The sequence below is a fragment of the Bhargavaea ullalensis genome (genome assembly GCF_042432615.1).
Classification (GTDB): domain Bacteria; phylum Bacillota; class Bacilli; order Bacillales_A; family Planococcaceae; genus Bhargavaea; species Bhargavaea ullalensis.
In genome coordinates, this window is record NZ_JBHLWY010000004.1 from 1 (window position 1) to 41,352 (window position 41,352).

Genomic DNA, 41,352 nt, shown 5'->3' on the forward strand with positions numbered 1-41,352 from the left:
GGAATAAAGATCTTCCACGAGCTCGTAAATGAAGGAGAAATCGATCGCCCTCTCCAGTTTTCTCACCAGATGGTCCTCCGGGACCATTTCATCCAGCGAGATCATCTCCAATTGATCACGATTGGTTCCATTCGATTTTGACAGCATGTTCATCACCCGTTTATTAGTCTGTTATTTTGATTATATATACAGAAACCGCTTGTCTCAACACGCTTAAGGTGGATTGAAGCGGAGGGCCAGAGACACCTGCGGGAAAAGCGTTAGCCGAAGACCCCGCAGAGCGCAGCTCGAGGAGGCTAAGGCAACGCCCGCGGTAAGCGAGGGCCCGCAGCGGAAATCCGAAGGAAATTCAGGAAAAAGAAAAACTGCAGCCAAAGGAGCACCAGGCTCACTTTGGCTACAGTCTGGGACCGGCAATAAATGCCGGTCCCTTTTTCTTTCATTGTACCGAGATGCTGTCGAGGAACGATTCAATCTGTTTTTTTGTTTTGCGGTCCTTGCTGACGAAACGGCCTGCCTCTTCACCTTCGTGGAAGACGACAAAGCTTGGAATGCCGTATACCTCCAGGTCGCCGCAGAGGTCGATGAATTCATCGCGGTCTACGGAAATGAAAGTGAACTCGGGATAGTCCGCCTCGATTGACGGCAGGGACGGTTCGATCACCCGGCAATCCGGGCACCATCCCGCCGTAAACATGAAGACAACCCGTTCGTCTTGCTTGAGTTCGGTGAATTGATCCATCGATTTCAATTGTTCCATTATGCATCCCCCTGACTTCCTTATCGTTCGGTCACGGTCCTGTCAGACACCTGGAAGAAGCCGTTTTCGTCGATGACCACCGTATAATCCACGGCCAGCGACTTTTCCGTAACCGTTCCGTCATCGGCGGTGATCCGGGTCGATTCAAGTGCATGGACGACGGCATGGTCATCCAGGATGTCGACGGAAGACACCTCCTGATCGGTCAATTCGTACTTGACCCCTTTTCCGCCAAGGCCCGCGACTTCCTCTTCCAGTTTACCATAGGCCGGACTGCCGGGCTGCACAAGGTCGGCGACAAAGAAGAAGTCGGCGTCCGTCATCATAAGCACATGGAAGTGGCCAAACGAAAGAATAAAGTTTTCGAGCGCGATTTCGTTGAACGAATCGCCTTCCCAGCCACCTTCAAAGTGGTCGTCTTCCGGCGTGGCCGAACCACCTTCGTAATTGTCATAGGAACCGAAGAGCGCAGCCACCTGGTCCGCCGACATCGGGCTGGCCGCCCACTTGTCGAGCAGGCCGGTCATGCTGAACAGCGGAATGGCGAATCCGACGAGGTTATCATCCTGCATGACGAGTGAGTTGATGCCGACCACTTTGCCGGTTTTGGCATCGATGAGCGGTCCGCCGCTGCTTCCCCGGTCGATCCGCGCATTCATCTGGTAAATGTTTTCGTACAGGAACCCGATTTCCATGTTTTTGTTATGGCCCGTCAGCTTCCCGGTGGTGACCGTATTCGCGAGACCGTTCGGACTTCCGATGGCGATGACTTCCGTGCCGATCGGCGTCACGCCGGTTTCTGGAGAAAATGGCACCGCATTGGCGTAGTCCTCCACTTTGATGAGCGCCACATCAGAACGGTCGGAAATCCCGATCACCCTTCCTTCAGATTCTTTCCCGTCGCCGTTTCGGACGGTCACTCTCGTGAATCCTGCGACGACATGGGCATTGGTCACGACCAGACCGCCCTCTTTATAGAGGAAGCCGGATCCAATGCTTTCATCCGTGATGACGGTGAACACTTTTGGAAGGGATTCTTTGATGACCGTCTGGGCGTCTCTTTCCTGTCCTGCGATCTTCTCCGGCAGGATGATCGCTTCGGTCATCGTATCCGACGTCTCGCTGATCTCTCGCTGGACGGTCCCTTCCGCTTGTCCTTCGTCCGGTTGTTCCTCTTCCTCATCCGGAGCAACGACGACCGGCTCTTCCTCGGGCGGTTCTTCTTCCGTATTTTGGACTGCGGGTTTATCGGGCTGAACCGGCTGCTCCACAGTTTCCTCGTCGTTCAGATAAAGCGCGGTGAACGCTCCCCCAGTCAACAGGAAGATGGCGGCAACCGTTGCGGCAATCAGTTTGGACTTCTTCTTTTTCCGCTTCCCGCGAGTGAGGGGCTTTCCGCAATCCGGGCATTTCCCTTCAAACCGTTCTATCTCATGACCGCAATTTGGACATTTCATGCAGTTCACTCCGTCCATCCATATTCTATTCCCAATCTTGATGATCAGTCTTTTAAATTCATAACAAACATCCTACATCATAACACGAAAGATACCGGGTGGCACGGCGGATCAAACGCTTCCCTTCCCAAAATTCCGCAAGCCCTGCAAACTCCTGTATACTGAGAGGAAAAAGGAGGTCCGGTGATGTGTCTTGTGTTGTTCAATCATGATGAGCACCCCGTTTATCCGCTGATCGTCGCGGCAAACCGGGATGAATTTTATGGGCGTCCCGCCAAGCAGGCCGGCTGGTGGGAAGAGCCGCCGGGAATATTGGCCGGCAGGGATCTCCGGTCGGGCGGCACGTGGCTCGGCGTTTCGAGAACAGGCCGTTTTGCGGCGCTCACGAACGTCCGGGATCCAAGTACCCCACCTCCGGCGAACGCAAAAAGCCGCGGAGGACTGGTCACTTCTTTTTTGACCGGGGAACGTCCCGTCCGGCAAGTTCTGGATTCATTCAAGGATCAGGGCGGAAACTACGATATGTACAATCTCATCGCCGGAACTCCCGGCCGTCTCTTCTATGGGACGAACAGGGACAAGAAGGGTTTCACTGAAATCACATCGGGCACCCACGGTCTCAGCAATGACCGGCTGAACACGCCCTGGCCAAAAGTGGAATTCGGAAAAGAAGAGCTGACGCGCGCCGTGTCACCCGGCTGCCCCATCGATCCGGATTCACTTTTCGAGATTCTGGCGGCGGCAGAGCCGTTTCCTGATGACGCGCTTCCCGACACCGGCGTCGGGGCGGAAATGGAACGAATCCTGTCCCCGCTGTTTATCCGGACTGCCGGATACGGCACACGTTGCTCCACAGTCATCCTCGCCGACCGGGAAGGGCTCGTGACGTTTATCGAACGTTCATTCGCCGACGGGCAGTTCGCAGGAGAAGTCCGCCGGCAATTTCAAATCCATTGAAACAGGCAGCCGGGAATCACCGGCTGCCTGTCCGTCTTACATGGCCCATGATAAAATAACGGCCAGCACGATTAAGACGATCACTATCCAAAATACAGTCCACTGCGATTTATCCGTGTTATAAGGATACGGGCGGCTGTCAGGATATCTCTTTGCCATCGAATTCGCCTCCTCCGAAATCGTTCCTCATCCATTCAGTTTCCCCTGAATCCGGCTGAAGAAACGCGCACCGGGACAGATGTTTTAAAAGATTGGTCACCCATCCACAAAAACACCCGCACATGTGCGGGCGCCTTCTATTTTTATTGAGCCGTATAGCCGCCGTCCAGAATGATCGCCTGTCCGGTCATGCCTTTTGCGGCGTCGCTTGCCAGATACAGAGCCAGTGAAGCGATTTCCTCCACTTGGATGAGCCGTTTTTGCGGGATTAGCGGATAAAGGACTTCGTCCAGCACTTCTTCGACCGAGACGCCCCTCGTTTTGGCCAGGTCGCCCATCTGGTTGCGCACGAGCTCGGTGTCGGCGTAGCCGGGGCAGATGGCATTGACGGTGATGCCGTGCTCGGCTGTTTCAAGTGCCGCCACTTTCGTCAGCCCGATCACACCGTGCTTGGCCGAATTGTAGGCTGCCTTTCCGGCAAACCCGATGACTCCGTTGATGGAAGACATGTTGAGGATCCTGCCGCTCCCCTGCTTCTTCATATGGGGCAGGACGTGCTTGATCGCCATGAACGGGCCGGTGAGCATGATTTTCACGAGCAGCTCAAATTTTTCGGTCGGAAATTCCTCCAGCATGGAGACATGCTGCATGCCGGCATTGTTGATGAGAATATCAATCCTGCCGAAGCGATTCAACGTTTCGCCGACCGCCTGTTCGATATCTTCTTCTTTCGTTACATCGCAGCGAATGCCTTCCGCCTCTCCTTCAAGAGAAGCGGCCGCCTCTTTGACGGCTTCCTCATTCAGGTCGGACAGCATCACCTTCGCACCTGCCGCAGAGAATTCCTTGGCGATGTCATACCCGATCCCGCGAGCCGCCCCCGTGATCAGCAATACCTTTCCTTCCATGTCCATCCCTTCCTTTCGGGTCATTTTCCGATCGTCTCGGTGAAGCGGTCCAGCCGCTCCTGTTCATCGATCCGTCGATTGCACATTTCCGAATCCACGCAAATATAATTTCCGCGCTTCGTGTAGGTCTCGCCGCCGGAATGGCGGGTTTCCGACAAAAACAATCCGACTTCATCCAGCCCGTTGCAGATGGCGCAGACCCCTTTTTTCCCGCTCGGCCGGAACTGGCCGAGCTTCGCATGAAGCTTGCCTTCACGCTCCCAGACAAGATACTTCCTGGCCGCACCGAGATCATTCCAGCCGAAATAAGAAATGTCCCGCCACTCGACCGAAGACAGATCGGGCGGGTGGAGCTTTTTGACTTTAGGAAACAGCTTTTTCAGCCGGTGTTCCGTCAGTTCCGGAAACGCAATGACGAACGGAAGCAACTGTTCACGGAAACGATCAAAACTTTCCTCATTCCTCACTTCGGCGACCTGGCCGATCAATTCCATAAATTCCGCCGGCGTATCGGACAGTCGCGCCTCCGCCCGTTCCGCCGCCAATTCCTCCACCGCTCCAAGCACACCGGCATCATTGACCTTCAGATGGCCGTTCATGACACTGCGCGCCTGACGCAAGATAAAATGAGAATCTGCACTGCTGATGAATGGTTTCATCTAAGACGCCCCCTTTCCTTGTTTCAATGTTACGCTTTCGGGGTTCGGGTGTCACCGGTTGCCAAACAGAAAAAGTTCTCAAACTACAATACCCTTTAAAAGGGACTGCAATTCAAAAAAGCGCCCGCCGTGAACGGCGGGCGCATGCTTCAGCGCAGTGCTTCCTCATAAAATGCATCGATCAACACTTTGTTTTCCACGCGTTTTTTGTCTTTCCGGTTTTGATTGTCGAAGCGGGCACGGTCATAGACGGCGGTGGCCACGATTTTGGCGGTGTCTTCGAGCTTTTCTTTGCTGATTTTGTCCAGTGTGTCTTCAGGTGAGTGGTACCACGGCTCTGTCGGGGAATGGATGAACAGTGCCGCCGGAATGCCGGCTTCATGGAACGGGACGTGGTCGCTTCTCCCACCCGCAGCGAACGGCGTCGCTTTCCCGTTCAGGCGCTCGCTTGAGTCCTGTGACAGGTCTGTGACCAGGTTTGCCTGTCCGTCGACTGTCCACATGGTCAGATCACCGGCATCCCGGCTCCCGACCATGTCGAGGTTGAAATTGGCGATCATCCGGTCTTTTTCTTCTTCAGTCAGTTCGCTGACGTAATGCCGGGAACCGAGCAGGCCGAGCTCTTCCGCCCCGAACGACATGAATCGGATTTCGGTGTCTGACGGCAGGTTCTTCATCACACGGGCGAGTTCCAGTGTCACGGCCGTCCCGGATGCATTGTCGTTCGCCCCCGGTGCTCCGGGAACGGAGTCCATATGGGAGCTGATCGCGATGATGTCGCCGGTGTCTTTCTGTTTATTCGTCGGCTTTTTCGTCGCAATCACGTTGTGGGACGTACGCTCGCTCGTCTCGGCCCCTTCGATGAGAAGATGGGCTTTTGTTCCGGGGTCCGAAGCCAATTGTGCAAGGACGGCTTCGCCTTCCGCGAGTGTGAGCGAGACGGCCGGGATGAGTTCATCATCATGGTTCCCGAGTGTTCCGCTGAGCGGGCCGGCGGTGTTGTTGTACAGGATGACGCCGACGGCTCCCGCACGCGATGCATTGATCACTTTTTCCGCAAACGAAATGTCCCCGCGCCGGATGACGGCAATCTTGCCTGAGACATCCGCCTTTTCAAGGTCTGCCGGCGTCCCTAGACCACCGTCGGCGAGCACGGCTGTCACGTCTCCGCTGATGCCGTAAGTGAAGTTTCCGGGTGAAAATCCGCTTTTTCCGTCCACGGTGAGGCTCAGTCTGGTCGGTTCGGTGTATCCGGTGAACGTGAACGGCTGAACTTCCACCTCGTAGCCGTAGGATTTGAATTCATTCCGCAAGTAGTCCGCCGCCCGGTCTTCCACGTCCGTTCCCGCAACGCGGGGTGCCTCGCTCAGGACGGCAATGTGATTGTAGATTCTGTCCACATCGATTTTTCGTATCGCTTTCTTGTCAAACTGGTCGAGGACCTGTGTATAGCCGGTTTCAATCGGCTTTGCGATCACGGCAGTCGGAACGGCCGCCCCGGCGGCCAGCATGGCCGCGAGTGAAAAGGCTGCAAGTTTCTTCTTCATTTTCCCCCTCCTGCAAGATTGTTTTTTGACAATTCCATCATAACAGCCTGTACCGGATGTGGAATCGGAACAAAGACCCGTGGCGTTTGGCGGGGAATCCTGCCGACCTGCCGCAAACGAACAGGGCTTAGTGCATACGGGGCATCGTTCTTTGTTCCCTGCGAATAAAAAATATCATTTTGGGGTTGCGCAGCCTTTTGCGACCGTGCTATAATCTTTCTTGTCAACATGGAGATGTACCCAAGAGGCTGAAGGGGACTGACTCGAAATCAGTTAGGGCGTTCACGCGCCGCGGGGGTTCAAATCCTCTCATCTCCGCTACCGGTCACCGGCTTTCCTGAAAAGGAGGCCGGTGATTTTTTTGTTTGTATAAATCTTTCCGCTTCACCCACTCTAAGGCGAACAGATCTTGAGTGCGGGAGTTGACGTTTGTGGCTTCACATTCTTATTTTGAGACGTTTCTTATGTCGATATTCGCCTTTTTATTTTTATTGCTTTTGACGCGCGTGCTCGGCAAAAAGCAGATGAGCCAGCTCACTTATTTCAACTATATCGCCGGCATCACGATCGGTACGCTGTCGGCCAATGTGGCAGTCAGCCCGCTGAAGCAGGCCGCCCATTCGCTCATGGCGCTCGTCCTCTGGGTGGTTTTGACCATTGTTTTGGGCCTGATCGGCCTGAAGTCCAGCCGTGCCCGTGTGCTGCTTGACGGAGAACCGTCCATTCTGATCCGCAAGGGAGCCGTGCAGGAAAAGCCGCTCAGCGACCTGCGGATGAATCTGGATGTGCTGCAGATGATGCTGCGCCAGCAACAGGCTTTTTCCATCTCTGATGTCGACTATGCCATCCTGGAGCCGAACGGCCAGTTGAGCGTACTGATGAAAGAAGGCAAGCAGCCGGCGACGAAATCCGATCTTCACGTTTCCGGAAAACCCGTCCGAAACCTTCCGACACTGCTCGTTGCCGACGGCAGCATCCGGCACCACGAACTGCATGAACTTTCGCTGAGTGAAGACTGGCTGTTCGGGGAGCTGAAAAAGCACCGAATCTCCTCCGTGTCAGATGTCCTGTATGCGGAATATAGTCCGGACGGTGATCTGAGCGTGCAGAAAAAAGGGTATTCGGGTGCTGCTGAAGGCTGACGCAAAAAAGATCCGTTCCGGAAGTGGATTCCGGAACGGATCTTCTTTTATTGCCCCGTGACGGGCTGGAGGTTCTCGATTTCTTGTTGTTCTTCCTGGGTGCGTTCCCCGCCTCCGCCGCCGTCATCGTCGAGCTTCTCGATCGTGAAGCCGGTCATGGCGTAAATGATTGAGATCACCGGGCAGAGGAAGTTCAGGATGGCATACGGTGCATAACCGGCCACCCCGACACCGAGCGTCCCGAAGATGAAGACACCGCAAGTGTTCCACGGGACGAAGACAGAGGTGAGCGTGCCGCCGTCCTCAAGTGCACGGGAAAGGTTTTTGGAGGCCAGGCCCATTTTCTGATAAGTTTTCGCAAACATCCTTGACGGAACGACGATCGAGATGTATTGCTCCGAGCACGTCGCATTTGTCAGGAAAGCCGAACCGATGGTCGCCGCGATGAGCGAGGACGTGTTCTTGACGATTTTCAGGAGCTGGGACATGATCGCCTTCAGCATGCCGGAGAACTCCAGGATCCCGCCGAACGTCATGGCGACGATCGTCATGGAAACGGTGTACATCATCGAATCCAGGCCGCCTCCGTTGAAGAGTTCATCGACCAGCGGATTTCCGGTGTTGATGTGATACCCTTCCTGAAGGGCGTTCAGCGCGAGCTTGATGGAGTCTCCCTGGATCAATACCTGACTCATGAACCCGAGAAGAATTCCGACTACAAGTGCAGGAACAGCCGGTACTTTCATGACCACCATCACAATGACGAGCAGCGGCACGAGGAGCAGCCAAGGGGAAATGAGGAAGCTTTCCTTCATGACTTCGGATGTATGCGCAATCTCTGAAGCATCGACCGCCCCTCCGGCATGTCTCATGCCGAGGAACGCATAGGCACCGAGCGCAATGGCGAGTGCCGGTATCGTCGTCCAGAGCATGTGTTTGATGTGATCGATCAGTTCGGTGCCGGTCAGGCCCGCTGCCAGGTTGGTCGTGTCGGAAAGCGGCGACAGTTTATCGCCGAAGTAGGCGCCCGAAATAATGGCCCCTGCGATCATGCCGGGCGACAGGCCCATGGACAGGCCGATCCCCATCCCGGCAACGCCGATCGTTCCCATTGTGGACCAGGAGCTGCCGACCGCAAGCGAGACGATTCCGCAGATCACACAGATGGCGACGAGGAAGAAAGACGGATTCAGGATTTTCAGGCCGTAGAAAATCATCGAAGCGACGATTCCCCCACCCATCCAGGAGCCGATGACAAGGCCGACGAGCATGATGATGACAACGGCAGGCAGTGCCAGCTTGATGCCCTTGTACATCATTTCTTCGATCTCTTTAAACGAAAATCCGGATTTATAGGCAACGAGGGAAGCCAGGACAGTGCCGACAATCAGCGGAACGTGCGGTCCCTCTTCGAGTTTGACGACGGTGAACAGCATGACGACGATCATGACGAGGAGCGGCAGGATTGCCCAGAAAAAACCGATCTTGCGTTCCTGCTGCTCTCCGGCTGACGATCCAAAGTTATCCATATTTTAAGTGCACCCCTTTTTGCGAAAGCGTTGTCATTATAATAATCAAAACTTTCATTTGCGTAAACGCAAAATTCCACCTTATTAAGCAAAGAATATTTGCTTGGAATTGCACAGGAAAATATCTGTTCTTGGTCGCTTCCGCTATTTCGGGATATGTACTTTTTGTCCCTTTTGGAGAAATGAAAACGGGATAGTGAAAAAAATAGAGAACTCCTTTGGCATCCGGCTCGAAATTGTGTATAATAAAACGTGTCGTTGATGATGTCCTGGTAGCTCAGCTGGATAGAGCAACAGCCTCCTAAGCTGTAGGTCGGGCGTTCGAATCGCCCCCTGGACGCTAATTCAAACAGGCGCCCGTCCGTTATGGACAGGCGCCTGTTTTTTGTTTTCATTAAATGGAAGAGTTCCAGTGATCAGGCGATATTCTGATAGCGGTTCAGCAGACCGTCGAGTGTCTGGCTGCAGGCGACGGTTTCCGGATGGGTGAAGCCGAGAATCTTGGCCTTTCGATACATTTTTCTCCTCACGAACCGAATGCGATTCCTTAAAATCGTTTTCGACACGGCCATTGTTAATATTCTCCTATCCATGATAGATTTCTGCTGTTTACAATACAGCTTGTCTATCATACACTTCTGTTTTTGCAGCTTCTGTCGAAATGAAGCGTATAAACAATTGTTCACAAAACGTTCACAGACATTATATTACAAAAGCAAAAAGTGGAAAGGAAAATTGCTGATTTCCGTTTTGGGCCCTCGCTTGCCGCAGGCTTTGCCGCTGACTCATCGGACTTTGTCCTGAGAGATTCTCGGCTAATGCTATTCCTGCAGCTGTCTCGGGCCTTTCACTTCGATCAGCAATCTTCACGAAACTTTTCAGTGTTTATGGAGTCCCGCTTTTGGTTATTTGGAGTCCGGGAACATCCGCTTCATCGCATCGGAGAATTCTTGGAAGAAGCCTTCGACCGGCTCGCCTTCGTCAATTTTCTTGCCGTAATCGGACATTTGCTTGGAGAAGTCCGGATCGGCCGAGACGTAGACATTTGCGATTTCCGGTTTGACCTTCTTTACTTCATCGCGGATTTTGGTTTTCAGGTCTTCGGTTTCGTCCTTCCCGTTATCAAGATCCACGCCGACATATGCGTTGTTGGCGGTCATCAGGACCGTCGCTCCCTTTACTCCGTCCACTGTCTCCACCTTTGCCGCTACGTCCTTATCGCGGGACAGGTCATGGTTGTCGCCCATGGCATTGTCGTTGTTGTTTCCCATCGCATTGTCGTTGTTATCGACATTCGTGTTGTTGTCGTTCATGCCGGCATTGTTGTCAGTTGTGCCGGTGCCGTTGTCGGTATTATTTGCGTTGTTGTCCTTGTTCATGCCGCAGGCGCTGAGACCAGCCACCAAGAAAAGAGCTGCCATCGCCATCAGTATCCGTTTCATCGTTTCCCTCCTCTCCTTTACCCTTTAGACTGCCACGTCGTTGCCCCGTTTATGTACGGCAATGAAAAACGGGCAAGGGAATCCCCCGCCCGCTTTCATCATTGGTTTGAATCCGGGAACCAGTCTTTCACTTTCCCTTTGAACTCATCATAGAGGCCTTTCGCATCTTCGCCGGTGCGATCCGCGTAGCCTTTCACTTCCTCGGCAGTTTCTTTGTCGGTGGAAATGTGGACCTTCTTGTCCGGGATGACCGATTTCGCTGCATCTTCGATTTCCGACTGGAAGATCGACGTTTCTTCGGTACCGTCCGTCAACACCACTGACACGTATGCATCGTCACCCGCCGTGAGCACAGAAGCGTCCTCCACGCCCTGGACGGTCCTCACTTTGTCGGCCGCTTCCTTGTTCACTTCCAGCGTGACGCCTTCTTCGTCTTTTTCGGTCGTTCCTTCCGCGGCGTCGCTGTTTTCTTCGTGTTTGTTGTCTTCATCCGTGTCCGCAGGAACGCCCATGTCATTTTCCTCATGCCCGTTTTCTGTAAGCGACGGGTCTTCATCGGTCGTTTTTCCGCACGCAGAAAGACCGAACGCGAGCACGATTGCCGATAAGCTCACTGCATATTTCTTCATGTCTCCACTCCTTCCGCCGAACCTCTTGTCGGCCAATAAAGTCTGCTCTATTCGTAAGATACCCATTTTCCCGCGGAACACGCATCAGTCTTTCATCCAGCTTCCAAAATGGAATTGAAAAAATTATTGAAAAGCGTATACTTTCTTTATTCGGAATTTTTAACTGAGTGATTCGAAGGAGTGGACAGCATGATGACTGCAGACAGAAAAACATTGGAAGAGAAGCTGAAGGAGCTGCTCGGCGACGGACGGGTGTCGCTGAATGAAACCGTCCGGGCGCTGCACGGACGGGACGAGTCGTATCACGCAGAGCGGCTGCCGGATCTGGTCGTTTTCCCCGAAACGGCGCAGGAAGTGAGCGAAATCGTGCTCCTGGCTAAGGAGACCGGCATCCCGGTCATCCCGTTCGGGCTCGGTTCCAGTCTCGAGGGCCATGTCATTCCGTACAGCGGCGGCATCACGATCGATTTCTCTTTGATGAATCAGGTGCTGGAAGTGCGGGAAAGCGATTTTCTTGTCCGTGTCCAGCCGGGCGTCACCCGTTCGCAGCTTAATAAGGAACTGAAAAAGTACGGTCTGTTCTTCTCCGTCGATCCGGGAGCGGACGCGACGCTCGGCGGCATGGCTGCCACGAACGCCAGCGGGACGACCAGTGTGAAATATGGTGTCATGCGGGATCAGGTCCGGGATCTTGAAGTCGTTCTGGCCGACGGATCCATCATTCACACCGGCAGTCTGGCGGCAAAGTCTGCCTCCGGCCTGCATCTGAACGGCCTGTTCGTCGGTTCGGAAGGCACGCTCGGCTGTTTCACCGAACTGACATTGCGCGTGTACGGAATATCCGAGGAGACGGCTGCTGCACGTGCTTCCTTCCCGACGGTGGACGCTGCAGTCGAGGCGGTCGTGTCCATCCTGCAGGCGGGCATCCCGATTGCACGCGTGGAACTCGTCGACGAGCCGTCCATGGAACAAGTGAACCGTCACAGCGGCACCGGCTATCCGGTCCGGCCGACGCTCTTCCTCGAATTCCACGGCAATTCGGCCGGCCTCCGCCAGGACATCGGCTTTTGTGAGGAGATCGTCAAGGAACACGGATGCGAGCGAATCGACTTTGAGACCGAAACCGAGGGACGGAATGTCCTTTGGGAAGCGCGGCACAACCTGGCGTATGCATTCATTCACGGACACCCGGGCAGGAAGATGATGGTCACCGACGTATGCGTGCCGATTTCAGAACTGGCCGGCGCCGTCCACCATGCCCGCGAGGCGGTAGACCGGCTCGGCCTGATCGGCGGCATCACCGGACACGTCGGCGACGGCAACTTCCATATTATCCTCATGATTGACCTGAACAATCCCGAAGAAGTCGGGAAAGCCGACCAGCTGAACGAAGCCATCGTCTCTTATGCGCTTGATCGCAGCGGCACGTGCACCGGGGAGCACGGCGTCGGCATCGGCAAGCAGAAATACCAGGAACAGGAACACGGTCCCGCCATTCATGCCATGCGGGCGATCAAGCAGGCGCTCGATCCGGAAAACATCATGAACCCCGGAAAAGTCATTGATTTCAAACAGGAGGGATCCGAAAAATGAAACTGCTGGAAACGATCAGCTCGCTTGCCGGAAAGTATTTCGCTTTCCTCGTCATCGCCACGGCGGTCACGGCCTACTTTGTACCGGATGCATTTGTGAGGTTCGGCGCGTATATCACCATTTTGCTTGGTGTTGTCATGTTCGGCATGGGCCTCACGCTGAAAGCAGGCGATTTCAAGATTGTCTTTACACAGCCGGTCCCCGTGATCATCGGAGTGCTTGCACAGTATACCGTCATGCCGCTCGTCGCATTCCTGATTGCCTATGCGCTCCGGCTGCCGCCAGAACTTGCGGCGGGGCTCGTCCTCCTTGGCTGCGTGCCGGGCGGAACGGCGTCCAACGTCATGGTGTACCTTGCAAAGGGGAACGTTGCTCTGTCAGTCGCCATGACCTCAGTCTCGACTTTGCTGGCACCGGTCGCGACACCGGCGATCCTTTTGCTGCTCGCCGGCCAGTGGCTTCCTGTTGACGCCAAGTCGATGTTCCTGTCGATCGTCCAGGTCATCATCGTGCCGATCGCGCTCGGCCTGGTCGTCCAGCGGTTCTTCCCGAGAGCCGTTGAGAAAAGTGTCTCCGTTGTGCCGCTCATCTCGGTCATGGCCATCCTCATCATCGTCTCGGCAGTGACGGCGGCCAATGCCGGAAACGTGGCCAAGGCCGGATTCATCGTCTTTCTCGCGGTCTTCCTCCATAACGGCTTCGGACTGATGCTCGGCTACCTGGCAGCTAAAGCGATGGGGCTGAGCGAAAACGACCGTCGCGCCATCTCGATTGAAGTCGGCATGCAAAATTCCGGTCTCGGGGTTGCGCTTGCCACAGCCCACTTCAGTCCGCTCGCCGCGCTGCCGAGTGTCTGGGGCGCCATCTGGCACAACATCTCCGGACCGATCATCGCAACGATCTGGTCGAAGAAACCTGCGTCCAAGGAAGCACCGGGCCTCGGGAAAGCAACGGCCGGCGGAGCGGTTGCGGAAAAGTGACCTGGTTGGTCGAATGCAATACGGATAATTAAAAGACACGCGGATTTCCGCGTGTCTTTGTCTTTCCAGATTCAGTTCATCATGTCGGCGAGATACTCAAATGAGCGGAGCCGGTCCTTGAAGTCGAACGCGACGGTGTTGACGATGAGTTCGTCGGCCTGTGTTTCGGCAATCAGCGACCGGAGCCCTTCGCGGACCTTGTCCGGCGTGCCGATGAGCGTCGTCTTCGGATCGAGCGTCTTCATGACGTATTGCTTTTCGACCGGTGTCCAGATCTCGTCCATATTTTCAACCGGCGGCTTCACTTTTCCGCGTTCGTCCCGGATGATCGAGAGGAACTGGCGCATGTGGGTTGTTCCGAGGAAGTCGGCTTCTTCCTGGGTTTCGGCGATGAGCACATTGACGCCCGGCATGGCATGCGGCTTGTCCAGTTGTCCGGACGGCTCAAATCCGCTCCGGTACAGCTCGAGCGCCGGAATCAGGTAGCCCGGCGCGAAATGGCTGGCGAATGAAAACGGCAGTCCTTTTCTGGCGGACAATTGCGCGCTGAATCCGCTTGATCCGAGCAGCCAGATCGGAACGTCGCGGCCTTCTCCCGGGAATGCCCGGACCCGCATGTCTTCCCCGCCTTCAAAGTAGGCCTGCAGTTCGGTCACTTCCCGCGGGAAATCATCTGCGCTGCCGTGCCGGTTGCGCCGCAGCGCCCACATCGTCGGCTGGTCTGTGCCAGGCGCGCGGCCGAGGCCGAGATCAATCCGGCCCGGATACATGGCATCCAGCGTGCCAAACTGTTCTGCAACGATGAGCGGCGCGTGGTTCGGCAACATGACGCCGCCGGAGCCGACCCGGATTTCTTTTGTTGCGCCGGCCAGCTTGCCGATCAGCACGGCGGTTGCCGAACTGGCCACGCCCGGCATATTGTGGTGCTCCGCCAGCCAATACCGGTTAAATCCCCACCGCTCCGCATTTTGGATCAGTTCCACACTGTTGCCGATCGCATCCCCGGTGTCGTGGCCTTCTGAAATCTGGACCAGATCGAGGACCGACAGCGGCACTCCTTCAAATGTTCTCGCATTTTCACGTATGAGCATTCCGATCACTCCTTCTGTCGCACAACTGAATGATAACGCGGGAAGGAGCCGGACGCCACGAACTTGTCTTGGGATAAGGATAAATTGAGAAGGGTCAGTTTGGAACCATCCATCAACGTTTTCCCGGATAGGATCAACGTTTTTGCGGATACAATCAACGTTTTCGCCGATACAGTCAACGTTTTTGCGGATACAGTCAACGTTTTCTCGGATACAATCAACGTTTGTGTCGATGCCGTCAACCCTTGTCCTTCAGGCGCCTGCGGTCACATAAAAACCGCCCGGTGTGTTTCGCCGGACGGCTGCATTTCTTTTATTTCACAGCGCCCGCCGGGTCACTTTCTTTCCATCGCAGGAAAAGCAGATGTTCCGCGTCTCGACGATCGTTTCCAGGTGGACGGTGCGTCCCCAGAGCGTATGCACATGGGGCAGGACGTGCTCCAGGTACGGCAGGTCGAGTTCAACGCCTTCGAAGCGGTGAACAAGGTACAGTTCGCCGTTTCGGAGGTAGTCGCCGTTTTCGACGACGATGTACGGGAACCCGCCATTCACGCGCGAGGAGATGAGGCGGTCCCTGACGATCTGCGCATCCTTGTCGGTGATTTTGTACTCGTTTCCTTTTTTGCCGAACACGTAGAGGTCTTCATCGCGCACCAGGTCTTCGGTGAGGTAATTCCGGATGAACGATGTGTCCGATTCGATTTCCCGCACTTCAAACAGTTTTTCCCTGCCGCCGCCCGGCTTGTAGCCGCGCTCCCTGAGATTTTCATCGGGCCGGTCGAACCGGCGCTCAATGTCTTCGAAAATCTTCAGTCCGAGCAGGTACGGGTTCACCGAAGTCGGGGACGCCTGGATCACGCCTGCGTTCAGCTTAGAAAACTCAATCGTCTCGGCCGGCGTCAGGTCCAGTTCGCGCAGGATCCGCTGATGCCAGAACGTCGCCCATCCTTCGTTCATGATCTTCGTTTCAAGCTGCGGCCAGAAGTAGAGCATTTCTTCGCGCATCATCGTCAGGATGTCGCGCTGCCACTCCTCCAGTTCCCGGCTGTGCTGGAGGATGAACAGGAGCAGGTCTTTTTCCGGTGACTCCGGCAGCCGCCTGCGCTGCGGGGCAGCCGGCAGGAGATTCCGCTCGCTGCGCCCGTCGAGTTCCCACAAGTCATCATACGGAGACATCCGCCGTTCCGCCGGCTTGCCTCGGTCCGGGTCTTCCTTGGCGATGAGGATCGTCGGATCGACGTGCTCCTGGATGGCGAGCACGGCGTCTAGGAATTTCTCCACTTTGTCTTTCCCGTATTCGATCTCATAGTCCGCAATCCGCTCGGCGGTCGCCGCCATGCTTTCCACCATGTCTCGGCGCGTGTTGGAAAATCGGACGTTGTTCTTGAAAAAGTCACTGTGCGCAAGGACGTGTGCCACGATGAGCTTGTTCTGGATGAGCGTGTTCGAGTCGAGCAGGAATGCATAGCACGGGTCTGAGTTGATGACGAGTTCATAGATTTTGCTCAATCCGACATCGTACTGCAGCTTCATCCGGTGGAACTGCTTGCCGAAGCTCCAGTGGCTGAAGCGGGTCGGCATGCCGTATGCCCCGATCGTATAAATGATTTCAGCTGGACAGATCTCATAGCGCATCTGATAGAAATCCAGTCCGAATCCGTGTGCGATTTCCGTGATTTCATCGATGGCGCGGGCAAGCGCCTTCATCTCCGTCATCCGCCCACCGCCTCCCCCGCCTTGAAGAATCCTTTGAGTGCGTGGTACACATCCGATTTTTCCTTCAGCACATAGTGACGGAACTTCGGATCGTCGATCGACCGGTAAGCGCTCAGCAGCGTCGAATACCGGCTGTGTTCATTCACTTCGCCGTAGCCGAACATCCGGGACATGGCGAGCAGCTCATCGATGAGCCGCAGGCATTCCTTGTTGTCGGATGTCAGGTTCTCCCCGTCCGAGAAATGGAACGGATAAATATTAAAGCGGTTCGGACTGTACTTCTGTTCGATGAGCTCGAGCGCCAGCCGGTAGGCGGACGAACACCGCGTGCCGCCGCTCTCCGCCTTCGTGAAGAACTCTTCCTCGGTGACGACTTTCGCCTCGGTCTGGTGGGAGATGAACTCGATCTCCACCGACTGGTACTTCGTCCTCAAGAACCGCACGAGCCAGAAGAAAAAGCTCCGCGCAATGTACTTTTCGAATGTGCCCATCGAGGCGCTCGTATCCATCATCGCGATCACGACCGCCTTCGACTCCGGGCGCTTCACTTCATCCCACGTCTTGAAACGCAGATCATCATTGGAAATCGGAGCGATGGATTTCTGACCGCCGATTGAATTCCGCTTGAGCGCCGACAGGATCGTCCGCTTTTTGTCGATGTTGCCGATGAGTCCCTTTTTCCGGATGTCGTTGAACGTGATATGGTCCGTGACGATGTCTTCCTGCTCTTTCCGTTCCAGATTGGGCAGCTCCATTTCCTGGAACAGTGCCTCCTCCAGCTCCGCCACCGACACTTCGGCCTCGTAGACATCTTGTCCGGGCGCGTCCCCCGCCTGTTTGCCCCCCTGCCCCTGTCCGGAACCATCCTTGCCGAGCACATCGCCGACCTTCGAATCCCCCTTGCCCTGGCCGACATGCTGAGATTTCGAATGATTGTAGCGGATTTTATATTCATCGAGCGAGCGGATCGGAATTTTCACGACCTTGCGCCCGTCCGACATCACAATGTTCTCCTCACTGATCAGATCCGGCAGATTCTTCCGGATCGCATCCCTGACCTTGTCCAAGTGGCGCTGCTGATCCTCATGACCCTTCCGGTGGAGGCTCCAATCTTCCTCTGAGACGACTGACCGACCGAATTCTTCCCCGTTCATGCTCCACCCGCCTCCCTGCATGACAGTTTCCATTATCATATGCAACTTACGCCGGCCGCTTGACTGCTTTTCCGAAGACGGCCGTTTTCTGCAAGAAATAAAGCGGACAAGCGGTTTGGATGTTCCGGGTCTGCCTGAGATACGGAGCTGCAGGGGGGCGAGTGGAATCATTGATGCTGTGAGTGAGCGCGTTGCCGTGATGAGTGGATTCATAGGCCTGGTGAGTGAGCGCGAAGGCGGGGTGAGTGGATTCATAGATCGATCGGATCCAGTGCCATCCGGAAAAAGAAGAAATTCGCGGGAGGAGCAGGGGCCGTTTTGAAGTACGGCGGCCGCCGTTTGAAAGAAATCTTCCCCGAATCCTACAAGAGACCGATTCATCCAATTAAGAGTCCGATTCGGCAATTTAAGAGTCCGATTCTTTCATTTAAAAGTCCGATTCGGCCCGCTAAGAGTCCGATTCTCCGCCAGACAAGAAAAAAGCCCGCCCGTGTGGACAGGCGGGGGGTCAGCGGTTGAGCAGGCTGCCGACGTAACGGAGAAGGTCGTTCGCCGATACGGTGTTATAGCCGTAGTCGTCGATGAGACGGGCGACGACTTCGTTGATTTTCTTGAGCTGTGATTCGTCCGGTGTGGCGGACGTGGTGGTGATTTTCACGACGTCCTTCAGGTCGGCGAACAGCTTTTTCTGGATGGCCTCCCTCAGGCGGTCGTGTGATTTATAGTCGAATCGTTTGCCTTTTCGCGCATAGGCGGAGATCCGGATGAGGATTTCTTCTCGGAAGGCCTTCTTCGCGTTTTCCGAGATGCCGATCTGCTCCTCAATCGAGCGCATGAGCTTTTCGTCCGCCGGCAGTTCTTCTCCGGTGAGCGGATCACGGAGCTTGTTTTTGTTGCAGAACGCTTCGACATGATCAAGATAATTGTCCATGAGCGTCTTCGCCGACTCCTCGTAGGAGTAGACGAATGCCTTCTGGACTTCCTTTTTCGCGATGTCGTCATACTCGCGGCGTGCGACGCCGATATAGTCGAGATAGCGGCTGCGGTCCTCTTCGGAAATCGAAGCATGGTCCGTGAGCCCGTCCTTCAGCGAGCGAAGCACATCGAGCGCATTGATCGACGGTACGTCTTTGCGGATGATCGAAGATGAGATCCGGTTGATGACGTATCGGGGATCGATCCCGCCCATTCCTTCATCAGGGAATTCCTGTTTAAGCTCCCGGACGTCCGCGCGGTTGTAGCCTTCCACGCTTTCGCCGTCATACAGGCGCATTTTCTTCACGATGTCCGCCCCCTGCTTGCGCGACGGCTTCAGCCGGGTGAGCACAGAGAAGATGGCCGCCACCCGCAGCGCATGCGGCGCGATGTGGACATGCGACATGTCGCTTTCTGAAATCATCTTCTGGTAAATCCGTTCTTCCTCGGACACTTTCAGGTTGTACGGCACCGGCATGACGATGATCCGCGAATGGAGCGCCTCGTTCTTTTTATCCGCGATGAACGACCGGTACTCCGTTTCGTTCGTGTGGGCGACAATGAGCTCATCCGCACTGATGAGCGCGAACCGCCCGGCCTTGAAGTTGCCCTCCTGCGTGAGAGAAAGCAGGTGCCAGAGGAACTTCTCGTCCAGCTTCAGCATCTCCTGGAATTCCATCAGGCCCCGGTTCGCCTTGTTTAATTCACCGTCAAACCGGTAGGCGCGAGGGTCAGATTCAGATCCGAACTCGGCAATCGTCGAGAAGTCGATGCTGCCGGTCAGGTCGGCAATGTCCTGCGATTTCGGATCAGACGGCGTGAATGTCCCGATGCCGACCCGTTTGTCCTCGGACAGGAAAATCCGCTCGACCGGCATGTCTTCAATCCGCCCGCCGTAATCCTGTTCGAGCCGCATCGAGTTGAGCGGACTCAGGGAGCCTTCGATCCGGACGCCGAACTCGCGCTGGAAATCGTCACGCAAGTGCACCGGGATCAGATGCAGCGGGTCTTCGTGCATCGGGCAACCCTTGATCGCGTAGACCGCCCCTTCGTCGGTGTGCGAATAAGCCTCGAGCCCCCGTTTCAGCAACGTGACAATCGTCGATTTTCCTCCGCTCACCGGCCCCATGAGCAGCAAAATCCGCTTTCTGACATCCAGCCGTTTGGCCGCCGGATGGAAATATTCTTCCACAAGCCGTTCGATTGCTTCATCCAGACCGAAAATCTCTTCACCGAAAAATCCATATCGTTTGATGCCGTCCACGTCCGCCACTCCGTGGCTGCGGATCATATTAAAGACGCGCGAGTGCGCGCTCTGAGCCACTTCCGGGCGTTCCTTCAAAATTTCCAGATAATCCGCGAATGTCCCTTCCCACTTCAGACGGTCTTCTTCCTCCCGGTGGCGTCTTGCCCTCTCCAGGATGTCCATCCGATCGCCTCCCGTCAGCGCTTCGATTTCTAACAACCTATGCGAGGGACGGGCACCTCATACGGAAATGGAAAGAAGATTGAGTTGAGGAAAAGAAAATGCTTGGTTTACATAATAATAATATGAACAGAAAAAGACCGTCGAACCGGCCTCTTCCAGTGGATTTGTTTCTTTCTTGAGTCGAAAAAGGGTGAAACTCAGGCAGGCCGGTCACTCATACTCCTTTTCAATCTCCTTCGTGCTCCGCACCGTATCAATATGTCGCACATGGGCTTCGATCTGCTGGCGCTTGGACTCCAAAAACGGTGGCAATGCCAGTTTTTCGCCGAGTGTTTCATACGGCTCGTCATCCATGAAGCCGGGGCCGTCTGTTGCGAATTCAAACAAGATGCCCGGCGTCACCCGTGCGTAGAGCGACTCGAAATAAAAACGGTCTACATGTCCCGATGTACGGAACCCGAAGTTGTCCATGCGGCGGATCCAGTGGTCGAGCGCCTCCCTGTTTTCCACCCGGAATGCCGAATGGTGAATGGTGCCGTAACCTTGTCGCCCGCGCGGCAGGTCCGGCCGGTCTTCCACGATCACCCGGGCGCCGTTCCCGCCTTCGCCGACTTCGAACAGATGCGTGTCTGCGTCCGAATCGATTTCTGCAAATCCGAGCACTTCTTCAAGAAGTTTCTTCATATAAGTGATTTCCGATGTCCGTACGATGACCGGCCCGAGTCCGGTGATCGCGAACTCAAGCGGGACCGGGCCATCCTGCCAGGGAATGCCCGGAGCGACGCCGAGGTCTCCTTCATCTGAAACAAGCTGGTAGAGCTGGCCGTCGAAATCGGAAAACGGCAGCACCATCCGGTCGAACTGTTTTTGAACGCCTTCATGACCGACCCCCAGCCGGTCAAACCGCTTCACCCAATAATCAAGCGCAGCGTTCTCCGGCACCCGGAAAGATGACCGGTGGATCTCGTCTGTCCCGTGGGATCCTTTCGGAATGCCCTGGAAATCAAAAAAGGTCATGTCCGTTCCGGGATTGCCGCGGTCGTCCGCGAAAAACAGATGGTACGTGTTGATGTCATCCTGGTTGACGGTTTTTTTCACAAGCCGCATGCCGAGCACGTAAGTGAAGAACTCATAATTCTTTTCTGCAGAACTCGTGATCGCCGTGATGTGATGGATTCCCTTTAGTTCATTCATGGAGAAATCCCCTTTCATTATCTCGAATTAAAGATAATTATAAGGCCTCCGCTCCCATCTTTCAATTCATCCGTACTTAATATTGAATTTCGGACCCGGATGCTTCATCATTAAGCATATGACAACCATCGAAATGAAGGATCAAAATATGGAAGAAAACAACCATAACAACCAACCGTCAAATGAACAGCACAGTGAACCCGCAGTCCCGCAGGAACAGAACATCACCCGCATCAGGCTCGGCGACAAGGAACTGATTCTCATCGGGACGGCCCACGTGTCCCGGCTTTCCGCGCAACAGGTCAAGGAAGTGATTGACCGCGAACAGCCGGACACCGTCGCAGTCGAACTTGACGAGCAGCGGTACCAGGCCGTAATGGGCGGGAATAAATGGAAGGACACTGACATTTTCAAAGTGATCAAAGAAAAGAAGTCCACGCTCCTGCTCATGAATCTCGCCATCTCATCGTTCCAGAATCGCATGGCGAAGCAGTTCGACGTGAAGCCGGGTGCCGAAATGATCCAGGGCATCGAATCGGCCAAAGAAACAGGCGCCAAGCTGGTCTTGGCCGATCGCAACATCCAAACGACGTTTTCGCGGATCTGGGGAAATCTCGGTTTCTCCGGAAAGGCCCAGCTGCTGACATCCGTTGTCGCCAGCATCTTCTCCCGTGAAGAGATCTCTGAAGAAGAAATGGAGAAAATGAAGTCACAGGACACACTCAACGCCGTGCTGGCGGAATTCACCGAGTCGTTCCCCCGGCTGAAAGAACCGCTCATCGATGAACGTGATCAATACCTGGCCGAAAAACTCCGGACGGCACCCGGCAAGAAAATCGTCGCCGTTCTCGGCGCCGCCCACATCCCGGGCATCACGCGCGAAATTCATAAAACCCATGATCTCAAGCAGCTCACCGCCAAGCCGCCGAAGCCGGTCTGGCCGAAAATCGTCGGCTGGGGCATTCCTCTGCTTATCATCGCCATTGTCGCTTACACATTCATGCAGAACAGCGGCGTGGCGGTCAACCAGATGCTCAGCTGGCTGCTTTGGAACGGCTCGCTAGCCGCGCTCGGAACCCTCTTGGCGAAAGGCCACCCGCTCGCGGTGCTCACGGCATTCGTGGCGGCCCCGATCACTTCGCTCAACCCGTTGCTTGCGGTCGGCTGGTTCTCCGGACTCGTCCAGGCGTATTTCAGCCGCCCAAGCGTCCGTGACTTTGAAAAACTGACCGAAGACGTGCTGAGCGTGAAAGGCTTCTGGCAAAACAAGGCGACCCGGGTCCTCCTCGTCGTCGTCCTCGGCAACATCGGCAGCTCGCTCGGCACCTTCATCGGCGGCGCCGACATCATCCGATCGTTCTTCCAGCATATTTTTTGAGACAGAAAAACCGGACAGGCCATGACGGCCGTCCGGTTTTGTGTGTTTTTGTTAAAATTGGGCGGGAGTCGGCCCGGGGCAGCGGATGTCCACCGGCGGCACAAGCGGGACTGATTTTTAAGTGCCTCGGATGATTTGCGGCCGCAAGGGGACTTTCCGCGTCTGCTTTGGATCATTCCGCGGCCGCTTTTTTGGCGTTCGTAAATTTCGCGGCCGCAAAGAGGCTTTTCGCGGCCGCTTCATAACTTTACGCGGCCGAATTTTGAGTGATCGGAATTGCCGGACCCGCTATGGGCAGTTTCGGACCCGCTTGGCCTCTTTTCGGTCCAGCTTCCGGCTGCTCAGAATTCCGCAACCTCCCCCTGATTTAAAACCCACTAGACGCCTGCCTGCTTCACATACCGCGAGGTCACTCGCCGGCAACAGCAAATTCTGCAATTGCTTCGAGGAAAGGTTCGCCGTATTTGGCAAGCTTGTTTTCGCCGACTCCGTGGACATCGAGGAATTCTTCCTCGTTCCCCGGCCGCCGGGCGCACATGTCTTTGAGTGACTTGTCGGAGAAGATGACATAAGGCGGCACGCCGGCTTCATCGGCGAGCTGCTTGCGGACTTCGCGAAGCTTTTCAAACAACGGATCGGCGTCGCCGATGGCCTGGGTGACGACCGCCTGCTTGCGGGTCACCTGTTCCTTGCCGGTCAGCACGTCTTTGCCGGCAGCCGTCACGAAGATGGTCGGGAACTGGCCCTGGCTGATGCCGACAAGGTCTCGGGAGATCATGAAATCGATCAGATTGGTCGCTTCCTTTGCGCTGTAGTCCTGCTTGAGTATGCCGTATGTCGACAATTCATCAAAGCCGAGTTCCTTCACTTTTTTATTCACGGAGCCGGTGAGCACCTGGGCGGTGAGCGCCTTGCCGAAACGCTGGCCCATCCGGATGATGCAGGACAGGACTTTCTGGGCATCCTCCGTCACGTCGGTGCTTTCGCGGTCATCCGTGCAGTTGCCGCAGCGTCCGCACTTCCCTGCTTCCCCGTCGCCGAAGTGCCGGACGATGAACTGCTGGAGGCAGTCTTCTGTGTGGCAGTAATCGACCATCGACTGGAGCTTCTCAAGCTCGCGCGGGATTCCGTCCCGGTCCTCCGACTGGTCGATGAGGAAACGCTGGGTCTGGACATCCTGCGGCGAATACAGCACGATGCACTCGCCGGGAAGCCCGTCCCGCCCCGCACGGCCCGCTTCCTGATAATAGCTTTCCATGTTCTTCGGAAGCTGATAATGAATGCAGTAGCGAATGTTCGATTTGTCGATGCCCATGCCAAACGCGTTTGTCGCGACCATGATCCGTGCTTCATCGTTGAGGAAGGATTCCTGCGCAAGGCGGCGTTCTTCCTCGCTGAGGCCCGCATGATACTTCGCGACCGGCAGGCCGGATTTCCGGATGGATTCATACAGTGCATCCACCGTCTTGCGGGTCGCCGCATAAATGATGCCCGACTCATCCGCATTTTTCTTCAGGAAATCGCGCACATATTTTCCGCGGTCCTGCCCCCGGATGACGGAAAAGGCGAGATTTTCGCGTTCGAATCCCGTCAACACGGTGTTTTCTTCAGCGATGCGGAGTTGCCGCCTGATGTCGGCACGGACTTCGGGCGTCGCCGTGGCGGTCAGCGCAAGCACCACCGGCCGGTCCGGCAACACATCGACAACATGGCCGATGAGCCGATAGCTCGGACGGAAATCATGGCCCCACTGGGAAATACAATGGGCCTCATCGACTGCGACGACCGGGACATCCATCATCATCAGGTCATTTAAAAAATAATCCGAGTCCAGCCGCTCCGGTGCCACGTACAAAAGCTTGTATTCACCCGCACGCGCCCGGGCCATCGTATCGCGGAACTCATCCATCGACAAGGTGCTGTTCACATAGGCGGCCGGAATGCCGGCTTCGGTCAAGGCGTCGACCTGATCCTTCATGAGCGAGATGAGCGGCGAAATGACGAGCGTCGTTCCTTCGCGCACGAGCGCCGGCACCTGGTAGCATACCGACTTGCCGCCCCCGGTCGGCATGACGCACAGCGTGTTCTCCCCGCCGAGCACCTGCTCGATGACTTGCTCCTGACCCGGCCTGAACGTTGGATAGCCGAAATAATTATTCAGTTGTTCGAGCGCCTGCTCCAGCAGTTGCTCCGACCCTTGCTTCAGCATGGCTGACACTCCCATCAATTTGGCAGGCGGTCCAAAAACTCGCGGACCGCCCTTCTGCTGTTCAAAATGAAGACTTGCTTTTCAGGCCCGAGCTCTTCCAGCTTCGCCCGGACGCCCGGCCGCTTCATGTTCGGGTAATTCCAAACCCATTTCAAAAACGTGGGATCCAGACGCTCCGGGCAGTCTTGCTGCATGTCCGGGCGCGTCTTCCCGTGGACCGGATCCGCCTTTTCAAAATCCGGTACAGGCAAAGCCTCCGCGGCATGTCGAGAAAAATGACGGTATCGGCCGCCTGGAGCCGCTCATCCATCGTCGCACCATAGTTGCCATCGACAATCCACCGCTTCCCGTCAAACAGGCCGCTCTGGATCTTGCGCTGTTCGTCGCGCGTGGTGAGCTCCCAGCCAGGTTTCCAAAGCAGGGCGTCCAGATGGTGAACATCGATGCCGAGCCGCTCCCCGAGTTTTCTTGCGAGCGTTGACTTCCCGGCCCCGCCCGAGCCGATCAGCATGATCCGGTCCATCCGCCGCCCTCCAATCTTGCAGTCTGTCATCTATTATAACGCATCCGGCCGCCCGCTTCCCGGAACACGGACAGATTGCACGATTCATGCAAAAAGAGCCGCGCCGGACTGATCCGGCGCAGCTCTGCATCCATTCTTTGATTCACATTCAGTGCGCCACTCCGCTGCGGTCTTCCGACAGCTTGGCAATCACTTCGTCGTACTCCTTCACGAGGAGGTCGACGATTTCGGAGACGGTTTCCCGCTCCGTGACGTTCGTGACTCCCTGTCCGGCCGACCAGGCATCACGCCAAGCCTTCACTTCTTCCTCGCCCGAAAATGTCAGCTTGCCCGGCCCTTTCAGGTTGGCCGGGTCCAGCCCCTGTCGGATGAGAGAAGGTGCGAGGAAGTTTGCCGGCACGCCGCTGATCGCGTCGGTATAGACGACGTCCTCGATCGTCGAATCGATCACCATCTGCTTGTAGTCCTCGAATGCCCCGCTTTCTTCCGCGGCCAGAAACCGGGTGCCCAGATACGCGTAGTCGGCGCCCATCGCAAGGGCCGCCGCAACATCGCCTCCCGAGGATACGGCCCCTGATAAAATGATTTTCCCGCTGTAAAACTTTTTCACGGCGGAGATGAACGCGAACGGGTTCAGCTCACCGCCGTGTCCGCCTGCACCCGCACAGACAAGGATCAGACCGTCGACGCCCGTCTGTGCCGCTTTTTTCGCATGCTTGATATGCGCCACATCGGAATACACCGTACCGCCGTAGGCATGAACGGCTTCGACGACTTCTCCCGGATGGCCAAGCGACGTGATGACGATCGGGGGCTCGTATGTCCGGATGAGCTCCAAGTCTTCATCATAGCGCATGTTCGCTTTTTTATGGCAAATAAAGTTGACGCCCCACGGCGTGTCGCCGAGCGCATCCTTCACTTCCTGAAGCCACTCCGCACAGGCGGATGCGGGCCGGGCATTCAGCAGCGGGAACGTCCCGATCACACCCGCCTTCCCCGACTCGATGACCATCTTCGGATTGGACACCAGGAACATCGGCGCCACGATCACCGGAAGTTTCAGCATATCCCCACCCCATTCTTGTTTTTCGAAAATTGCACAACTTCTCCCCTCTTATTCTCCTCAACCGGCCGGCGGCTGTCAAGGATAAAATGAATGAACGTTCATTCTCTGGAGTTTGCCAAAAACCGACCAATCATTTACCGCCATAAAATTGTAATTTTTATTGATACCCTTTTTCCTATCAATTAAACTCGTTCTTTTATATAATGGGCTTAAATTGTTGAAGGAGATGGTGCGGCTTGAAGCCAATTTCTAAAATGACCCCGAAAGTTCTTGTGATCACCGTGCTTCTAGTCGCAGTCGGAGCCGTTGCAGCGTGGTTTGCATTCGGCCATGAGCGAACGACGGATGTTTCATTTTCCAAAATGCAGGACATCATCCAGACCGGCGAAGGCCAGAAAATGACGCTTACCGAGTCGGCCCAAGGCACGCTCGTTCTCGATACACCCGACGGGAAATACTCCACGAACATTCCGCCCAACAGCCAAAGCGTAGAACAGCTCGTCATCAACCATGACGTGGCTTACCAATATTCCAAGCAAAACACGCGCGACCGGATGCTGCTCGTCATCATCTTCGCAGCGGTCGGGACAGGTCTTTTCGTCCTCCACCGCAAAGGCAAGCTGGGCGTCGCCTCTTCCATGAAGCAGAGCGCCGCCAAATCCGCTCCGCTGCCGGACATCACACTTGATGATGTCGGCGGCATTCCCGACGAGATGAAAGAAGAGATCGGCCAGGCACTCGCGGTCATCAAAGACCCGAAAGGCGCCGAACAGGTCGGACTCACCCCGCCGCGCGGAATCCTGCTGTACGGACCACCTGGAACGGGGAAAACACTTCTCGCCCAGGCGATCGCCCATGAAATCGGAGCCACCTTCTTCTCGTCAAGCGGCGCAGCCTTTACCGAGATGTTCGTCGGTGTCGGCGCATCGCGCGTCCGAACTCTGTTCGACAACGCACGCAAACAGCGCCCTGCCGTCATCTTTATTGATGAAGTCGACGCATTGGCCGGCAAGCGAAAGCCGCACGGCGGAGAAGAGTCTGAAAAAACGCTCACCGAACTGCTTGTGCAGCTTGACGGCGGCAACGACAATGAGGGCATCCTGTTCATCGCAGCGACAAACCGCAAAGACATGCTGGATGATGCGTTCCTCCGTCCTGGCCGGATCGATTTCGAGTTCCAGGTTCCGCTTCCCGACACTCAGGGACGGCGTGAGATCATCGACATCCATTCAAAAGGAAAAGTGATCGCCCCGGACGTTGTCGCTTCATTCGACCGGCTGGCGGAAAGCACGTCCGGGTTCTCCGGCGCTGAGCTCAGCTCCCTCTTTGAGATGGCGAGCCGGCGGGCGCTCCGCGACGGGCGGACCGAAATCGGTGCAGATGACCTCGACTTCGCGATCGACCGGACGATCCTCGGCTCGACTGCCCGTGCGCTCAATGATCCGGACACAAAACACCGGGTCGCGATCCACGAAGCCGGACACGCACTCGTCCAGGCGCTCACCAACCCGGGCTCCGTCCGCAAAGCGACGATCATCCCCCGCGGCATGGCGCTCGGCTACGTGGCACCGCTCCAGAAAGAATTGCATCTTTCCACTGCGAGTGAACTGCTCGACCGGGTGGCCATGATCCTGGCAGGCGGCGTTGCGGAACGCATCAATCTCGGGGAACACTCAATCGGTGTCGGCGGCGACGTGCAGCAGGCGAAGGACCTGCTCGAGCAGATGGTCAACACCGGCCTCCTGCAGGATGAATTCCGACTCACCTTCAACAAAGGCGAAAAAGAGGCCAAGATGCAGGAACTGTTCAATGAGGCGCTGTCCATGGCAGAGCTGCTCATCAAAAGCCACCCGGCCGAATACATGAACCTTGTGAACGCGCTCATGAAAAAAGAAACGATCGACGGCGAAGAAGTCCAGGAAATCGTCGGCTACAAGAAAATCGTCCGTGACGAACTGATTGCGGTCGAAGCATAAGAGAAAACGCCTTCCCTTTGCGGAAGGCGTTTTTGTATGCGCAGGAACCGGGACTGAAGGACCTTGGGCGGGTTCAGTCCATGTCCTTATGATGAAACGGGCATTTCCCTTTGATCGGCACCGCGTCATCGCCGATGAAGAACTGTTTCCACTCGTTGTGCTCGGGATCGCCGAAGTGGCTGATGTCCGGATGCTTCGGAAGGTTGTCCCACTTTTCCACCCGCTCCCGCACTTTTTCGCGCGAATTGATCCCGCCCGGCTCGGTTCCTTCGAGTCCTTTGAAGATCTTGCGCGGCTGGAATCCGATCACCATGGCATTGCCGAGATCACGTGTCCTTCGCTGCTTGTATGCCGGCGCATTGCCGAATGCGAAAATTGGTTCTCCGCCAAATCGGAAATCCCACAGGTGATGCTCCGGATCTTTCGGTGCGTCTTCCGGCCAATCGACGTCGTCCTGCTCATGAAGGTACTGGAGAATATCCCAGAACTCCCTCCTGTAGTCCTCGATCGTCCCTTCTTCCTCAAACGGCTCGACGAACACGAAAAAGCCATGGCGTTTATGCTTCGGATCTTCAAATAGTTCCAGGAACTCCGCCAGCGCCTGCGGCAGGTTGGACCAGTCTTCCCGTTCGATATACGCATACCGCAGCTCCCCGCCGAGCTCTGCCGCCATGCCGAAATAGCAGGGGAACGTCTTGTCGGTCACCGTGTCATGAAATGTCTGATATTCTCTCAACAGCCAGTCGGGAAGATCGTCCCGCACGGCGAAGTCTTCCTTGGTCAGCATCTTTTTCTGCTTAACGGTCATGATTCAGCCTCCATCCAATCTCGTACCATTCTATCCCCGGCCGGGAGGAAAGTAAAACACCCATTTGCCGGGGCGATGGGGACAAAAGTCCAATTCCGCCGCTTAAAAGTCCGATTCCCCTGTTTAAGAGTCCGATTCCCCTGTTTAAGAGTCCGATTCGTCCCGCTAAGAGTCCGATTCCATATTTTAAGAGACAGACTCGCCGTCTCGTCCTAAAACCGGCAAAAAAGCGCCCGGCGCGTCGGGCGCACCGGGCAGCTCTCTTCTTATTGTTTAATGGTTTCCTTTTCTTCAATGACCGTTACCCAGTTGAACGGGTCTTCTTTTTTGCCGGTCTGGATGCCGGTGAGTTCCTCATAGAGCTTTGTCGACAGCTCACCCGCTTCGCCGCCGTTGACGGTGAAGGACTCGCCTTTCCAGTTGAATTCGCCGATCGGTGAAATGACTGCGGCCGTTCCGGTTCCGAACGCTTCTTCGAGGCGGCCGTCTTTCTGTGCGTCCACGAGCTCCTGCATGGAAATGCGGCGCTCGGTGACCGGGACATCCCAGGCGCGGAGCATTTCAAGGATCGATTTGCGCGTGATGCCGCTGAGGATGCTGCCGTTGAGCGCAGGGGTGATGACTTCGCCGCCAATCTTGAAGAAGACGTTCATGCTGCCGACTTCTTCGATGTACTTCTTCTCCACGCCGTCGAGCCAGAGAACCTGGGAGTAGCCCGCTTTGTCGGCGACTCGCTGGGCCTTCAGGGAAGCGGCGTAGTTGCCGGCCGTCTTGGCGGCACCGGTGCCGCCTGCAACCGCGCGGACATACTCGTTTTCCACCAGGATCTTGACCGGCGCGATGCCTTCCTTGTAGTAGGAGCCGACCGGCGACAGGACGATCATGAATTTATACTCGAGCGACGGCGCCACCCCGAGATGAGGCTCGGTCGCAATCATGTACGGGCGGATATAAAGCGAAGTGCCTTCCGCTTCGGGCACCCAGTCCCGCTCGACTTCGATGAGCGCCTTTAGTGCTTCAAGCGCGTGTGCCTCATTGATCTCCGGCATGCACAGCCGGTCGCAGGACTCATTCATCCGGCGGAAGTTCTCCTCGGGCCGGAACAGGCGCACCGACCCGTCTTCGGCCTTGTACGCTTTCAGGCCCTCAAACACTGTCTGTCCGTAATGGAAGATGATTGCGGACGGATCAAGCGAAATCGGCTGATACGGCACGATGCGGTGATCATGCCAGCCAACGCCCTCCGTGTAGTCCGCCATGAACATATGGTCGGTGAAATTGCGCCCGAAAGCAATGCCTTCCGTCGACGGTTTCTGCTTCTTCTCCAGGCACTTCGTGATGTTGATCTTCATGTTCTCCATTCAATCTTCCTCCTTGGCTCCACGTTATGCGATATATCGTATACTCATGAAAACGAAATAATAGCCCCATTATACATGAATTCAGACAAATTTAAATCAATTTGGCGAAACTTTTTCCTTAAATTGTTGAGGAATGAGCGTCAAAGTCCCTTCGGCTTTATTTATTCTGGAACGGCGCCGGATATTCGTCGTTTGAACAATTCTGCAGCGTCCAAAGAAAAAAATTGCAAGCAGCCCGGGATGGACTGCTTGCCGCATTTCTTCACTTGTGCTTTTCCGGGTCTGCACAATCATTGCACAGCACCCGGCTCTTCTTGTTCAAATAGGCCCGGATCTCCACCATCGTGTTCACATCCGGCGGCGTCATCATCGCTGTAATTTCTTCGCCATCCCGGATTTCCCGGCTGCAGTTCGTGCAATGGACGGAACGCCTGAAAACAGACACGCTCAACCCGCCTCCTTCCGTCAGCCGCTTAAATCGCTTTTCTCTTTTCGAGCATGTCTACACGGGGCAAGACGACTTTCGGGAATTTCTCCAGCAGCGGCTCCAGCTTTTCCTGGATCTCTTCCATCTCGTACGGCTCGATAAACGGGTACTCGAAATAATAGGAACCCCTCTCGGTTTCCAGGAGCACACTGAACACCTGCATCACATTGCCGCGGACCGAGTCCTCATCTTCGATGACGGTTTCCTGCGCCACCTCATCGTTCTCAATCGCCTGGCTGACGAACAGGTTTCCCGGCTGTTCTTCGGCATCAATGCCCGCCGCCGCTTCCACAAATTCATCAATCGTCTCAAATGTCTTCACTCGGCTCTCCCTCCCGTTCTTCACTATTCCCTCATCCGGCAGGCGCAAACAGCAGGAGGCAGGCTTCCCGCCATCTTTATGCAGATGGACGGAAAGCCCGCTCTCCTGTCAGGATTTTACCGCGACCGGCGCATGGTTCACCATCATGCGCAGCGTTCCTGCCGTAACGGCTCGGCCTTCCTGATTGATGATCTCGGTTTTGCAGACGATGACGCCTGTCCCGTCCTCCCGGTTTTCCTTGGACGCCGCCTTCAGCCGGACTTTGATCGTGTCGCCGATGAACGTCGGCCGGATAAAACGGATCCGGTCCATCCCGTAGAAGGCGACAATGACGCCCGGCGTAAAGTTCATGAGACCGGTCGCGACGGACAGCACGAGCATGCCGTGGGCGATTCTTCCGCCGAACCGGGTGGCGGCCGCATACTCTGCATCCATATGAAGCGGATAGTAGTCTCCGCTCACTCCGGCAAAGTTGACGATGTCCGCCTCCGTGATCGTGCGCCCCATCGATTCCCACTCATCCCCGACGTCCACTTCTTCGAAAAAACGATCGAACATGCGGCACTCCCCCTTAAGAATTCACTTCGTGGCCGAGCAGGTGCTGGTATTCATTTCTCAGCCGGAACTTCTGGACTTTGCCGGAAGCCGTCCTCGGCAATTCATCCAGAAACACGAAACTGCGCGGCTTTTTGTAACCGGCGAGCCGGCTTTCGATAAACTCCAGGATCTCTTTCTCCGTGACGGTCCTGCCCGGCTTCGTCACGATGACAGCGCAAACTGATTCAATGAACTTCGGGTCGGGTATGCCGATCACGGCGACGTCCTGGATGGCGTCATGGCGGATCAGCACATCTTCGACTTCGACCGGGTAGATGTTTTCTCCTCCGCTTCGGATCATGTCTTTCTTCCTGCCCGAAATGGTCAAAAATCCTTCCTCGTCGAGGATGCCGAGGTCACCTGTCCTGCACCATCCTTCCACGAACGTCTCGCTTGTCGCCTCCGGTTTGTTCCAGTATTCCGAAACAACAGACGGACCTTTCGTGCAGATTTCCCCGACCGATCCGGGCGGCAGCCGGTTTCCCGCATCATCGATGATCTTCACTTCCGTGAACGGCATCGCCTTGCCTGCCGTGTAGCCTTTATCCGCCGCGTCTGACGGATCGAGGGCGACCGCGATCGGCGTGCCTTCCGTCAGACCGTACACCTGGACGAGCCCGATGTGCGGGTACTGTTCGTGCAGCCTGTCGATTGCCCAGGAAATGATCGGATCACCGCCCGAGTAGATCGTCCGAAGTGATTTGAGCCCGTATGATCCGATGTCCGGCAGCTTCAGCATTTCATAAATCATGAACGGGAACAGGAACACATCGGACACGCCGGCCTCCTCGATCACGCCGAGTGTCCTGGATATCTCGAAGTTGCCGCTCTTGGATATGACGACCGTGCCGCCGGCCAGCAGCACGGCAAGCGAGATGTCTTCCATGGCGCCGACGTGATACAGAGGGCCTGTTGTCATCCCCACGGTCTCTTTGCTGAAATTCCACTTCAGCGACTGCATCACAGAAAACATGACTGTGTTTTCATGCGTCCACAGTGCCCCCTTCGGCCTGCCCGTCGTGCCTGACGTATACATCAGCATGACCGGATCCGACTGGGAGATGTCCGGTCGCCGGACCAGTTCAGGCGCCCCGCTTTCCAAAACGGTCCAAGCTTCCGCCCAGTCCGGAAGAGTGCCTTTTCCGCCCTCAAAGCAGATCCACTTTCTGACGCTTCCTTTGTTCACCAGCGGTTCGACGCGGTTTCCGAGACTGCCGTCAAAACAAAGGACCTTCGTTCCGGAATCTTCGAGAATGTAGTCGAGTTCCTCCGTTTCCAGACGGAAGTTGATTCGGACGGCAATCGCCCCGATTTTGGCGACTGCAAAGTAAAGAGCAAAATACTCGAGCGAATTGAACAGCAGCAGACCGACGCGATCCCCTTTCTCCACTCCCTTGTCCAGCAGTGCATTTGCATACCGGTTTGCCGTTTCATTCAGCTCCCCGTATGTCCACGTCTTTTCGTTTTCCAGACAGACTGCGGCTTTACCGGGATCCAGCGTCTGGAGTCGGGGTTCCACCCGGTCCAGAAGATAGCCTACATCCAAATGTACCCCTCCTTTTAAATTCAGTCAGACTTCCGTCACCTTCAGCACTTTCGACCCGGCTTCGGAAGCCACCGGCTGGGTGAACAGCGACACGACGACAAAACTCAAGATGGAAATGACGAGCGAAATGGCCCCGACGACCACGCCTTCCGGCAGAAGATGAATGCCGTACTTATTCAGTATCTCAAACATGAAATTCAGCGAGACGCCGAGGATGATGCTCGTCATCGCCCCCTGCTTCGTCGCCTTTTCCCAGACGAGTCCGAGCACGACCGCCGGGAACACAGCGGCCGCAAAAGTGCCCCAGCCGAAAACGCCGAGCAGAGCGACGAGCGTATCCATGTAAAAGGAGAAGAGAGTGGATACCGTCAGAAGTCCGAGCACGACCACCCGGTTCCAGAACAGCTCATTTTTCACTTCCTTGCCGAATGCGCGCGGAATGTCACGGACGAGGCTGGCCGCACCTAGCGTGACAAAGCCTGATCCGGTCGACATGATGGCCGCGAGGAGCCCTGCGAGCACGAGCCCGCCGATGATCGACGGGGTGAAGTCGGTCACGAACACGACGAGCGCATCGTCCGCCGAAGCGAGATCGGGGAACCGACCCTGGATCTGGAGCGACCGGGCGGTAAGGCCGATGCTGACGACGAGGAGCACGGTGATCGCGTACGCAAAACCGGCCGTGAATGCGCCCCACTTCAGTTCTTTCGGGCTTTTGATCATGAGGAACTTATTGATGAAATGCGGTTGGCCGGCAGCTCCCAGGCTGAACAGGAGGAACCAGCAGGCAATTGAGATGAGCGAGAAATTTCCGAACGGCGATGCAAGCAGCGGGTCGGATGCCTGGAGCGTTTCTGTAATGTTCTGCATGCCGCCGCCGACGTTCAGCGCGAAGAAAAAGATCAGGACCGACACACCGATCATGATGACCCCCTGGAACAGGTCCGTGTATACCGATGCGATGATACCGCCGCCAACCGAATAAAACGCCAGGATGCCGAGCCCGATCAGTGCACCAACCGCTGGTGAAACACCGAAGATCGAGTGCATGATGACCCCCATGGCCTGAACCTGGGTGCCGAGATAGCCGATGACACCGAGTGTGATGGCCAAGCCGAGCCAACCGCGCACGCCCCGGCTGTTGTAGCGTTTCTCCACCACGTCGCCCAGCGTGAACACGTCTCCGAGGTCGCCCATTGCCCACATCCTCTTGCCGACGAGGAACCAGGTCAGCGCAAAGCCGAGCGGTGCGGCGATGAGCACGCCTGCCGCGAATCCGAAACCTGCGGAAAACGTCTGGCCCGCACCGCCCAGCAGGCCGAATCCGCTCTGGATGGAGGTGAATGCGGCAATCGCCATGACGAACATGCCGAGGCTGCGTCCGGCGACAAGGAAGTCACTGGCCGATTTCGTTCTCCGGGTCGCCCAGATCCCGATCAAAATACAGACAAGAAGATAAATGCTGACGATGACAATGATGGTGCTGTTCATTCGGCCGCCTCCCCGCTCCGGAATTCCTGTTTCAGAGCTTCCGTGTCACTGCCGTCAAACAGAAGTGCGTACAGCAAAGATGCGATGACTGCGAGCGGCAGGATGCCGAGCAAGTATAGCGCCAGGCTCGGCGTCATTCCTAGGATATAGCCGCTGCCTCCCGCGGGGTCACTCCGGGTGATGACGTCCAGCGAGATGAACAAAGCCAGATACCCTCCGGCCACAAGTCCGGGCACCCAAAGTTTTGCACGCGACTTCTTCACTGCCTTCCACATGCCGAGCGTGATCACAATCCCGATCACGAGCAGGTACGGATACAGGATCAGACGCCAGGACTGCATGAACATGCCGAGAAGCGACAGAACGATCAGTCCCGAAAACAAATACATGATGCGGTCCGATACATACATTTCTCCACCAACCTTCCTCTGATCTTTATGGAGCGGCTTAAACAGCCGGAATTCCCTAAACGGAACAGAAAGCGGTTTCAATAGTCTGAATGAATCGAATATATTGGACTTGTGACCTGGTGTCAAACCGAATAACCGGCACTCTTGGAGACGGGCCGGTGGATTTGTTATTTAAATATATCAGTTTTCGGTGAGTTTCATGTTGGTCTATGGAAATTTAAATTTCTATTGTTATGCCACCATATTATTCACCAAACAAAAAATCTTTTCTTTTGGTTTAATCCCGAAAAGAAAAACCGGAGCGATTCCGCTCCGGCATCAGCCTTCCATAAAGAACTGTTTGGCTTTTTCGACGAACTCCATATCTTCCGGCAGCAGATCATCTTCATAGAAGATGGCGTCCACCGGGCAGACGGCTGTGCAGGCACCGCAGTCTATGCAAAGGTCCGGGTCAATGTAGAACTGATCTTCTCCTTCAAGGATGCAATCGACCGGACAGACATCCACACATTCTCCTGCTTTTTCGGCCATACAAGGCGCCGTGATCACGTGGGTCATTTTCATCACTCCTTACCTTTTCAACATACCATATTCCCGCGAATCGTGCAGTCGGAAACCTCAAAAAAGCGAATAATTTGCGGGTGTTTGTCCAATCTTTGCCCGAAGTTGAAAGATCTTATCCCTCTTCGCTCAAGGATCCTTCAGTTTGCTCCTGAAACGGACATACTCTTCGGCCAGAAAGGGAACATTGCCAATAAGAGACCGTGAAGGAGGTGCAGATGATGATGAAGATCAACCATCAGGCAGGAATCACATCGGCGGCATTGGTTCTCCTGCTTTCCGGCTGTTCAGGCGGCAACGACGGCGCAGCAGAAAAACAAACAGACCGTGTTGAAGAACAAGGCGATGAGCAGTATGACCGCGAACAAACAAGTGACACATACGATATGCACGATTCCGAAGACCGGGAGGAAATGGAAGACGGAGAATCCGGAGACCCCGGTGCACTTCCCGGCGGCCTGAAGGAAGCCCAAAGTCCAACATACCCGGTCGGGAGCGAAGTCGTACTGAAGGCAGACCACATGCCGGGCATGCAAAATGCCAAGGCGACCGTCACCGGTGCTTACGAGACGACCGCCTACGCCGTCACTTACACCCCGACGGACGGGGGCAAGCCGGTGAAGGCGCATAAGTGGGTCATCCACGAAGAACTTAAGGACCCCGGAAAGGACCCTGTGCAAAAAGGAAGCCAGGTGACAATCGCGGCGGATCACATGGACGGCATGAAAGGTGCGACGGGGATCATCGATGACGCCGAAAAAACGACCGTCTACCAGGTAGACTTTGTGCCGGAAGACGGCGGCGAAAAAGTGAAAAACCACAAGTGGGTCATTGAGGAGGAACTGTCTGAGGAATCCTGATGGTTCAGTGACTCAGGCGAAGGAAGTGATACGATGGACCTTTATACAATAGGACATTCCACTCATTCAGAAAAAGAATTTCTGCAACTGCTCGGCGACGCGGGAGTAGAACTGCTCGCCGATGTCCGTGCTTTCCCGGGGAGCCGGAAGTACCCTTGGTTCCATACCGACCGGATGAGCGAATGGCTTCCCGAAAACGGCATCGGATATGTACATATCCGCGAACTCGGCGGCCGCAGGCGAAAATCAAAAACCGTACCCGATGAACTCAACGCCGGCTGGAACAACCGGTCGTTCCACAACTACGCCGACTATACACTCGAACCGGAGTTTAAAGAGGGCCTTAAGAAATTGGCCGATGCGGCGGGCGGCAGGCGCGTCGCCGTCTGTTGTTCGGAGCGGCACCCCGCCCGTTGCCACCGCCTTCTCATCAGCAACTGGGTCGCAATGAACGGCGGCGAAGTCACCCACATCCTGGATGGCCCGCACGGAGAAACGATTACCGAACAGCATGTACCCGGACGCTGGGGGGCCGAGCCGGTCGAGCGCATGGACGGCGAGATCATCTACCCGCCGGGAGCAGCTGAAGAAGAGGAAAGATGAACAGAATCTAAAGAAGCGGCAGGCATCCCCCACGTTTGGCGATCCCAGGTTACGCTAAGATATTAATCCGCTGCATGAAAAGGAGCCCGAATATGAGAGTCAATGATGAAGCCCGAACTGAATTATTGGAAGTGGTCGCACGTCTTTCCGATGAAGATCTGAACCGGAAGCCGTCCAACGGCGGATGGTCGATCAAGCAAATCATGGAACACCTTTACCTGATGGAAGGCGCCGTCGCAAAGACCATAGCCGATCAGGCGGTAAATGGTGAAGAGACGGCAGCAGAAATGCGGCCGATCGAAGCGACGGTGAACCGCTCGGTGAAAGTCGAAGCACCGGCATTCACGATGCCATCTGATCAATTTTCTTCAAAAGAAGAACTCAAACAAAAACTGTCCAGTACCCGTTCCATGCTGTCAAAAGCGGAGCAAACTTCCGACCCGCAGGCACTCGAAGACAAATCCTACCCCCACCCCGTGTTTGGCATGATGAAGCTGAAGCAGTGGATTCCGTTTGTCGGGTACCATGAAAAGCGGCACATTGACCAAATTCGTGAAGTGAAAGAAGACCTCGGGTTTTAAACTCGGTGGATGGGTGGTCGCAGTGATGCGGCGGCCCGTTTTTCCTGTCCGTTGCAGCAAGACCCTTAACTTCAGGATATTAGGGAATACACAGGCTGACGCAACAAGGAGCAAAGGAGTGATGATCATGAAGCGGCTGTCCTTTATCTTGCTCGGCGGGCTTCTGCTCGGTGCTTGCTCCAATGATGACAAACCACCTGTAACAAGCACAGAAAGCATCAGTCCGCCAGCATCGGGGGACAAAAAATCCCAAAGTGAAATCAATGATGAATTCATGGCTTCCGCAGAGGAAATTACGTTCGACAGCGCATCGACCGGCGATATTGAAGAAGGCACTCATGTGCGGATCCGCGGTGAAGTCACCGGCCATTCGGCGCTCGGCGGCTTTATGCTCAAAGATCCGGAAGGCGACGGTGAAATCGCCGTCACGAACCTCGACACGACCGACACGGCACTCGAAGACGGCGACATCGTGACGGTGTACGGGACATTCGGCGGGACGGACAAAGACGACCAGCCGGAAATCAATGCAACGGTCATTGAGAAGCAATGAAAAAGAAGGCATGGCCTTGGAGCCATGCCTTCTTCATGTGCCGGTAAATTTTAAGAATCCGGTTCTTCGACAAAAGGATCTGGGTAATTGACGATTCCAGAAACACCCTCAAGGCCATATTTTTGAAGTTCAAGCACCAAATATAGCTCACCCGACACTTCAAATGGTGAGTGAATATGGTAATCGGACGACCGCCGGAAACCGAACCGGTGATAGTAATCCGGGTTTCCGAGAACAGTGACCGCCCTGTAACCAAGTGAAGCCGCCCGGCGGATTCCTTCCCTGATCAGCATCGTTCCGACTCCTTCATTGCGGTAATCCGGCAGGACGGCCACCGGCGCCAGTGCAAGAGCCGTGATTTTCTTGTCTCCCACGGTCACTTCTGTCATAAGGGAATAGCCGATCAAATCTCCCGCTTCTTCCAGTTCCGCCACAAGTGCAAGTTCAGGCATATATGTATGGGATGCCCTCAACCTGCCGACAAGCAACTGCTCCCGATGATCACTCATTTGCACATCCCGAAATGATTCCTCCACGATTTGTTCCACTTGATGGAAGTCTTTCGGTTCTTCCTGCCTGACCAAAATATCCATTCACACACCGCCTTTTCCCCTGTTTCACTGCTTTAAATTGTGGAGCAGAACACTAAGCCTCTGATGATGCTGCACTCAATTTTCGTCGTTCGCTTTTGTCAACGATTGCCGCACCCACCAGGTCTCCGGTCACATTGCAGGCGGTGGCCCCCATCCCGAGAATCGCGTCCACACCGGCAACAAGGGCAACTACCTGGATCGGCAATCCGGCCTGAGTCAATACGATCGACAAAGCAATAAGACCGGCTCCCGGTACCCCCGCCGTTCCGACTGAAGCGAGAGTTCCCGTGACAATGATGCCGAGAATTGCAGAAAATCCAAGATTGAGACCCATAATATCCGCAGCGAACACGACGGATGCTCCAAGGCGGATCGCTGCCCCGTCCATATTGACCGTCGCGCCGAGCGGCAGGCTGAAGCTGGCCACTTCATTGCTGATCCCTGCCCGGCTCGCAGACCTCATCGTAACCGGAAGGGTTCCGAGACTGCTGGACGTCATGAATGCCGTCGCGATCGCCTCTTTTGTATTGGCCAGGAACTGCCGGATATGCACGCCGAAAATTTTCAGCATGAGGAAATAGACAAAGATGAACTGCAGTGCGATGCCGATGTAAATGACACCGGTCAGTTTCCCCAGTGAAATAAGGGTCTGAAGACCTTGTGAACCGATGGCTGACGCCGCTATGGCGAAAATCCCGATCGGTGCATACTGCAAGATTCCATTGAGAATACGGAATGTCAATTCGCTCAGGCTCACCGTCAGCTCACTGAGCAGATTCCCCATTTTCCGGATCCGCTCCTCACCGGAATGCGTCATGGAAGAAATCGAAAGCCCGACGACGACGGCAACAAAAATGATACCCAGGATGTCACTGCTCACCAAGGAGGAAAACAGGTTTTCCGGAACAATGCCGAGCAACGTATCGAGCATCGATGAGTGCTCGGGTATGTCGACTTTCGCGTCAGGCAGTGACAGTCCGGTACCCGGCTTCACAAGCAATGCGATGACGATGCCGAAAACAATTGCGATGGCTGTCGTGAACATGTAATAAACAAATACCTTCCCGCCGATCCGGCCAAGCTTCTGTGGATTCAGCTGATCCACCGCAGCGATCAGTGTAAACACAACAAGGGGAATGACGATCAGGTTGAGCAAACGCAGCAGCAGTTCCCCGAGCGGTGACAATACTTTTGCCGACGGCCCGAAAATCAAGCCCACGACAATGCCCAGCACGAAACCGACCGTCATCTTAAGTATGAATGAACGATCCCGATAAAACCTCCAAATGACTCCCATCCGCTGCCCTCCTCCAGAACACCGGTAAGCCCCCACTGTTGTGAGCAAGCTTACCGCACAGAAAGTGACCGGCAAAATTGCCGCTACCATCATAATGCCCTTCTTTCAAGAAGACGAAACGAACGCTGAGAGATGGGGATGGAGAAGCGAGAGCGTGTGGTTTACATAACATTAATATGTTTCTTTTTAGACAAAGTTAAATTCAAGGACTGCTATCTGTTCGGCTCGGAGGCTAGATCCGTACGGTTCGAAGGGAGATCCGTACGACTCGTCCTGGCGAGTGGGTGTTTCCCTCTTGGAAAGTGGAACCCGTACGACTCAGGGCCGGATCCGTACGGTTCAAGGGTCGATCCGTACGACTCAAGGCCTGTTCCGTACGACTCGTCCTGGTGAGTGGGTGTTTCCCTCTTGGAAAGTGGAACCCGTACGACTCAGGGCCGGATCCGTACGGTTCAAGGGTGAATGCGTACGACTCAAGGCCTGTTCCGTACGACTCGCCTTGGAGAGTGGAGATTTCCCTCTTGGAAAGTGGAACTCGTACGATTCTGAGCCAGAGCCGTCCGGTTCAAGGGTCGATCCGTACGACTCGGGGCCTGATCCGTACGACTCGCCCTGGAGAGAGGAGATTTCTCTATTAGAAAGCGGAACCCCTACGACTCAGGGCCGGATCCGTCCGGTTCAAGGGTCGATCCGTACGACTCAAGCCTCGATCCGTACGACTCGTCCGGATTCCCCTTTTTCACAGCACAAAAAAACCGTCTCCATAGGGAGACGGCTTTGTGCCCAGCGGCGTCCTACTCTTGCAGGGG

Annotated in this window: 39 protein-coding genes, 2 tRNA genes and 1 pseudogene; 12 read left to right on the plus strand and 30 right to left on the minus strand. The window is 55.4% G+C overall.

Features of this window, described 5'->3' with window-relative positions; genetic code table 11:
• The 3 genes from ACFFIY_RS00575 to ACFFIY_RS00585 all read right to left on the minus strand — a co-directional run.
• Positions 1-147, minus strand: a 147-nt coding sequence (locus ACFFIY_RS00575; protein ID WP_512700117.1) for a transposase, incomplete at its 3' end; no start/stop codon positions are given.
• A gap of 292 nt (positions 148-439) precedes the next feature.
• The gene (locus ACFFIY_RS00580) at positions 440-760 is read right to left on the minus strand and encodes a thioredoxin family protein (RefSeq protein ID WP_354198311.1); all 321 of its coding nucleotides are present in this window, start codon (positions 758-760) and stop codon (positions 440-442) included.
• A 20-nt stretch (positions 761-780) separates the two neighbouring features.
• Entirely contained in the window at positions 781-2,235 is a 1,455-nt protein-coding gene (locus ACFFIY_RS00585) for a trypsin-like peptidase domain-containing protein (RefSeq protein WP_376837131.1), read from the minus strand.
• A 168-nt stretch (positions 2,236-2,403) separates the two neighbouring features.
• Here ACFFIY_RS00585 and ACFFIY_RS00590 point away from each other — a divergent pair, with 168 nt between their 5' ends.
• Positions 2,404-3,174, plus strand: a complete 771-nt coding sequence (locus ACFFIY_RS00590; RefSeq protein ID WP_354198307.1) for an NRDE family protein — start codon at positions 2,404-2,406, stop codon at positions 3,172-3,174.
• Between the two features lie 36 nt (positions 3,175-3,210).
• Here the strand turns inward: ACFFIY_RS00590 and ACFFIY_RS00595 are convergent, their stop codons facing one another.
• The 4 genes from ACFFIY_RS00595 to ACFFIY_RS00610 all read right to left on the minus strand — a co-directional run bounded on the left by ACFFIY_RS00595 (position 3,211) and on the right by ACFFIY_RS00610 (position 6,447).
• Positions 3,211-3,333: a hypothetical protein gene (locus ACFFIY_RS00595; protein ID WP_354198305.1), complete on the minus strand. Its 123-nt coding sequence runs from the start codon at positions 3,331-3,333 to the stop codon at positions 3,211-3,213.
• Positions 3,334-3,476: 143 nt separating this feature from the next.
• The gene (locus ACFFIY_RS00600) at positions 3,477-4,265 is read right to left on the minus strand and encodes a 3-hydroxybutyrate dehydrogenase (protein WP_354198303.1); all 789 of its coding nucleotides are present in this window, start codon (positions 4,263-4,265) and stop codon (positions 3,477-3,479) included.
• On the minus strand, positions 4,262-4,900 hold the full coding sequence (locus ACFFIY_RS00605) for a FusB/FusC family EF-G-binding protein (protein ID WP_354198301.1): 639 nt from the start codon (positions 4,898-4,900) through the stop codon (positions 4,262-4,264). The genes ACFFIY_RS00600 and ACFFIY_RS00605 overlap by 4 nt, the downstream gene beginning before the upstream one ends.
• A gap of 149 nt (positions 4,901-5,049) precedes the next feature.
• Positions 5,050-6,447 (minus strand): M20/M25/M40 family metallo-hydrolase, encoded by a 1,398-nt coding sequence (locus ACFFIY_RS00610; protein WP_354198299.1) that lies wholly within the window; start codon positions 6,445-6,447, stop codon positions 5,050-5,052.
• Between the two features lie 230 nt (positions 6,448-6,677).
• Between ACFFIY_RS00610 and ACFFIY_RS00615 the strand changes: the two genes are divergently transcribed.
• Both ACFFIY_RS00615 and ACFFIY_RS00620 read left to right on the plus strand, forming a co-directional pair.
• Positions 6,678-6,765: transfer RNA gene (locus ACFFIY_RS00615), tRNA-Ser, on the plus strand.
• Positions 6,766-6,878: 113 nt separating this feature from the next.
• Positions 6,879-7,589: a DUF421 domain-containing protein gene (locus ACFFIY_RS00620; protein WP_354198297.1), complete on the plus strand. Its 711-nt coding sequence runs from the start codon at positions 6,879-6,881 to the stop codon at positions 7,587-7,589.
• 47 nt (positions 7,590-7,636) lie between these two features.
• Here ACFFIY_RS00620 and nhaC read toward each other — a convergent pair whose 3' ends face one another.
• Positions 7,637-9,118: a Na+/H+ antiporter NhaC gene (gene nhaC, locus ACFFIY_RS00625; RefSeq protein ID WP_354198295.1), complete on the minus strand. Its 1,482-nt coding sequence runs from the start codon at positions 9,116-9,118 to the stop codon at positions 7,637-7,639.
• Positions 9,119-9,384: 266 nt separating this feature from the next.
• On the opposite strand from nhaC, the gene ACFFIY_RS00630 reads away from it, so the two are divergent.
• A tRNA-Arg gene (locus tag ACFFIY_RS00630) sits at positions 9,385-9,458 on the plus strand.
• 76 nt (positions 9,459-9,534) lie between these two features.
• Here ACFFIY_RS00630 and ACFFIY_RS00635 read toward each other — a convergent pair.
• From ACFFIY_RS00635 to ACFFIY_RS00645, 3 genes are all read right to left on the minus strand, one after another.
• A complete protein-coding gene (locus ACFFIY_RS00635) occupies positions 9,535-9,750 on the minus strand; it encodes a Spo0E family sporulation regulatory protein-aspartic acid phosphatase (RefSeq protein ID WP_376837132.1) in 216 nt (71 codons plus the stop codon).
• A gap of 273 nt (positions 9,751-10,023) precedes the next feature.
• Complete coding sequence (locus ACFFIY_RS00640; RefSeq protein ID WP_354198291.1) at positions 10,024-10,560, minus strand: YhcN/YlaJ family sporulation lipoprotein; 537 nt, start codon at positions 10,558-10,560, stop codon at positions 10,024-10,026.
• Between the two features lie 98 nt (positions 10,561-10,658).
• Entirely contained in the window at positions 10,659-11,189 is a 531-nt protein-coding gene (locus ACFFIY_RS00645) for a YhcN/YlaJ family sporulation lipoprotein (RefSeq protein WP_354198289.1), read from the minus strand.
• Positions 11,190-11,381: 192 nt separating this feature from the next.
• On the opposite strand from ACFFIY_RS00645, the gene ACFFIY_RS00650 reads away from it, so the two are divergent.
• Positions 11,382-12,782, plus strand: coding sequence for an FAD-binding oxidoreductase (locus tag ACFFIY_RS00650; protein ID WP_376837133.1), 1,401 nt, complete (start codon positions 11,382-11,384; stop codon positions 12,780-12,782).
• Positions 12,779-13,762: a bile acid:sodium symporter family protein gene (locus ACFFIY_RS00655; protein WP_354198285.1), complete on the plus strand. Its 984-nt coding sequence runs from the start codon at positions 12,779-12,781 to the stop codon at positions 13,760-13,762. The genes ACFFIY_RS00650 and ACFFIY_RS00655 overlap by 4 nt, the downstream gene beginning before the upstream one ends.
• Positions 13,763-13,833: 71 nt before the next feature.
• On the opposite strand, the gene ACFFIY_RS00660 is transcribed toward ACFFIY_RS00655, so the two are convergent.
• From ACFFIY_RS00660 to ACFFIY_RS00680, 5 genes are all read right to left on the minus strand, one after another.
• The gene (locus tag ACFFIY_RS00660) at positions 13,834-14,853 is read right to left on the minus strand and encodes an LLM class flavin-dependent oxidoreductase (RefSeq protein WP_354198283.1); all 1,020 of its coding nucleotides are present in this window, start codon (positions 14,851-14,853) and stop codon (positions 13,834-13,836) included.
• A 318-nt stretch (positions 14,854-15,171) separates the two neighbouring features.
• Positions 15,172-16,569 (minus strand): SpoVR family protein, encoded by a 1,398-nt coding sequence (locus tag ACFFIY_RS00665; protein ID WP_354198281.1) that lies wholly within the window; start codon positions 16,567-16,569, stop codon positions 15,172-15,174.
• The gene (gene yhbH, locus ACFFIY_RS00670; RefSeq protein ID WP_354198279.1) at positions 16,566-17,723 is read right to left on the minus strand and encodes a sporulation protein YhbH; all 1,158 of its coding nucleotides are present in this window, start codon (positions 17,721-17,723) and stop codon (positions 16,566-16,568) included. The genes ACFFIY_RS00665 and yhbH overlap by 4 nt, the downstream gene beginning before the upstream one ends.
• Positions 17,724-18,231: 508 nt before the next feature.
• The gene (locus ACFFIY_RS00675) at positions 18,232-20,127 is read right to left on the minus strand and encodes an ATP-dependent protease PrkA (protein WP_354198277.1); all 1,896 of its coding nucleotides are present in this window, start codon (positions 20,125-20,127) and stop codon (positions 18,232-18,234) included.
• 210 nt (positions 20,128-20,337) lie between these two features.
• Complete coding sequence (locus tag ACFFIY_RS00680; protein WP_354198275.1) at positions 20,338-21,321, minus strand: ring-cleaving dioxygenase; 984 nt, start codon at positions 21,319-21,321, stop codon at positions 20,338-20,340.
• A 118-nt stretch (positions 21,322-21,439) separates the two neighbouring features.
• Here ACFFIY_RS00680 and ACFFIY_RS00685 point away from each other — a divergent pair, with 118 nt between their 5' ends.
• Positions 21,440-22,699 carry a TraB/GumN family protein gene (locus tag ACFFIY_RS00685; RefSeq protein WP_354198273.1) on the plus strand — a complete coding sequence of 420 codons (1,260 nt, stop codon included), beginning with the start codon at positions 21,440-21,442 and terminating at the stop codon, positions 22,697-22,699.
• 409 nt (positions 22,700-23,108) lie between these two features.
• Here the strand turns inward: ACFFIY_RS00685 and recQ are convergent, their stop codons facing one another.
• The 3 genes and pseudogenes from recQ to ACFFIY_RS00700 form a co-directional block, all read right to left on the minus strand.
• Positions 23,109-24,884 (minus strand): DNA helicase RecQ, encoded by a 1,776-nt coding sequence (gene recQ, locus ACFFIY_RS00690; RefSeq protein ID WP_354198313.1) that lies wholly within the window; start codon positions 24,882-24,884, stop codon positions 23,109-23,111.
• Positions 24,885-24,922: 38 nt separating this feature from the next.
• Positions 24,923-25,431 (minus strand): annotated as a pseudogene (locus ACFFIY_RS00695) (DNA topology modulation protein).
• 148 nt (positions 25,432-25,579) lie between these two features.
• The gene (locus ACFFIY_RS00700; RefSeq protein ID WP_354198272.1) at positions 25,580-26,497 is read right to left on the minus strand and encodes an NAD(P)H-dependent flavin oxidoreductase; all 918 of its coding nucleotides are present in this window, start codon (positions 26,495-26,497) and stop codon (positions 25,580-25,582) included.
• Between the two features lie 236 nt (positions 26,498-26,733).
• On the opposite strand from ACFFIY_RS00700, the gene ACFFIY_RS00705 reads away from it, so the two are divergent.
• Positions 26,734-28,473 (plus strand): AAA family ATPase, encoded by a 1,740-nt coding sequence (locus ACFFIY_RS00705; RefSeq protein ID WP_354198270.1) that lies wholly within the window; start codon positions 26,734-26,736, stop codon positions 28,471-28,473.
• Between the two features lie 73 nt (positions 28,474-28,546).
• Here the strand turns inward: ACFFIY_RS00705 and ACFFIY_RS00710 are convergent, their stop codons facing one another.
• The 9 genes from ACFFIY_RS00710 to ACFFIY_RS00750 form a co-directional block, all read right to left on the minus strand.
• Complete coding sequence (locus tag ACFFIY_RS00710; protein WP_354198269.1) at positions 28,547-29,281, minus strand: YqcI/YcgG family protein; 735 nt, start codon at positions 29,279-29,281, stop codon at positions 28,547-28,549.
• A gap of 266 nt (positions 29,282-29,547) precedes the next feature.
• Complete coding sequence (locus ACFFIY_RS00715) at positions 29,548-30,642, minus strand: branched-chain amino acid aminotransferase (RefSeq protein WP_354198267.1); 1,095 nt, start codon at positions 30,640-30,642, stop codon at positions 29,548-29,550.
• 262 nt (positions 30,643-30,904) lie between these two features.
• Positions 30,905-31,087 carry a hypothetical protein gene (locus tag ACFFIY_RS00720; protein ID WP_354198266.1) on the minus strand — a complete coding sequence of 61 codons (183 nt, stop codon included), beginning with the start codon at positions 31,085-31,087 and terminating at the stop codon, positions 30,905-30,907.
• A 28-nt stretch (positions 31,088-31,115) separates the two neighbouring features.
• Positions 31,116-31,451, minus strand: a complete 336-nt coding sequence (locus tag ACFFIY_RS00725; RefSeq protein ID WP_354198264.1) for a hypothetical protein — start codon at positions 31,449-31,451, stop codon at positions 31,116-31,118.
• A 108-nt stretch (positions 31,452-31,559) separates the two neighbouring features.
• Positions 31,560-32,009 carry a MaoC/PaaZ C-terminal domain-containing protein gene (locus ACFFIY_RS00730; protein WP_354198262.1) on the minus strand — a complete coding sequence of 150 codons (450 nt, stop codon included), beginning with the start codon at positions 32,007-32,009 and terminating at the stop codon, positions 31,560-31,562.
• A gap of 13 nt (positions 32,010-32,022) precedes the next feature.
• Positions 32,023-33,594 carry a class I adenylate-forming enzyme family protein gene (locus ACFFIY_RS00735; RefSeq protein ID WP_354198260.1) on the minus strand — a complete coding sequence of 524 codons (1,572 nt, stop codon included), beginning with the start codon at positions 33,592-33,594 and terminating at the stop codon, positions 32,023-32,025.
• A gap of 24 nt (positions 33,595-33,618) precedes the next feature.
• Positions 33,619-35,085 (minus strand): sodium:solute symporter family transporter, encoded by a 1,467-nt coding sequence (locus ACFFIY_RS00740; protein ID WP_354198258.1) that lies wholly within the window; start codon positions 35,083-35,085, stop codon positions 33,619-33,621.
• A complete protein-coding gene (locus ACFFIY_RS00745; protein ID WP_354198256.1) occupies positions 35,082-35,495 on the minus strand; it encodes a hypothetical protein in 414 nt (137 codons plus the stop codon). The genes ACFFIY_RS00740 and ACFFIY_RS00745 overlap by 4 nt, the downstream gene beginning before the upstream one ends.
• A 318-nt stretch (positions 35,496-35,813) precedes the next feature.
• On the minus strand, positions 35,814-36,053 hold the full coding sequence (locus ACFFIY_RS00750; protein ID WP_076757547.1) for a ferredoxin family protein: 240 nt from the start codon (positions 36,051-36,053) through the stop codon (positions 35,814-35,816).
• 224 nt (positions 36,054-36,277) lie between these two features.
• Between ACFFIY_RS00750 and ACFFIY_RS00755 the strand changes: the two genes are divergently transcribed.
• From ACFFIY_RS00755 to ACFFIY_RS00770, 4 genes are all read left to right on the plus strand, one after another.
• Positions 36,278-36,916: a YdhK family protein gene (locus ACFFIY_RS00755; protein WP_354198254.1), complete on the plus strand. Its 639-nt coding sequence runs from the start codon at positions 36,278-36,280 to the stop codon at positions 36,914-36,916.
• 33 nt (positions 36,917-36,949) lie between these two features.
• Complete coding sequence (locus ACFFIY_RS00760; RefSeq protein ID WP_354198253.1) at positions 36,950-37,519, plus strand: DUF488 domain-containing protein; 570 nt, start codon at positions 36,950-36,952, stop codon at positions 37,517-37,519.
• 92 nt (positions 37,520-37,611) lie between these two features.
• A complete protein-coding gene (locus ACFFIY_RS00765; RefSeq protein WP_354198252.1) occupies positions 37,612-38,100 on the plus strand; it encodes a DinB family protein in 489 nt (162 codons plus the stop codon).
• Between the two features lie 127 nt (positions 38,101-38,227).
• Complete coding sequence (locus tag ACFFIY_RS00770) at positions 38,228-38,653, plus strand: single stranded DNA-binding domain-containing protein (protein WP_354198251.1); 426 nt, start codon at positions 38,228-38,230, stop codon at positions 38,651-38,653.
• Between the two features lie 50 nt (positions 38,654-38,703).
• Here the strand turns inward: ACFFIY_RS00770 and ACFFIY_RS00775 are convergent, their stop codons facing one another.
• Both ACFFIY_RS00775 and ACFFIY_RS00780 read right to left on the minus strand, forming a co-directional pair.
• Positions 38,704-39,246, minus strand: coding sequence for a GNAT family N-acetyltransferase (locus ACFFIY_RS00775; RefSeq protein WP_354198249.1), 543 nt, complete (start codon positions 39,244-39,246; stop codon positions 38,704-38,706).
• 52 nt (positions 39,247-39,298) lie between these two features.
• Positions 39,299-40,543, minus strand: a complete 1,245-nt coding sequence (locus ACFFIY_RS00780; RefSeq protein ID WP_354198247.1) for a dicarboxylate/amino acid:cation symporter — start codon at positions 40,541-40,543, stop codon at positions 39,299-39,301.
• Positions 40,544-41,352: the final 809 nt, after the last annotated feature.

Excerpts from the sequence above, each read along its gene's own strand:
- ACFFIY_RS00580 (WP_354198311.1), bottom strand. The coding sequence starts at position 760 with ATGGAACAATTGAAATCGATGGATCAATTCACCGAACTCAAGCAAGAC.
- ACFFIY_RS00585 (WP_376837131.1), bottom strand. The coding sequence starts at position 2,235 with ATGGACGGAGTGAACTGCATGAAATGTCCAAATTGCGGTCATGAGATA.
- ACFFIY_RS00590 (WP_354198307.1), top strand. The coding sequence starts at position 2,404 with ATGTGTCTTGTGTTGTTCAATCATGATGAGCACCCCGTTTATCCGCTG.
- ACFFIY_RS00595 (WP_354198305.1), bottom strand. The coding sequence starts at position 3,333 with ATGGCAAAGAGATATCCTGACAGCCGCCCGTATCCTTATAACACGGAT.
- ACFFIY_RS00600 (WP_354198303.1), bottom strand. The coding sequence starts at position 4,265 with ATGACCCGAAAGGAAGGGATGGACATGGAAGGAAAGGTATTGCTGATC.
- ACFFIY_RS00605 (WP_354198301.1), bottom strand. The coding sequence starts at position 4,900 with ATGAAACCATTCATCAGCAGTGCAGATTCTCATTTTATCTTGCGTCAG.
- ACFFIY_RS00610 (WP_354198299.1), bottom strand. The coding sequence starts at position 6,447 with ATGAAGAAGAAACTTGCAGCCTTTTCACTCGCGGCCATGCTGGCCGCC.
- nhaC (WP_354198295.1), bottom strand. The coding sequence starts at position 9,118 with ATGGATAACTTTGGATCGTCAGCCGGAGAGCAGCAGGAACGCAAGATC.
- ACFFIY_RS00635 (WP_376837132.1), bottom strand. The coding sequence starts at position 9,750 with ATGATAGACAAGCTGTATTGTAAACAGCAGAAATCTATCATGGATAGG.
- ACFFIY_RS00640 (WP_354198291.1), bottom strand. The coding sequence starts at position 10,560 with ATGAAACGGATACTGATGGCGATGGCAGCTCTTTTCTTGGTGGCTGGT.
- ACFFIY_RS00645 (WP_354198289.1), bottom strand. The coding sequence starts at position 11,189 with ATGAAGAAATATGCAGTGAGCTTATCGGCAATCGTGCTCGCGTTCGGT.
- ACFFIY_RS00650 (WP_376837133.1), top strand. The coding sequence starts at position 11,382 with ATGACTGCAGACAGAAAAACATTGGAAGAGAAGCTGAAGGAGCTGCTC.
- ACFFIY_RS00655 (WP_354198285.1), top strand. The coding sequence starts at position 12,779 with ATGAAACTGCTGGAAACGATCAGCTCGCTTGCCGGAAAGTATTTCGCT.
- ACFFIY_RS00660 (WP_354198283.1), bottom strand. The coding sequence starts at position 14,853 with ATGCTCATACGTGAAAATGCGAGAACATTTGAAGGAGTGCCGCTGTCG.
- ACFFIY_RS00665 (WP_354198281.1), bottom strand. The coding sequence starts at position 16,569 with ATGACGGAGATGAAGGCGCTTGCCCGCGCCATCGATGAAATCACGGAA.
- yhbH (WP_354198279.1), bottom strand. The coding sequence starts at position 17,723 with ATGAACGGGGAAGAATTCGGTCGGTCAGTCGTCTCAGAGGAAGATTGG.
- ACFFIY_RS00675 (WP_354198277.1), bottom strand. The coding sequence starts at position 20,127 with ATGGACATCCTGGAGAGGGCAAGACGCCACCGGGAGGAAGAAGACCGT.
- ACFFIY_RS00680 (WP_354198275.1), bottom strand. The coding sequence starts at position 21,321 with ATGAATGAACTAAAGGGAATCCATCACATCACGGCGATCACGAGTTCT.
- ACFFIY_RS00685 (WP_354198273.1), top strand. The coding sequence starts at position 21,440 with ATGACAACCATCGAAATGAAGGATCAAAATATGGAAGAAAACAACCAT.
- ACFFIY_RS00700 (WP_354198272.1), bottom strand. The coding sequence starts at position 26,497 with ATGCTGAAACTTCCGGTGATCGTGGCGCCGATGTTCCTGGTGTCCAAT.
- ACFFIY_RS00710 (WP_354198269.1), bottom strand. The coding sequence starts at position 29,281 with ATGACCGTTAAGCAGAAAAAGATGCTGACCAAGGAAGACTTCGCCGTG.
- ACFFIY_RS00715 (WP_354198267.1), bottom strand. The coding sequence starts at position 30,642 with ATGGAGAACATGAAGATCAACATCACGAAGTGCCTGGAGAAGAAGCAG.
- ACFFIY_RS00730 (WP_354198262.1), bottom strand. The coding sequence starts at position 32,009 with ATGTTCGATCGTTTTTTCGAAGAAGTGGACGTCGGGGATGAGTGGGAA.
- ACFFIY_RS00740 (WP_354198258.1), bottom strand. The coding sequence starts at position 35,085 with ATGAACAGCACCATCATTGTCATCGTCAGCATTTATCTTCTTGTCTGT.
- ACFFIY_RS00745 (WP_354198256.1), bottom strand. The coding sequence starts at position 35,495 with ATGTATGTATCGGACCGCATCATGTATTTGTTTTCGGGACTGATCGTT.
- ACFFIY_RS00750 (WP_076757547.1), bottom strand. The coding sequence starts at position 36,053 with ATGACCCACGTGATCACGGCGCCTTGTATGGCCGAAAAAGCAGGAGAA.
- ACFFIY_RS00755 (WP_354198254.1), top strand. The coding sequence starts at position 36,278 with ATGATGAAGATCAACCATCAGGCAGGAATCACATCGGCGGCATTGGTT.
- ACFFIY_RS00760 (WP_354198253.1), top strand. The coding sequence starts at position 36,950 with ATGGACCTTTATACAATAGGACATTCCACTCATTCAGAAAAAGAATTT.
- ACFFIY_RS00765 (WP_354198252.1), top strand. The coding sequence starts at position 37,612 with ATGAGAGTCAATGATGAAGCCCGAACTGAATTATTGGAAGTGGTCGCA.
- ACFFIY_RS00770 (WP_354198251.1), top strand. The coding sequence starts at position 38,228 with ATGAAGCGGCTGTCCTTTATCTTGCTCGGCGGGCTTCTGCTCGGTGCT.
- ACFFIY_RS00775 (WP_354198249.1), bottom strand. The coding sequence starts at position 39,246 with ATGGATATTTTGGTCAGGCAGGAAGAACCGAAAGACTTCCATCAAGTG.
- ACFFIY_RS00780 (WP_354198247.1), bottom strand. The coding sequence starts at position 40,543 with ATGGGAGTCATTTGGAGGTTTTATCGGGATCGTTCATTCATACTTAAG.